Source organism: Clostridium sp. 19966 (genome assembly GCF_032335695.1).
Lineage (GTDB): Bacteria > Bacillota > Clostridia > Clostridiales > Clostridiaceae > JACTOJ01.
This window is the reverse complement of record NZ_JACTOJ010000003.1, coordinates 1-57,671: the sequence shown is the minus strand read 5'-3', so window position 1 is coordinate 57,671 and position 57,671 is coordinate 1. Positions and strand designations below refer to the sequence as shown.

The following is a 57,671-nucleotide window of genomic DNA, read 5'->3' as shown; positions in this document are numbered from 1 at the left end:
GTCAAGGGCTGTCCTAAGATAATCCTGACGTTTAACATCACCACTTATATAAGCACTCCATTTTTGAATGTTAGCATTTTGGGAATTACTAAATTCCTCCTTTGCCTTTGTAACAAAAGGACCAGAATGAATTGCGTTTGATAACTCTTGTTCATTCAGCGGAACACCTGCAATATTAATCGTTCTAAACCATTCTTTTATTTCGGATTCTGAACCCTGACATTCATAGATAGTAAGTTTCGCGTCCATGATTTTCTTTTTCAAATCTTCTGCAAGACCGCTAAAATAATGTGGAACACCATCTGAACCAACTATTGCAAATTTTCCAGTCACAAAACGCCCAAAACTTGTTATACGTTGCTGTCCGTCAAGAACCTCAAATTTATCATCAGCCACTTTAACAAAATAAATCAGTCCGAGAGGATAACCTTTCAGAAGAGAATCAATAACAGCAACATCTTTCTTTCCGTCAGCATAAATATAATTTCTTTGATACTCAGGCTGAATTATAAGTTTTCCAGATAAACCAAATAAGCCCTTCCCTTCATATTCGTTATATACAAATCCCTGACAAATATCTGATACTGTAATTTCTGTTTTAAGCTCTGTGTTCATCACTGTACCTTCTTTCGGATAAAAATTCTCTTATAAACATTTTCTCCATTAATACAAACATTGTAACTATCATTTGGTTTATGCCATGGTTCACCAGGGTCACCATAAGAGTATGAACATCCCAGTATCTCAAATTGTTCAGGATTATACTTATCCAAAAATGTAATTGGTACTCCCATCATTCCTTCATAGTCTGAAGGAATTGCATCTGTATAAGGGACATCTATTGCATCGTAATAATCATATTTCTGATAACCATTTTCTTTCACTTGCTTATGACGACTAAATTTAAGATTATCTGCCATTGTCATAAGCGATGAAGGTTGATGTCTCCTTCCATGTTCAATATTTGTAAGCCACAAGCAATTATTTGTTGCGACAATGCGCTTTCCATTTTCCATTCGAGCTTCTGTACCGTATAACTCATATTTTTCTGGGACAATAAAGCCAGAAATCCATCTTCCCATCCCATTACCAAGCCATGCTTTATTATCCTTGATTAATGGAAAAACCTCTTTATAAGTTATACAATTTATATTACCTATCATCATAAAGTTTTTTTCAGCTTCAACCACCCAAGCTAAAAATTCTCTAAATAAACTAAAAGGCGGATTTGTAATAATAATATCAGCTTCATCTCTTAATGCCTTTACTTCATCCGAGCGAAAATCTCCATCTCCCTCAAGATATGACCACTCCAAATCATCTAAATCAACTTTGCCAGAGCTATTTTTATCTCTTTCTAACACAAATATCTTTCCCTTTGACGCTGTGATGTTTTCATCATATTGAGGACTACTTTTCTCGTAAACCGTCAGAAAATCTTCTATGGAAAATTGATAATTCTCTGGCATTGACTTGTTTTTGCTATCAGTCGCAAATGATGTGCTTATCAGTTTCTTTATTCCAAACTTTTCAAAGTTTTGAGCAAAAAACCTTGTAAAGTTCGACCATTCTGGGTCATCACAAGGAAGCAAAACTACTTTATCCCTAAAGGTATCTGCATTATATTCAAGATATGCATTCATTTCCTTTTGTATATCCTCAAACTGAGTATAAAACTCATCGTTCTTACCACTTTTAGCCAGAGACAATGTATCATTTTTTTTAGGCATTATCTTTCACTCTCCTGTCTAATTTTCTTCCAAGCTTTTTTTCAATAGGTTTCGGTGCATTATCTGGAATAAGCCAAATACTACCCTTAGCTATTGCTCCATCAACGCGTCCTTCTCTGCACAGCGTTGTTTCACGCTTGCTTGAATACTCCATTTTTATGCAATTTCCTTAGTCGTTAACAGCTTTATAAGTTGTCATCCATTGACCTTTTAATTATATTCTTTCTGGGTACTAAATTCAACAATTTCCCACTTGTGTTAATCATAATGCATAAAAAAACAGAGTAAAGTTTAACCCTTACTCTGACTATTGAACGTGTTCTCTTTTCTTTGGTCGTAAATCGGTCGTAAATTTTACATTTCAACCGATAAAACCATTAATTTTACTAGACTTATTACTGTTGAGGCTTCATTGTTGGGAATAATATTACGTCCCTTATGGAATAAGCATCTGTTAAGAACATTACTATACGATCTATACCTATTCCAAGACCGCCTGTTGGAGGCATTCCTGTCTCTAAAGCGCTCATAAATTCTTCATCTATTTCATAAGCTTCGTCATCACCAAGCTCTCTTTCCTTAGCCTGCTGCATAAATCTTTCTCTCTGAACAATTGGATCATTAAGCTCTGAGTAAGCATTACATATTTCTCTTCCATATATGAAGCCTTCAAACCTCTCAGTGAATTCATCATTTCCCCTCTTTTTCTTAGTAAGAGGTGATATTTCAACTGGATAATCCATTATGAAAGTAGGCTGTATTAGCTTGGCTTCAGCATATTCTTCAAATAAGCTATTCAATACATCTGCCTTTGTACAATCCTTCAATTCTTTTTTGAATTCAAGATGCTTTTCCTTAGCAATAGCACGTGCATCCTCGTCAGTTTTTACTTCATTGAAGTCAATTCCTGCGTATTCCTTTACTGCATCTACCATAGTGATTCTTCTCCATGGAGGAGTTAAATCTATTTCAGTACCCTGGTAGTTAACTTTCATAGTTCCATTTACCTTCTGCGATACAGTGGATATTAAATTTTCTGTAAGCTCCATCATATCGTTATAGTCCGCATAAGCTTCATATAACTCTATAGTTGTGAATTCTGGATTATGCTTTATATCCATACCTTCATTTCTGAAGATTCTTCCCATATCGTAAACTTTTTCAAGGCCACCCACTATACATCTCTTAAGATGAAGTTCTGTAGCTATTCTAAGATACATATCTATGTCAAGAGTATTGTGATGAGTAATAAATGGTCTTGCTGCTGCACCACCAGCTATAGATGATAGTATAGGAGTCTCTATCTCTAAATATCCTCTATTGTCAAGAAATTCTCTTATTCCTTTTATTATTTTAGCTCTCTTGATGAATGTTTCTTTAACTTCAGGATTGGTTATAAGATCAACTTCTCTTTGTCTATATCTTAAGTCGGGATCCTTAAGTCCATGCCATTTTTCTGGCAGTGGCTTCAAAGATTTTGATATAAGCTGAAAATCCTTTATATGGATTGATATTTCCCCAGTCTTAGTCTTAAAGACCATTCCTGTTATGCTTACCCAATCGCCTAAATCAAATGTTTTATATTCCTTTAGCTTTTCTTCCCCAACATCATCTATCTTTATGTAAAGTTGAAGTTTTCCTTCTCTATCATGTATATCAGAGAATCCAGCTTTACCGTGCACTCTTTTAGACATAAGTCTTCCAGCCACTGTAACATCTTTTCCCTCAAGTTCATCGTAATTATCTTTAACTTCCGTTGAGGTGTGAGTCCTCTCTACTTTATATACATCAAACGGATCTTTTCCAGCTGCCTGAAGTTCTGCAAGCTTTTGTCTTCTTTGTCTTATAAGCTCATTAAAAGCCTGTTCCTCTTCAACTATGTTAATATTATTCTCATCCTTTGACATCAAAATATACCTCCAAATATTTAAATTAAACTCTCCTTATACCAAGTATCTCAAATTTGTTTGTTCCGCCTGGTACAATTACTTCCAATACATCTCCAACTTTTTTACCTACAAGCGCATTTCCAACTGGTGATTCATTAGATATTTTATAGCTCATTGGATCTGCTTCTGCAGAACCTACGATTGAATATTCAACCTCTTCATCAAACTCATAATCTTTTACTTTAACTATAGAACCAACACTAACAATATCAGTTGGTATTTCACTCTCATCTACTATAGTAGCATTTTTAAGCATATTTTCAAGCTGAAGTATTCTACCTTCTGTAAAAGCCTGATCATTTTTAGCTTCATCATATTCAGAGTTTTCGCTTAAGTCTCCATATCCAAGTGCAACCTTTATTTTCTCAGTAATTTCTTTTCTTTTTACTGTTTTTAAGTATTCTAATTCATCCTCCAGTTTTTTAACCCCTTCATAAGTCATCACATATTTTTTTGTATCACTCATATTTTTCTCCCCTTCATTAATTCAGTAAATTTTTAGATTATTGTGTTAAAAATGCTGTAACTTTAAAATTTATATACACACAAAGTTATATTTTATAAAAACTTATGCTATTTAAATTTAAATATGCAAGTTACTCATCTTTATTCTATCAACTGTAATCATTTAGGTTATTATAAAACAGGCATTTAGCATTGTCAATATTTATACATTCACATATTGGCTTCTTTTTATTCACTAATAATATTCAATATTTAATTAATAAATAACAAAAATTTCAGTTTTCAAAATAAGAACTTTATATTTTTCTACTTTGTTAACATTTTCTTATAAGCTTCTAATGTGTCAAGCACCTTCTGGCTGTCTGTTTCTAGATTAATATTATTTTTAAGTTCTGTGCAATTAGGAAGTCCTTTTATGTACCAAGCTATTTGCTTTCTCATTTCTCTAACAGCTCTATATTCTCCATGATACTTAATAGCTAATCTATACTGTCTCATGCACATATCAATTACTTCATCCTGTTCAGGCTCTTTAATATCTTCTCCTTTAAGTGCACTATTTATCTGTCTAAATATCCAAGGATTTCCCAAGCTGCCTCTGCCAATCATTAGCCCGTCACAACTGCTATTTTGTAATCTTTCCTTTGCATCTTGCCAGGATTTTATGTCTCCATTGCCGATTACCGGAATATTCACAGCTGCTTTTACTTTAGAAATAGCATCCCAATCTGCATTTCCTTCATAAAATTGTTCCCTTGTTCTTCCATGTACGGTAACAGCATCTACCCCTGCTTCCTCTAACCTTTGAGCAAATTCTATGGCTGTTACTTCTTCACGAGAAAAACCTTTCCTAAACTTTACAGTTATAGGTTTTGAAGAAGCTTTTTTCATTTCTTTAACAATACTTGCAGCTAACTCAGGATTTTTCATAAGAGCACTGCCTTCACCATTTTTTACTATTTTGGGAGCTGGACATCCCATGTTAACATCAATAATACATATATCTTTATTATCATTAAATGTTTCTGTTACTTTTGCCATAATATATGGATCATTTCCGAATATTTGAAGAGCTATAGGTTTTTCTTCTTCTGAAACCTGCAGCATACTCTCTGTGTTTTGACTTCCGTAATATAAGGCTCTAGCGCTCACCATTTCAGAATACACAAGAGAGCACCCCATCTCTTTACATAATCCTCTAAAAGAAATATCTGTAAATCCAGCCATAGGAGCTAAAAACACATTGTTTTCAAAGGAAAGACTGCCTATTTTCATAAATCTATCTACTCCTTATTCTTATTGTATATTATTCTTAGTCCTTCCAAAGTTAAATATGGATTGACAATGTCTATACATTCAGCCTCATCGGCTATCATTTTAGCATATCCGCCTGTAGCAATTACTATAGGCTCATCATCGCAATATTGTTTCATCTCTTTTTTCATTTTAGAAACTATATAATCAACTTGACCTATATATCCATAAACTACTCCTGCCTGCATGCTGCTTACTGTATTCTTACATATTACACCTGCAGGCTTAACCAATTCAATTCTAGGTAACTTGGCAGCTCTTTGGAATAAAGCTTCAGCAGAAATTTTTATTCCTGGACATATAGTTCCTCCTAAATAATCACCCTGCTTAGTGAGAGCACAGTAGGTAGTTGCAGTACCAAAATCTATTATTATTGCAGACTTTTTATATAATTCATTAACAGCCACCGCATTTACTATTCTATCTGCTCCAACTTCTTTAGGATTATCATATTTTATATTTATACCGGTTTTCACACCTGGTCCAACTACTACAGCCTGCTGATTGAAATATTTTACTATCATTCTTTCTAATGAATACATAGTATTAGGAACAACTGATGATATTATTATTCCTTTTACTTCTTTAATATTAAGATTGTTCATCATAAAAAGCTGAGCTACCATTATTCCGTATTCATCAGCACTTCTTTCAGAATTAGTTGATAATCTCCAATCAGCTATTATTTTATCATCCTTATATACACCTAAAACTATATTAGTATTACCCACATCTATTACCAAAACCAATTTTCTCACCGCCTTAAACAATATAAAAGCAGCTCCAAAAGCTGCTTTTATCCTATTATATGGTTTTAAATTACATCGCCTAACATATATATTATTAACAGTATTATTACTGTACATAAGTTAAGCTAACTATATTAAAAAACCTATACTTCAAATATGATAATTTAATTTTATCAACTTATTTATATTTGTCAAGTTATACTCTAGAATCAAAATAAAAGAAGCTCATTTACAAAAGCTTCTTCTATTTTTATTAACTTATTTTTTATAACACAGAATTGAATATTTCTTCAAATTCCTGTCCTTCTAACTTTTCCTTCTGAAGGAGTGCTTGAGCTACAGCATGTAATTTGCTTATATTTTCTGTAAGCAATGCTTGAGCTTTTTCATAAGCATTATCTATTAATTTCTTTACTTCACTATCCACTCTTGCTGCTACTTCTTCACTGAAGTTTCTATTTCTTCCCAAGTCTCTTCCTAAGAACACTTCATCATGATCTGTACCCAATGATAGTGGCCCAATTTCTTCGCTCATACCATATTCCATAACCATTTTTCTAGCTATATTGGTAGCTCTATCGATGTCATTTTTAGCACCTGTACTTATGTCACCAATAATAAGTTTTTCTGCAACTCTTCCACCCAAAAGTTCTACCATTTCATCTTCAAGTCTAGATTTAGAAGTATATGCTCTATCTTCTTGCGGAAGATGCATAGTATATCCTCCAGCCATACCTCTTGGTATTATGCTTATTTGATGAACAGGATCTGTAGTTGGTAACAGCTTCATTACTACTGCATGCCCTGCTTCATGGTAAGCTGTAAGCTTCTTATCATGTTCACTTACAACTCTGCTCTTCTTTTCTGGACCTGCAATTACTCTAGTAACTGCTTCTTCTAATTCTTCCATACCTATTATATTCTTACTATTTCTAACTGCTAAAAGTGCAGATTCATTCATTAAGTTTTCCAAATCAGCTCCAGTAAAACCTGCTGTTGTCTTAGCTAAAACATCTAGTTTAACTTCGCTGGATAAAGGCTTATTTTTGGAATGAACTTTAAGTATTTCTTCTCTCCCTTTAACATCTGGAGCTCCTACTACTATTTGTCTGTCAAATCTACCTGGTCTTAATAATGCTGGATCAAGTATGTCTGGTCTATTAGTAGCTGCTATCATTATGATACCTTCATTTACTCCAAATCCATCCATCTCAACTAACAACTGATTTAGAGTTTGTTCTCTTTCATCATGTCCGCCGCCGAGACCTGCTCCTCTTTGTCTTCCAACTGCATCTATTTCATCTATAAATACTATACAAGGTGAATGCTTCTTAGCTTGTTCAAACAAGTCTCTAACTCTTGATGCACCAACTCCAACAAACATCTCAACAAAATCAGAACCAGATATACTAAAGAAAGGTACTCCTGCCTCTCCTGACACTGCCTTTGCTAACAATGTTTTTCCTGTTCCTGGAGGTCCAACAAGCAATAATCCCTTAGGAATTCTTGCACCCATGTCAGTGTATTTTTTAGGAGATTTCAAGAAATCTACTATTTCCGCCAATTCAGCTTTCTCCTCATCCGCTCCAGCTACATCGTTAAAAGTTACCTTTTTCTTGTCAGGCGGCGCCATCTTAGCTTTGCTCTTTCCAAAGTTCATGACTCCCCTGCTGCCGCCACCTCCTTGTGACTGCTGCATAAATAAAAACCAGAAAGCAATTATCATTAAAATAAATAATATCGTAGGAAGATATTGAACCCATATAGGTATATTTGTAGGTTTCGTATATTGTTCCTCTATATCTAATTTAGTTGGTTGACTCTCTATAAATTTTGCTAGTCTTTCATATGGAACTACAGTTTCATATGATGTATTATCGCTAAGTCTACCTGTGACAGTCATCCTATCATCAGATATTTGCATTGACTTTATATCACCATTAATATATTTTTGTTCAAACTCATTAAATTTAAGTGAATTGCTGTTACTTCCGCCTTGTGAAAATACAAAAGCAGCTGCAATTACAGTTATTAATACTACAACCCAGGCCGTCGCACTTGATAATTTCTTCATATTTGGCCCCCCTCTCTTTTTGTTACTATAAAATTGTATCATAACAGTTTTTTCTTTACAATATTTATTTATTGCAAATATTCATTGAAATAATTATTACCTCTGCAGGCGTTAACTATCTGCAATTATAATCTATGTATTAAATTAAAAATACCAATCTCTAAATTTATTATTGGTAAATTTCTTCCTTTAATACACCTATGCAAGAAAGATTTCTATATTTTTCTGCATAATCCAACCCATATCCAACTAGAAAATAGTCTGGAACCTCAAAGCCTAGATACTTAGCCTCAATTTCCACTTTTCTTCTGTCTGGCTTATTAAGTAAACTTGCTATTTCTATGGATTCAGGCTTTCTGTCCTTTAAATTTTTTAATAGGTACTTTAAGGTTATTCCTGTATCTATTATGTCTTCAACTATCAGAACATGTTTTCCTTCTATCTGCGAATCCAAGTCTTTTAGTATTCTAACTACACCGGAAGACTTAGTGGAGCTTCCATAGCTAGACACAGCCATAAAATCCATGCTGCATGGAATAGTTATTTCTTTCATTAAATCTGCCATAAACATGACTGATCCTTTTAAAATTCCAACCAAAAGCAAATCTTTTCCTTTGTAATCTTCGCTTATTCTTTCTCCTAATTGTTTTATTTTCTCACTTATAACGTCTTCTTCCAAAAGTATTTCCTTTAAATCATTAATCATTTAGTGTTTCCCCTTCCACCTTCAGTTCAAGTACATTCTTAGTTGTCTTAGATATTATAAAATTATTGCTTACTCTATAACCAACAACCCATGCTATATCATTATCAATGCATATAAGAGGGATATTTTCCCTTTCAGTTTTAGGAATCTTTAAATCAATAAATAAATCCTTAAGTTTTTTACTTCCTGTCATTCCATATGGCGTAAATCTATCACCCTCTTTTCGGTATCTCATTACTATGTTGCTTCTAATTTTATCACAATCAAAATATTTAGTTAAGCTATCTTTACTAAAATTTAGTTTTTCAGAAGAATTTATAACTCTCAAGCTTATATTTAAATTAAATTGCTCAGAATAAAAACTTTTTTCGTATCCTTCTACTAATTCCTCCTTAGAGGCTATCTCCATCATGTTATCATAATGCTTACCTTTACCCTCTTTACCTTTTAAATAAATATGTATCTGACCATATACATTTTCCGCCACTAATCCTCTAGGTAAGTCTACTTTTTTTCCTGTACCTAATTCAAAAAGCTTCATAACATCATAAACATTTATCATTTCTATATCATTAGTTGAACCTATAAGCGACGTTATTGCTTTTCTTATAATTCTTGAGGTTATAGCTTCTTTTTCATTCTTGACACTATTTTTTATTATTATACTATTATTCGCCTTTTCGCATAAGTTATTAAATTTTTTATTAACTTGATCATTAATAAATTCATCATCTACGCTAATTAAATATGAAAACCTATTTAATGTAGAAACTATATCTTTATTAAAATTTTCTTGTATATATGGTATTAGTTCAAGTCTTATTTTATTCCTATTATATATGTTTTCATAATTTGTTTTATCAATTCGTGGTTTTAATTGGTTTTCTTCACAATAGCTCTCTATTTCATTTCTATTTAATATTAATATAGGTCTTATGTATATGCTGTCTCTAACCGGCTTTATTCCATTCATTCCCTCGATACCGCTGCCTCGTATGAGTCTCATGAGAAGAGTTTCTGCTTGATCATTGCTATTATGGGCGATGGCTATTTTCTGAGCACCTATTTTATCTTTTAATTCGTTAAAAAATTCATATCTTGCCTGCCGCCCAGCAGTTTCACTGGAAATATTTTTTTCTTTAACTAATTTATTTATATCAACTCGCTTAGAATAAAAAGCTATATTCCTTTCGGAGCAGAATTCTTTTGCATATTGCTCATCTGCATCAGCTTCTTCCCCTCTTAAGCAGTGATTTAAATGGGCTGCGAATAATTCTATATCATATTTGCCTTTCAATTTATTTAAAATATCTATAAGACATATAGAATCTGGACCTCCAGATAAAGCAACTACCACTTTATCTCCTTGTGCAAGCATAGAATTTTTATCTATAAAGTTTATTACCTTATCAATCAAATTAGAGCACCTCTGTACATTTTTTATATTTAGCTTTTACCATTATATTATAGCAATTAAAGTCATATCAAACAATGCTATGAAGCAATCAAAAAAATATCCAAGTCATAAGAAGCTTTCCTTTTTATATATTGGAAAAAACTTTTACTCCTCGGATATTATATATTCTATTTTTAAGCTCTATTTTAATACAAAGCATAAACTTTTGAAACAATCACTGTCATATCATCTTTTAAAGCTGAACCGCTCACTTCCTTAACTTTACTTATTATATTTTCGCTTATGGTTTTAGGAATATCTTCGCTACTCTTAAGCAGATAATCTTTAATCCAAGCTTCCATATTAAAACTTCCTCCGCATTCTAATATTCCATCGCTTATCATCACTATAACATCTCCTTCCTTTACATTAATTTCTACGGTATCAAAATCCAGTTTATCTAAAACTCCTATTGGAAGAGATTTTGAATTTAATTCATAAATTCTGTTATTGCTTTTTACGTAGGAAGATGCAGCTCCAATTTTAATAAGTTTTAATTCACCGCTATATAAATTAGCTTTTAGCATATCCAGTGTAGAAAATTTTTCTTCCTCGAAAAATTTCATGCTCATTATAGAGTTTATAGCTTCCACTGCGGCATTCTCTGAATATCCTGCCTTTGCAAATTTTTCTACTAAATCCACTAAAGCTTGACTTTCTTCTTTAGCTTCCGGTCCGCTCCCCATACCATCACTGATTACTACCATATATTCTCCATCGTTTAAATTGTTATAAGAATAGCTGTCCCCACAATGTATTTCCCCTGTTTTGCATTCGCTGCAGACATATGAGGTAAAGTGATATTTAGGTGTTTCTATAAAATCTATAACTATATCATCTCCTTGCTTAACACATTTACTTTCATTTATGCTCATGCTTGTCCCAAGGACATCATTTACTGTTTGCAATATATTGACAATAAAGTCTTCATTATATTCAATACTTTTTATGGATATTCTTACATTTTTCCTCTTATGCTTATCAACAAAAGACAGCACACTGCTGTAATCTATACCTTTTTGGTCAAAGGTTTTTCTGATTGCTTTTTCTACCTTAGAATCAAAGATTATATTAAAACTAAAATTATCTACCAAATCATTTATTACCTGGGACATACTACTTAGATGCCCTGACATCACTTGCCTTCCCTCGATAAGTCTTTGTCTCCACATTTCCTTTAATATGTGGTCTTTAACTATCTCATCCGCATTGTTTATAAGCTTAGTTCTCTTTATACATTTCTTCTGTAATTCTTCTGGCATGTTACTATTATTTTCTTCATAGTTATGAATTAAGTCTGCAAAAGCTTTATATGTATATTTAAGTTCTCTATTCCAGCATATAAGTTTCATGCTGCAATTTGAACAAGTTCTTTCTGCCAAATTATCAATTAATGCATTATTCTTTCCATTTAATAAAATTTTATTATTGTCCGCTAAGTTTTTAACTGTAGATGACATATTAGATAACAAATCAGAAAACTCCATTAATTTATTAGACATCATATTTTTTATAGTGTAAGAATAGTCTTCATTAACTTTCTCAGATTTTCTCTCATGATTAAATTCTAACTTTAGTGACTTATATGTTTTTTCTGGTATTGATAAAAAAATCCCAGCTGATATAAATATTTCAATTACATTGCAATATGAACCTATATCAGAATATAGCTTTAATATTATAAAAACGACTATATAGGAAGCAATGCTTATCCACTTACCGCTTTCACTAAAAATTCCTATTATTAATGATATTATTCCATAGAGGCTCATACTAAACAACAAACTTCCGGAGGTAATTCCGACTATAAACCCTATGGTAATTCCTATTGCAGAGCCCACTCCACTTCCATTTATATATGAGCAGATCATAACAAAAGTTATACATATGATATTCATTATTGATACTGACCCAAATTTTACTTCTGAAGTTCCACATAATATCAAGGAAATAGCTATTATCATACTTATTATCTCTTCATTGCTAAATATATGTTTAGTCTTTATTTCTTTTGAACATAAAACAGAATAATCAATAATATAATATAAAGGTAACAGGCATCCAACATCAAGTATAGATTGGAATGCATTCTGATGAGTACTTAGGCCCCTTATAATATGATTAAAAGCTCCATTTTCTAATAAAAAGAATATAAAAAACGCTATTTCCTTTTTTCGTTTACTATATTTATCTGCAAAGCATGTACATAGTAATATTATTCCAATCGATACCATATAAATTGGGGCATTTTCTATTTTATTTATCATTGTGATATATCCTATTATTGATCCGAAACCTGATGCTAATAGTATTATTTCTTCCTTATTTAAAGCCACAGCTAGCACAAAAGCAATACCAAAGGTGGACATATAATTTGCCATAACAACTCTGCTTATAAGAAAAGCAGCTAACAAATAACCCATCACTTCTTTAATATTAAAGTATTCTTCTCTTTTCTTCTTTCCACTGTAGGGTTTTTCTCTCTTGTAAGTATTAAGTTCCATACCATATTGCATAAAAAACACTTCCTCATAAAAAATATTGTAGGTAAGCCAGTAGTAATATAAAATTAAAGGCAAATTTATTATAGCAAATGGTGCTGGAATTATATGTCAATAAATAGGTTCTATTTAATTTTTCATAGGACATTTATTTTGTATTAGTTATAAAAAAATACACAAATTCATATAATATCGAAATATGAATTAACAATATATTGTATATATTATTTTTTGGGTGGTATATGTTGTTTGTGTCCTCTTTAAATTTTGTCGTGAATTTAATTTTTAAGTTCTATTATTAATTCATATTTTTTTTCATGCTTTTAACACTTCTTTATTTTGACACAATTATGATGTTAAATTAAATAAAAGGCTATGTTTGGCAAGAATTCTTATATTATAAGTTTTCTCTTAAAACATAGCCTAATTTTTTATAATTATAAAGATCTGTTTTAAATCAGCCAAAGCCTATATCAACACCGGCTTAAAACACAACTAATTATAGAGTAAATAATTTAATTTTAAAAAAGAAAAAACTCGTAAACACGAGTTTTCTGGTAGCGGAAATAGGACTTGAACCTACGACCCTTCGGGTATGAACCGAATGCTCTAGCCAGCTGAGCTATTCCGCCATTTTTGGTTGCGGGGGCAGGACTTGAACCTACGACCTTCGGGTTATGAGCCCGACGAGCTACCAACTGCTCCACCCCGCGATATTAAGTGCTGAAGACCGGAATCGAACCGGTACGGTGTGTTAGCACCGCAGGATTTTAAGTCCTGTGCGTCTGCCAGTTCCGCCACTCCAGCGTATTCAATTATATGTTTTTTTAAGTGGTAGCGGAAATAGGACTTGAACCTACGACCCTTCGGGTATGAACCGAATGCTCTAGCCAGCTGAGCTATTCCGCCATTTTGGTTGCGGGGGCAGGACTTGAACCTACGACCTTCGGGTTATGAGCCCGACGAGCTACCAACTGCTCCACCCCGCGATATGAGTGCTGAAGACCGGAATCGAACCGGTACGGTGTGTTAGCACCGCAGGATTTTAAGTCCTGTGCGTCTGCCAGTTCCGCCACTCCAGCACATGTTTGCTGTCACTCTTTAGCGACATAGACTATTATATCTGAACATCTCTATATTGTCAACATATTATTTTTATTTTATTTTATTTTTGGTTCTGTCTTAAATCAAGTGTTGATTTTTACAGTGATAGCAGGGTAATCCATGTTTTAAAATGTTGCTATGAGTTTAAAATGAAGAAGCTCTAAACATAATTAGCAGCATTTAAAATGTCCCTTGAGTTTTTTCGAATAAAACTAAAAAAGTGCCAATTGACAAGGAATATATAATTATCATAAACATAATTATATATTCCTTGTATCAGCACTTGATTTCATTAGCCTTTTCTGCTATATCCTCTTCCTTTAGCTTCTTGATGCTTTTTAATATCCTGTTGCCTCTCTTCGCTGTCTTTAAGGAACTTAGACATAATGTCTTCAAAGCCATTTGATGCCATCTTACCTTTTTCACTAGACCAATCTATTTCTGCAGGTTTTACTGTCTTTTTATTAACCATAGCTTGCTTAATTGATAAGCTTATTTTGCCATTGTCATCAACAGAAATAACTTTTACCTTTACCTTATCTTGTTCTTTAAGATGATCCCTGATGTCTTTTACAAATGTATCGGCTACCTCTGAGATGTGAACCAAACCAGTTTTACCTTCTACATCAATAAAAGCACCAAAATTAGTGATGTTAATTACTGTACCTTCAATAATGTTTCCTGCCTTTAAGGTCATATTAGAAAGACTCCTCCTTAAAAATATGATTATATTATAAATTATTTACTAGCTATGTTATTTGCTGCCATCATTCGGCACAATAGGAGTCTCATTTTGCTTCATATATCCTAGTCTTTCCCTTACCTGCTTTTCTGCATACTGTTCAGGATTAGTTTTGGATAAATCCAGCTGAGCCTTCAGCTGCTCCTCTTTTGCCTTAATACTTTGAAGCTGTTCCTTCCCAGAATTAATCTGTTTGCTTATTCTTATATAACTAACTTCTTGTTTGACTAATATAATAACAAAATATACCGTGAGAAACAATATACCAAATGTTTTTAAAGTAATCTTCTTTTTTTTCATAAGATTTATCCTCTTCAAATAATATTTATGTTCTCTAAATATATTTTAAATAGATTCCATAGTTTATTCAAGCTATTTATAATAAATTTTTTTATTTTTTTGAATTTGAATTATATAATAACAATTTAAATGGGTATAATATCATATTTTTCGCTATTCTAATTACCCTAAATGAATTTCTAACAGTTTTAGAATGAAACCTTTTAAAGAATTTGCTGGCGGTTTTAAAATAGATCACTACTCCGATTATTATCCATACATAAACATAAACACTTATTACAGCTGCATGAGTATATAAAAGGAAGATAAATATGATTATAGAAGCAAATATCCAAAATAGTATATCTTCAATAGCTACTATTATATTGGGTATCCTCTCCATTCCTCTTAAAACATTATAGAAATCAAATATAATTCCTGTAATGATTCCTGCTAATAAACTGAATACCACTAATTTTATTTGCATCATTAATGAATATATCAATTTACACCTCTATCTAAAAAGCTTAGAAATTATGCTTTCTTTGTCTTGTTTCTTAACTACACCGCTATATATACAGGAATCAATAGTTCCACTTATCATTACCTCTCCATTTTGTACATCCAGCTTATTCATTTTTAATCCAACCCCTTTAATCGCTAACATTCCCAAACTAGTATTTAATAATATTTTTTCTTCATTAAAGCTTATTACTTCAGCTACTCCTGTTAAAAATAATTTTTTTCTGTTTTCGAGGGTAAGATTACTTTTTTTTTCTTCAACTTTAATTTCTTTTTTTAATTCCAAAATTTATCCCCTCCTACCTATTGCTAATATATGCAGCAGGGAAAAAATATATAACATTTTTTACTCTTCTAAATCTTCTTCCCCTAAAATTATTTCATACATATTTCTAGCATCTTCTTTTCTTACGTGCTCTGAAATCGATGTTATTTTAGCGGTTAATGATTTATTAGCAAATCGTATCTCTATTGTATCCCCTTCCTTTACATCTGTACCAGCTTTTGCTGTTCTCCCGTTTATGGATACTCTTCCTCCCTCACAGGCTTCCTTTGCTACTGTTCTTCTTTTTATTATTCTTGAAACCTTAAGATATTTATCTAACCTCATATAGCAGTATACCTCCCTTACAGCATAATTTTTCTATAATAGCAAAAATCGTTGTTTCTAATTATTGCTAGCCATAAAAATTAAAAGCCCGGAAAATCCGGGCTTTTAATTACTTTGTAACTTTATCTTTAAATTCTTTTCCTGCCTTAAATACCGGAACAACTGTTGCAGGTATCTTTATTGGCTCTTTAGTTCTTGGATTTCTTCCTTCTCTTTCTGCTCTTTCTCTTGTTTCAAAAGTTCCAAATCCAACTAACTGAACTTTTTCACCATTAGCAAGAGCTTCTTGAACACTTTCTATAAATGCCTTTAAAGCTGCTTCTGCATCTTTTTTTGTTAATTTACTTTTTTCAGAAATACTTGAAATTAATTCTGCCTTATTCACTTTTATTTCCTCCTTAAAACATTAGAGTATTAATTAACGGACATACTATGTACATCCCTTGGTATCTATGTAATACCTTACTAATCTCATTCCATATTATATATCTATTTATAGTAGTCGTCTATACTTTTAAACAAAATAACACTATATTAGAGCTATATAAATATGTCTGAGACATTAAGCTATTTCTGTATTATATATTATTCTGCACAAAATTCCAAAATCCTTCTATATTTTATATAATATTTATTATTTTGACTAAATTTATTATAATAAAATATTTTCATATTACTTCAATACTTAAGGATCAATGATAAAATAGTTTAACCTCCTATATAGGACTTAAAGCAAATCAGCTATACGCAGTGCATATAAAGTTAGTGTATAAAATTCAGCTAGCTCTAAACTCACCCAAAAAATTTGTAAAAGAATGTTGTTAGCTATATTCTAGCTATCTTTTCTTTCCTGCTCCATGCTCCTTACTTTCTCTATATACCCTTTAATTGTTTTGTTGAGCGCTTCCTCTGGATTTACTTCTTTATCTCTTGAAATTTTCACAATCAAGAATAATATATTACCTATTTCTTCTAGTATTCTTGACTTATCATTGCCATTATATACATGTTTTAATATTCCAATATTATTATTAATTTTTTCAAAATACTCCTCTTCTCTGTCTTGAGAAGTAATTTTCATAGCTTTTTCTTGAATTTTATAAGCTCTTATTAATGATGGCAAAGTTTTAGCTACATGTTCTATTTGTTCAGTTACTGATTTCATGTTTTTTTCTTTATTTTTTATTTCATCCCACTTTACTAATACTTCTTCACTATTAGCTACTCTAGTATCTCCAAATACATGAGGGTGCCTATTAATCATTTTTTCGCATATAGCGGAAATAACATCGTTTATATTGAAATATCCATCCTCACTGCCTATTTGTGAATGAAATACAACTTGGAATAAAACATCTCCAAGTTCCTCAACTATTTTATCGTAATCATTTTCCTCTATGGCTTCTACAACTTCGTAAGCTTCTTCAACCACATAATTCTTTAAAGACTCATGGGTTTGCTCTCTATCCCAAGGGCAACCATCCTGTGCTCTTAATTTACTCATTATATCCAATAGATCACTAAAATCCTTTTTATCGTCTAATTTCTTCGGTATGTATATGGATGTCAAATGATCTATGTCTTCCTGCCTATCCAGCTCATACAATGGTATCTTTCTTATAGATTCTTCTCCCTTTACTCCAGCTGCTCTTATGAACACAATTTCCGTATCATCACTGTAATATTCCTGAAGCTTTATCTTTACTTCGGATGTTATATATTTATCATGAACCTGAGTTATAATCGTACCTATCCTCTTATCTAAAACCTTCGATTCCATATCAAAAGCATCTATAACCATCAAGCCTTCAATAGGATCAATTTTTAATCTTTCCATAACAACATCTATGAAACTTACAGCTGATTTTATTTCTAGCTCAATATTATTTTTTTTACAAACTTCCATCAATATAAGAACAGATTTTTCTGCTACTAGCGGATGTCCAGGAACACCATATACAATATCCTCGTGTAAAGCATGCTTTTCTATCAAATCATTAGCAATAAAATTATACACTTCATCAAAAGTATCAAATTTATCATACGCATAATCATAGGTTTCAAAATTTATTCCTAACTCTTTTATGTAATCCATTGTAGGATGTCTTTCCGTCCTCATATAAATGTTTCTGCATTCCTTTAAAATTTTCAGAGTACCAACTGTAAGCGAATCAGCTTCCCCTGGACCAAGTCCAATAACTCTTATCATACGCTTCTCCTCTCTTTACCTTTTTAGTAATTTGTTTTTTACATAACCGTATTCAAATACTTTTAAAAATATTATCATGCCTATATAAAATATCCCACCTAAGCCTATACTTATTAATGATGCTATACTGTTACTCATTGTATTATTATAAACATACTTATATATGAAAACAACACCTATTATCATAATTACAGAGGCATAAGCCGGTTTTATGATAGTTTCGTAATAATTTATACGAATTCCTAATTTTTTATGTAATTCTATTATATTTAAGATTGTTGTTATAAAATATGCTGCAAGGCTGGCTATAACTGCACCATATATATTAAATTGAGGCATAGGAACAAGTATTAAGGTGATTATTATCTTAATAATGCAGCCTATTGCCAAATTAATTATTGGTTTAATGTAATTTCCGGTTCCTTGCAAAATAGATGTGGTGGTCTGAGTAAGTATTATAAACGGAATACTCAAGGATGCATATTTCAATATTTGATACCCTTCAGAATGTCCTAAAAATATCAAGCTAAGTACCTGATAAGAAAGAAAAAACAAACCACATAAAGATGGTAAGGCTATGACAATAGAAGTTTTTATCGCCATTTCCACTTTATTCATTAATTCCAGTTTTCTATTTAGTAATTTTGCTTCTGCTATTATCGGTACTAGGGAAGCTGACAAAGCTATAGATAAAGTCAAAGGTACATTTATAATTACCATAGCCTTGCCAGTGAGCTGCCCATATATAATCGCAGCTTCTTTGTAGCTGTAGCCAGCTACAAGTAGTTTCTGAGGTACTAATATAGAATCTATCACATTCATAATTGTACTTACTGCAGCTCCTAAAGATATAGGAATCGCTATACTTAAAAGTTCGCTCAAGACTTTCTCAGTATTTCCAACTTTTTTTGCCTTAAAGTTTTTTCTAAATTTTCTATATTGAGAAGATAGATATATAGCTCCTAGCATTCCCCCTCCAGCAGCTCCAAAAGCCGCTCCGCCAGCTGAATATTCGATGCCCTTTGGCAGCAATATGTATGCAAGTCCAACTCCAAAAATCACTCTTCCGACTTGTTCTGTTATTTGTGATAGAGCAGTTGGAGTCATATTCTGCATACCTTGAAAGAAGCCCCTGTATACACTCATAATAGATATAAATATAGGAGCAGCTCCTATGGCCATGAGAGAATATAAAGATTTGCTATCCCACTTTAACAAATTTATTATCTGAAAAGGAAAAACAAGAAATATTAAGGAAAATCCACCTCCAAGAATAAGCATGGTCATCATAGCCGTTCTCATTACCTGAAGCATTCCCGCCTCATCCTTATAGGCATTTCTCTCTGATATCATCTTAGATATAGCTACAGGTATTCCTGTGGCCAAGCCTATAAAAAACATATATAAAGGATATGACATCTGATAATATCCGACACCTTCATCCCCTATAAGCATTATTATTGGCCATCTAAAAAATAATCCTAAAAACCTTGTAAAAACTCCCGCTACTCCTAAAACTATAGTTCCTTTTATAAGAGATTGCTTTTTCATAAAATTCCTCCATATTAATAAAGAGTTATAATTATTATTTATTTAATAATAATTAATTTAGAACCATAGTTTAAATTGATTTTCCAATAAATTAGTCTTTGCAGGGAAGTTAAGAATTAAAAACAGAGATGTAACCTGTAAGACGCAAAAAAAGATAAGAAGTAAGAGTTAAAAGTTATGGTTAAAGTCCGCCTGCAGCGAATTTATACCTAAACTCTTCACTATTCACTCTTACTTCTTACCTTAAACATATTTCTTAACTTTTACTTTTTACTTAATAATCAAATTAGAATTTAAATTCATATATTATTTTTCATAATGTTCAAACAACTGTATATTTGAATTAATTTTTGTCAATAATTCAAATAAAGTAAGTGAGGAAGTAAACTCGTTTTTACTGCTCCATTTGCTTTCCTAAAAAGGCGGATGCAGTTTCGGCAAGTTTCATTTCTAATTCTCCAAACTTTTCCCCATTTTGTTTGGATAGTATTATAACTGAGCCTATTGCATCCCCTTCAGCTATTATTGGAGCTATGACTTGAGCCGAATATTTTTGCTCTGTATTTTCATCGTCATAAAGTTGGATAAGCTTGCCAGCCTTATCATCTAACAACACAGCTTTTCTATCTTCCATAGCTTTTTCTAGTGCGCTGCTTACTCTTTTTCCAATGTAATCTTTTTTAGGTGCTCCACTGGCTGATATTATAGAATCCTTATCAGATACTAAAATGATATGGCCTATTGCTTGCTGAAGGGATTCTGCGTACTCCGTAGAAAAATCGGTTAATTCTCCTATTGGAGAATACTTCTTTAATATTACTCCACCTTCTCTATCAGTAAATATTTCTAATGGGTCTCCTTCCCTTATTCTAAGAGTCCTTCTTATTTCCTTAGGAATTACAACTCTTCCAAGATCATCTATTCTTCTTACTATACCCGTAGCTTTCATAATATTACCTCCTAAATTATACTACATAAATTTATTTGTACTAATATTATCTTTCCTAATATGAAATTTTATGCACAAAATCGGAGTTTATTTGAAACATGAAAACCTTAATCCTTAAATAACAAAGACTGCCAAATAAATTTGGCAGTCTTTAAAGTCATTAGTAAATATTGCTATCTAATTTGCTTTCATAAGTAGTTACTTTGTACTTAGTTTTAAGCTTAGTTATTTCATCTGTAACGGCCTGATTTTTTTTAGTTGAGAGTACGCCTGCTTTTACTGTATCTTTAACTTCAGACAAAGGTTTCACCTTACTTTGAGTTACAACTCCTGTAACTTTTATTAGATGCCATCCAAATTGGCTCTTAACAGGTTGAGACAGCTCACCTTCTTTAAGTTTTTTAGCCGCATCTATAAATTCTGTTACCATACCGCTATTTTCATAAGTTACATATCCAAGGTCTCCGCCGTTATCTTTTGTTGAATCGGTATTATATTTTTTAGCCATATCAGCAAAAGTAGCCTTACCACTCAATATATCTGCTCTAACCTGCTTAGCCTCAGCCTCTGTAGGTATAACTATATTATACATCTCAGCTCCAGGCTGTGTTGTATATTTAGATATATCAGTATAATACTGTGATGAAATTTCGCTATCTGAAACCGTTACTTTACTTGTGTAATAATCTTTTACTCTATTAGCTGCAAAACTTTCTGGATTATCCTTTAAGCTTTCTCTTATGGCAAACTTATATGTATCTAAAGTATAACCTGCATCACTTAAGGCTTTTTCAAATTTTGTTTCGTCATTATCAAAAGAATCCTTTTTAGTTAAATCTATTTCTTTTTGAACTTCATCGTCAATATGATTTAAGTCTGGAACAAGTTTTAGAGTTTTGGCTTCAAAATAGAAAAGTTTAGTGTTAACCAAATTATCTAATGTAGTTTTAGCTGTACTCTTTAGAGAAGTCATAGCTTCGGAATTATTTAAATATCCGTTTCCATATTGCTGCTTTATACTATCGATATCTTGGCTCATAGTTTTTCTTACATCTGCTACGGTTATGGTTGCATCTCCAACCTTTGCTACTACTGTTTTGTCTTTGGCAGAATCTAACTTTTTTATGCATCCGGTAAATGATACTGCCATAACACCGGCAATAACCATACTTATAATTTTACTTGCCTTCATAACTTTTTACTCCCCCAGTCGTTATTGTCTTTTTTCATTATAAACATTTTTAGTACACTTTTCAATTGAGTATTTTACATAATTTTTTATATTCATTAATTGTTAGATACTTTTATCATATAGTCAAGCATTTCTTTAAAGACTAAAAGTGCGTCTTCTTTCTTTATTTCAGAAAGTTTAAATGCTATTGTAGGAGCGTCACCTAATTTAAATACTATTTTTTTACTATATTTAATCATGATAGCCTTTATTAGCTTATCTGTCAAATATTCTCTATTTTGAAATTGAAAATTAACCTGATTTCCTCTTTCCTTTATCTCTACGATTCCAAGTTTCTTACCCAGACTTCTTATATAAGCTATATTCATAAGATTATATACGGATTCAGGAATATCTGAAAATCTATCTACCAGTTCTTCTTCCACATCTTGAAAATCTTCTAAGGAGTCAATAGCAGCTATTTTCTTGTATACTTCTATTTTCTGCATTTCATCTTCAATATAATCATTAGGTATAAACGCATTAGTTTTTATTTCCACAATTGTTTCAACAGGTTCTTTAGTTATTTCTCCTCTTATTAGTTTTACTGTGTCTTCCAGCATCCTGCAATAAAGATCATAGCCTATGGAGGCCATATGCCCATGCTGAGCAGATCCCATCATGTTTCCAGCTCCTCTTATTTCTAAATCCCTCATTGCTATTTTAAACCCTGACCCAAGCTCCGTAAATTCCTTTATGGCCTTAAGCCTCTTCTCAGCAACTTCTGTTAGTATTTTATCTTTTTTATAAGTAAAATACGCATAAGCTATTCTATTGGATCTTCCTACTCGTCCTCTAAGCTGGTACAATTGAGATAATCCCATTCTATCTGCTTCATATATAATCATTGTATTTACATTAGGTATGTCTATTCCTGTTTCAATTATTACTGTGCATACAAGTATATCATATTCAAGGTTCATAAAGCCTAGCATTACTTTTTCCAATTCTCTTTCCGTCATTTGACCATGAGCAATAGCAACTCTAGCATCAGGAATAAGTTTTTTAATATAATCTGCCATAGCATTTATGTTCTCAACTCTATTGTTAACAAAATAAACTTGCCCGCCTCGGCCTATTTCTCTCAGAATAGCATCCTTTATAAGCTGGTCATTATATTCAACAACATAGGTTTGGATTGGGTATCTTTCTTCAGGTGGAGTTTCAATTACGCTTATATCCCTAACCCCTGTAAGTGACATGTGAAGAGTTCTAGGTATAGGTGTAGCTGATAAAGTTAAAACATCTATGTTCTTTTTGAAGTTCTTTATTTTTTCTTTATGTGTAACTCCAAATCTTTGTTCCTCATCCACTACAAGAAGACCTATATCTTTAAATTCTACATCTTTTTGTAAAATCCTGTGTGTTCCTATTAAAATATCTACTTCTCCTGATTTAACATTTTTTAATGTTTCTTTTACTTGAGTTGTTGTCCTAAACCTACTTATCATATCTATCCTAACAGGAAAATCAGAGAATCTTTTAACCATATTATTATAATGCTGCTCTGCAAGTATAGTGGTTGGAACCAGTATTGCAACTTGCTTTCCATCCATAACTGATTTAAAGGCAGCTCTAACAGCTACTTCCGTCTTGCCATATCCTACATCTCCGCATAATAGTCTGTCCATAGGCTTATCAGATTCCATATCTTTTTTTATGTCCTCCAAGGAAGTTAACTGATCCGGAGTTTCTTCATATGGAAATTCCTCCTCAAACTGTTTCTGCCAAACAGTATCACTGCTGAAGCTATATCCTCTCACAGTTGATCTTTCAGCATACAATTTTACTAGACTTTCAGCTATTTCATTAATAGATTTTTTTACTTTTGATTTTGCTTTAATCCACTCGCTGCCGCCAAGCTTATTTACTTTTGGTGACTTACCTTCGCTGCCTATATATTTCTGTACAAAATCCATTTGCTCTACGGGAACATATAGCTTATCATCATCATCATAACTTATTTCAAGGTAATCTCTTTTTAATCCATCTACCTCTAACTGCTTTATACCTTTATATACTCCTATTCCATGATTGCTATGTACAACATAGTCCCCCAGCTTTAATTCTGTAAAGCTTTTTATTTTTCCAACACCTTTTTGAGGGATTTTTCTGCTAGTTTTCCTTTTTGACTCTCCAAAAACCTCTTTATCAGATATTACGCATAATTTCAATTCAGGATATTCGTAACCTTTTAATTGATTTCCAAAGGTTATAACTACTTCTCCTGGTTTTATACTATCCACCTTATCCTTGTAAGCGCTTTCTATACCCTGTTCTCTCAAGGTGTTAGTAAGCCTTTCTCCCCTAGGTCTAGTTCCAGATAAAATCAAGATTTTATATCCTTCTTTTTTCTTTTCTTTTATATCATTTATTAGAATTTCTAGTTGTCCATGATAATTATGCAGCGTTATTTCTGAAAATTCTACTATCTCTCTTGGCGAAAAATCAGATTGTCCTCTGCCTATAGAACTCATTACTAAAAGTTTATTATGCAAAAGTCTGTTTAGCATATCTTCTTTATTTACAAGCAGCCTGCTCTGCAGAGGAAGTATATCTCCTCGTTCTAAGAAAGAAGTGTAGTTTTGTTCAAATTCAAAATATAAACTATCTAATTTTCCCTTACATTTTTGCATATCATCAATTACTATCAATGAATCTTTAATATAATCATAAAAGTCAGAACTTTTATCATAAAAATAAGGCAGAAAACTATCTATGGTTTCAAAGCCAGAATTATGTTCTAATAATTCTAAGTTCTCACTTATATAATTATTTAGTTTTTCATAAGCTTCTTTTTCTTCTCTTTCTTTAAATCCCTTTAGTGCTTTCTGAAAATCTTTGTTTATATTATCCATACCATTTTTTATATTTTCAGTTTCTAATATTATCTCTTTAGCAGGAAATATCTCTATATTATCAACCTTTTCAATACTTCTTTGGGATTCGGTATTAAAACTTCTTATAGAATCCACTTCATCATCAAAAAGCTCTATTCTAAAAGGCACAGAATAGGTAGGAGGAAATACATCTATAATTCCTCCCCTTATTGAAAATTGACCTTTACCATCTACCATATCCATTCTTTCATATCCGCATTGCACAAGCTTATGTGCAAATTCCTGTATTTGCAGCACATCTCCCACAGATATATTAAATGTGTATTTTTTATACAATTCTACCGGAATATAAGAGGATGCTAAAGCATCCATAGAGGTAACTATTATTTTCTTATTGCTATTTAGCATTTCTTTTATAACTTTAAGTCTTTCCCATCTTAGGTCCCCAGAAATAGCATATACGTTATAAAACACTACTTCTTTGCTAGGAAAATAAAAAACGTTTGGAGTAAAAAAACTTATATCCTCATATAAATTTCGGCACTCCACATCACTGCTAGTTATAACAAATATACTTTTATCAGCCTCTTCAAAAATTCCATTTATTAAATAAGTCCTGGAAGATTCCGAAAGACCATTTAAGGCTACTGGGAATCTATTTTTATCCAAGGCTCCCTTTAGTGCTTTAAACATTGAATTTTCCTTCAATGGGGTCATAAGTCCATTAAGTCTCATAAATAATACACCATCCTACAAACCTTTATTCTATGGTGATTCCATTGAATTTATTCATAGCTTCACTAACGCTAGAGTTTACTATAGTTTCAATAGACTCTACAACCATATCAAATGTTTTTTCTAATTTTATTCTCTCATTTTTATCAAAGCCGCTGAGCACATGCGACACCCAAGAACCCTTAGGTTTCCCAACTCCAACCTTTATCCTAGGGAATGCATCTGTGGACAGCATGGCTATTATATTTTTTATACCATTATGCCCACCAGCACTGCCCTTTTCTCTTATTCTTATTCTGCCTATATCCAAGCTCATATCATCATATACTATTATAATATTATCTATATCTATTTTGTAAAACTTTACAGCTTCCCCCACACTTTCACCGCTTAAATTCATGTATGTATGCGGTTTTAAAAGTATCACTTTTTTTCCACATATATTTCCCTCGCCAAATACCCCTTTAAATTTTTTCCTATTAATATCAATATTATACTTATCTGCTAATAAATCTACTACATCAAATCCTACATTATGCTTTGTTTTTGCATATTCGCTGCCTGGATTGCCTAGTCCAACTACAAGATACATAAATATTATTCCTCCAATTATATGATTCATGACATTCTTATTTAATAATACCCCACTTTTAAAGCTTTTAAAAGTAATTTTTGAATAAAAGCAAAGGTTAAACTATCTAAAAGGGGGCTTAACAACCTGGTTAAGCCCCGTTTAATTTATTGGGTTTTATATATAAATTTTAAGGTAAATCCGCTATTTATACTGTATGGTAATATCCATCATCTTACCATTTCTATCAATCTTAAGCTTTATAGCATCTCCCTTTTTAATGCTTCCAATAGCCTCTACCATTTGATCATAGGATTTAATTTTTTTGCTATTAACCTGTATTACGATGTCAGAGTATTGTATTCCTGCCTTATCAGCCGGAGAATCTTTAGCAATAGTTCTCAAATAAGCACCACTATTATGCCCTGCAGTTCCTCCGTCTATAATACCAATTTCAGATACCTGCAATTTAGCTTTGTCTGTAGTAGCCTCTTTTATGAACTTTGATACATCATTTATGCATATGGCAAAACCAGCACCTTGGGCATTCATTCTCAAACTAGTAATTCCAATAACTTCTCCTACCTCATTGCACAACGCTCCTCCGCTGCTTCCAGAATCTATAGCCGCATCGGTCTGCAGAGTATTATAGTTAAAAGTATTACCAGCTCCATCTGTATATTGTAATTTTTTATTTGTAGAGCTTATTATTCCAGCTGAAACAGTTCCAGCTAACTCTTCTCCTAAAGGATTTCCTATGGCTACAGCTATATCTCCAACTCTAACCTTAGAGGAATCTCCAAAATTAGCAGCTACAAGCCCTGGAGCGTCTATCTTTATAATAGCTAAATCTAAACTTTTATCCACACTTATAATTTTTGCTTCATAGGTTTTTGTAGTTTCATTAGGAAGCTTAACCATTATCTTATCACTATCTGATATCACATGATAATTAGTTATGATATATCCATCTGAGTTAAATATGATACCTGAACCTGAGAAACTATTGGTTTCCTTACCCAAAAAGCTTTCTGCACTATTGCTTATTCCTACTACAGTTGGCCCAACTTTTTCAGCAACATAATTAATGGAATTTTTAGGAACAACACTGCTGGAGGTTACATTTCCAGCTTGACTTGAATTTACAATAATGTTTGTACTTCCTTCATTATATTTCTGAGCTATTTTGGACATCTGATTATTCACTAGTACATAAGCAGTTGTTCCTCCTGACAAAGCTGCTACAAATAAGAAAACCATACCTCTGCAGATATATCTGATTTTTCTCTTTGTTTTATTGCTTCTAAAGTTAATAGTACCATAATTAATTATTGGGTCGCACTGATTACTGTCTTCTTTGATTATGTCTTCACCTTTATTATTCTCAAAATAGTTTAAACTGCTATTGTCGGAGATCTTTTGTCCTATCATATTTACCCTCCTAATAATCTTAACTTAAATCGTATCTCCATAATAAAAAATGTTAAGAAAAACCAATAACTAAGCTTTTATTTATAAAAAACTATCAATATGCTTTTTTTAGAGTAAAGTAAAAAGTTACCCCTTGCTTTTCGCCATTTTCAACCCAAATGTCCTGTCCTAGCTGAGTAAGAATATTTCTTACTATTGGTAATCCTAATCCTGTACTTTGCTTGTATGTTCTTGATTTATCCGATTTGTAGAATCTATCCCATATATGCCTTAAATCCTCTTGTGATATAGATGGTCCATCATTAAAAATGCTTACTAGCACATTGTCTCCTTTTGTTTTTGTAGTCACTCTTATTTTTCCGCCATCCCCTACATATTTTACGGCATTATCCAGAAGGTTAGTGACCACCTGTATAAGTCTATCTCGGTCACCTACTGCGTAAATATGTTCGTCCTGGAGTACCACATCCACCTTAAGCTTTTTAACATTAATTCTAGTTTCAAATCTTATCACGCTTAGCCTTATAATTTCATTAATATCAATTTCTGATATTACTAAAGAAAACTTTCCTGCTTCCATTGCTGAAAGATCCAAGAGTTCATTTACTAATCTAGTTAACCTCTGTATTTCTTCATAGGTAATCTGAAGATAATAATTCTCTTTGTCTTTTGGGATAACTCCATCCATTATTCCTCCTATAAAACCTTTTATAGAAGTTATAGGTGACCTTAACTCATGGGATACATTAGATATAAATTCTCTTCTGTTTTTTTCAACTTTTTCCAAGGAATCTGCCATAGAATTAAAGGACTCTGCTAATTCTGTGATTTCCTGCTTAGCATTAACCTTTACCCTTCTTTGAACTTCTCCCTTAGATATTTTTTTAGCTGAATCATTTATCTCCTTTAATGGATTAAAAATAGTTTTCTTAGTAAGGTAATATATTATATAAGCCGATATAGCCGTAAAAATTAGAGAAGTAAACCATATTATTGAGTATCCTTCACTAAGCCTAGAGCTAATTTTGCTTACGGGAATAACAAAAGCTACTGCTTTTATAAGGATTCCATTATCTAAAACAGGTTTAATATACATGTATGCATCATCATTAAACACTTGCCTATATTTATTTTCTCTTTGTATGGATTTATCATTTCTTAATTCATCCATATCTTCTTTATCAAAAAAATTATTGAATTCAAGATTAGTATAATTTGAACCCACCTGAGAAAATACATATCCCGAACCGTCCACTATAAGTATATCTGAATTTGAATATTGGTTTACAAAGGTCATATAATCTTTTAGATAATCTGCAAGATCAGACTCATCCTTATGCTGTTTAACTATATCTCCCATTACAGAAGCCTGAGAATCAAAAGTATCTCTAAGCTTATCGAAAGTATTATAATGATACCATATGGAAACAACAGCTGCTATTCCAGTGTTAGCGATAACCACAACTATAACAAACATTGTCAATGTATTTTTTACGATACCCTTATTCAGCATCTATTTCACCTCAAACTTATATCCTACACCCCAAACAGTTTCTATCTGCCAATTAGGACCTCCTTGAAGCTTTTCTCTCAGCCTTTTTACATGTACATCAACCGTTCTTGAGTCTCCTGGATAATCATATCCCCAAACTTCACACAAAAGCTGCTCTCTTGTAAATACTCTATTTTTATTGCTTGCCAAAAAGTGTAAAAGTTCAAATTCCTTAGGCGGCATTTTTATTTCTTCACCTTTATACTGCACATTGTATGAATTTACATCTACGCTAAGCTCTTGAAAAGTAAGGATTTCCTTATTTGAATTTTCACTATTGTATCTTCTTAAAACAGCCTTTACTCTCGCTACCAGTTCTTTAGGTTCAAAAGGTTTAACTATATAATCATCAGCTCCTAATTCAAGCCCCAATACCTTATCAAAGGTTTCTCCCCTAGCTGTAAGCATTATTACAGGTGTTGCGTGCTCCTTTCTTATCCATTTAAGTACGTCAACTCCATCTATATTAGGAATCATTATATCTAATAGAACTAAATCAGGCTTATACTCTATAAATGCATCTTGAGCTGCCTTGCCATCATGAACCACCTTGGTGGAATATCCTGAATTCTCCACATACATTTTTATTACTTCGCTTATGTTTACATCATCATCAACTATTAAAATTCTTGCTAATGAACCTTCCATTCATATACCTCCTAATTGTAGATAGGTTTTTTTTATCGCTCTCTATGGTAATTTTGGTATGCTGTTTATACTAAATAATTAATTGACCTAATTTCATTATTATCTCTTACATTAAATTTAACACATTTTAATTTAAATATTATATACTATTTTTAAAATGTTACAAATAATTTACTATTTTATTAGATTACATGATGAATTAATTTAAAACAGAACAAAATATAGATATTATAAAAGCTTGCATCATAGATAGAATTTATTGTTTCTAACCTATACATGCAAGCTTTTTATTGTTTAATCTAAAATTTATTCCTCAAACAACTTACTTATTGATACATCATCATATATTCTTTTTATAGCTTCAGCAAACAAGCTTGAAACTGAAAGTGATTTTATTTTAGGTATTTTTTTATCTTCTGATATTTTTATAGTATCTAACATGATAAGTTCCTTAATAGGACTCTTTTCTATTCTCTCTACTGCCGGTCCAGACAATATACCGTGTGAACAGCAAGCATATACTTCCTTGGCTCCTAGATTCATTAAAGCATTTGCAGCATTTGCAATTGTTCCTGCAGTATCTATCATATCATCAACCAATATGCATACTTTTCCTTTAACGTCACCAATTATATTCATAATTTCGCATACGTTAGCGCGGGGTCTTCTTTTATCTATTATGGCTATTGGTGCTCCTAGCTTATCGGCAAATTTTCTAGCTCTTGTTACACTTCCAAGATCTGGAGATACTACTACAACATCATCATTTTCCTTAAATCCTTTTCCAATAAAGTACCTTGCCAAAATAGGTGCTCCCATAAGATTATCTAATGGTATATTAAAATATCCCTGAATTTGAGCTGCATGAAGGTCCATGCTAAGCACTCTATCAGCTCCGGCCGTGGTTATGAGATCTGCTACAAGTTTGGCGGTAATAGGATCTCTAGCCTTCACCTTTCTGTCTTGTCTAGCATATCCATAATAAGGTATTACAGCTGTTATTCTTCCTGCTGACGCCCTCTTAAATGCATCCATAAGAATTAATAATTCCATAAGATTGTCATTCACTGGTGCATTGGTAGGCTGAACAACAAACACATCGGCTCCTCTTACAGTATCAAAGATATCTACGGATATTTCTCCATCGCTGAATTTACCAACCTTAGCATTACCAAGTTCTATACCTAAATCAGCCGCTATGCCTCTTGCTAATTCAGGGTGAGAATTTCCTGTAAAAATCTTTATATTTTTTCCGTGGGTTATCATTTGAATTTAGCCTCCTCTGTTTACTAATTTTAATTAGTAAATTGCTATTACAACAATTTTTTCATTTCAAAAATCATAATAGCAGTTTTTCTTTAAAAATATGTTTACTTACTTGTTAAGTTTTTTTCTTTTTACCCATCCTTCTACATTTACCTGACGCGCTCTAGCAATAGCTAGGCTATTTTCTGGCACTTCCTTAGTAATTGTAGACCCTGCTGCAATGTATGTATTGTCTTTAACTTCTACTGGTGATACAAGGTTTGTATTACATCCTATGAAAGCATTATCTCCTATGATAGTTTTATGCTTTGCTTTTCCATCATAATTAACAACCACTGTACCACATCCAAAATTGCAGCTTTCTCCAACTTGTGCATCACCTATATATGTAAGGTGAGACACTTTAGTGTTGTTTCCTATGGTTGATTTCTTTATTTCCACAAAGTCTCCTATACGAACATCATTTCCAATGCTGCTTTCAGGTCTTATATAAGCAAACGGTCCTACTGTAGTATTTTCTCCTATGGAGCTATCTAATACTACCGAGCTTTGTATTGTTACATTTTTTCCTATTTTACTATTATCTATTCTACTATTTGGATATAAAATAGTGCCTGTCTTTATTAGACTTCTTCCCTGTATAACATTGCCAGGATATATTACTACGTCCTGTTCTATAATTACATCTTTCTCTATATAAGTATTCTTAGGATCTATTAAAGTTACACCATTAGCCATATGATAGCTGGCGATTCTATCTCTCATTATAGCCTCTGCTCTTGCAAGTTCTATTCTAGAATTTACTCCTAAGGTTTCTTCAAAATCGGTGCTCACAGCTCCAACTTTTTTATTTTTTCCTTTAAGGATTCCTATCACATCTGTAAGATAATATTCTCCCTGAGCATTATTATTTTTTAATTCCTTTAAGCTTTCTTCAAGCATTTTAATATCAAATATATATACTCCTGAATTTATTTCGTTTATCTTTAATTCTTCTTCGCTGCAATCCTTATGTTCAATGATCTTATCTACTTCTTCTCCGCTCCTAACAACCCTTCCGTAGCCTGTAGGATTATCCACAATAGAAGTAAGCATAATTGCTGAATAACTGTTATTTTCAAAATAATTTATCATTCCTGTTATAGTATCTTCTCTTATCAGCGGAGCATCTCCTGTAAGTATGGCAACCATACCATCTTTGCCAGCTAAAAAATCTCCTGCAGATTTAATTGCATCTCCTGTGCCTAATTGTGCAAGCTGCAAGCTATATGAAACTTTATGCTCTTTTGTAGCTTCTTTAACCTTATCCGCACCTTTTCCTATAATAATATCAATGTCCTCTATTCCCGATTTATTTACAGTATCGATTACATGATTAACCATTTCTCTGCCGCAAACCTTATGAAGTACCTTAGGAATATCAGATTTGATTCTTTTTCCCTGACCAGCCGCTAGAATCAAAGCACATTTATACATCAAAACACCTCTTCATATAAAAAAACTTTTATTATTAGTTCTAAGAGCTATATTTTAAAACACAGCCTTTTTATTTAACCAACTATATTATATTTTATAGCTTCCATATTTTCAACCATGACTCATTTTTTAGAAAATTACAAAAAGAAAAAGGAGTTTAAACTCCTTTTTACTCTTCGCTATTTTCAGAAGCTTCCGCTTCTTCATTTTTAACCTTTGCATATTCCTCTAGAATAGCATTCTGTATTTTCTCTCTTGTATCGGTATTTATTGGATGGGCTATATCCTTGAATTCTCCATCAGGAGTTTTTCTGCTAGGCATAGCTATAAAAAGACCGTTCTGACCTTCGATAACTTTTATATCATGTACCACAAATTCATTATCAAAAGTTACAGATACTATAGCCTTCATCTTTCCATCAGCCGCAATTTTTCTAATTCTAACATCGGTAATCTGCATTTAAAATCCACCTCCAAGATGCTTTATACTATACTATTTCTCTATTCATTGTAAATTTCCTCTTTTTTTATACAAAATTTCAATAAATTTTTTGAAAATTTATTATTTGAAGAATTTTGACGGTGATACTATCACTTTTCCGTCATCATCTATACCAAAAAATTCCACCAAGGATGTATAATCTGCAATCAGTTTTTTTCTAATATTCACATTATCTACTAATACACCTATACCTATGAGTTCACTTTCAAATTCCTTTAGCAAATCCATAATCCCTAAGGCAGTTCCGCCTGCCTTCATAAAATCATCTATAAAAACACATTTGCTTCCTTTCTTAATGGACCTTCTTGCTAAAGACATATTTTGTATTCTTCCACTTGTACCGGATACATAATTTATAGTAACAGTAGGTCCTTCCGTCAATATGTTGTTATCCCTTCTTACTATAACCAGCTGAACTCCTAAGTTTTTTGCTACTTCATATGCAAGGGGTATTCCTTTTGTTTCTACCGTGACTACATAGTCTATGTCTGTTTTATTAAAACAGGCCGCGAGTATAGTTCCCGCTTTACTTATTATAGCTGGATTATACATTATATCCGTCATATATATATAATTTCCTGGAATTATTCTACTGCTGTCAGCTATAGAGTCACATATAGATTTCGCAAATTTTGCAGCCTCTTCACTTCCTGAACCCACAACATATTTAACTCCACCGGATGCCCCTGAAATGGTTTCTACCATTCCTTCTTCTAACAAATTAAAAGTATTTTTTATGACTACAATGTCTTCACTCACTGTAGATTTTGCAGCATTTAATTTATCTGTAAATGTATTTAAGCTTAGAACCTTATTAGGTTTATCTAAAAGCATTTTAGTAATTGCACATATTCTACTATTTCTATTGAACTTATCCACATTATCACCCACATTAAATTTCCGAATTAATTTAACTTTTTTAACTTTATTATTCATATTTTATTCTAAAAAAACTGCATTGGCAATAGAAAGCTAATAATTTTTGCTTTAATTTCCAAATCAATAGTATTATTTAACGAACATTATTATATCAATTTAAAACTTGCTTAAAAATTTACAGTTTATACTTTAAGCATGTATGTCATATTAGCTAAAAGTGCGTATATTAATGTTATCCTAAATATTATATACTTTTTCTCCTTCATTGTATTCTCTTAACCAAAAATATATGCAGTACTTTTTTATTGAATATTTTTTATAATAACGGACACACTAATTAGATGTGCATTTATATTATTTTTATCCATTGCAAGCTTTGCAACTTTGGTTACAGTGGAATATAATATTTTTAAACTATTAATAGCTTACTGGAGAATCACAAATTTCATCACTATTAATTATATGCAGCAACTATACCATGAGGAGGTTTTTTTATTGAATTTCAACTTAAATAAAGATGTTAATAAAACAGTTCATTTTATAGGTATCGGTGGAATAAGTATGAGCGGTCTAGCTGAAATACTTTTAGAGTATGGTTATAAAGTATCTGGATCAGATATGAAGGAATCCTCTCTCACTAAAAAATTAGAAGCTAAAGGCGCTTCAATATTTCCATATCATAGTGGCGAAAATGTTAAGGATGCAGATATAGTAGTTTACACCGCTGCAATTTCTAACGATAATCCGGAACTTTTAGAAGCTAAAAATTTGAATAAACAAATTATGGATAGAGCAGAATTTCTTGGTGATATAATGAAAGGTCATAAATATAACATAGCCATTTCAGGAACTCACGGAAAAACTACCACCACTTCCATGACATCTCATATTTTCATGGAAGCCAATACCGATCCAACAATATTGATAGGCGGCGAATTAGATCTTATAAATGGTAATGTAAGAGCTGGTAAAAGCCAATATTTTATTTCTGAAGCCTGTGAGTATAAAGAATCTTTTCTTAAATTTTTCCCATATATAGCAGTTGTGCTTAATATAGATGCGGATCATCTTGATTATTATAAGGACATAAATCACATAAAATCAAGCTTCAGCAAATTTGTTTCCTTAGTGCCGAAAGATGGATATGTAGTGGGAAATGCTGAAGATTTTAGGGTTCAAGAAATTATGGACAATGCTCCATGCAATATAGTTAGTTATGGATTTCATAAGGGTAACTTTACCGCACAAAATATATCCTTTGATGAAAAAGGATGTGCAAGCTTTAGTGTAATAAAAAACGGCACGCTTGTAACTAATATAAAGTTGAATGTGCCTGGAAGACATAATATATTAAACGCATTATCTAGCATTGCCTGTGCTGATATTCTTAATGTAAATTATTCTAACATTAAAAAAGGTATTGAAGCATTTAAAGGAACTCATAAAAGATTTGAATTAAAAGGAGTAAAGAATGGAGTTACAGTAATAGATGATTATGCACATCATCCTACTGAAATAAGAGCTACTTTATCTACCGCTAAAAACTATCCTCATAGAAGAATAGTCTGCGTATTTCAGCCTCATACCTATTCTAGGACTCTATCTCTTTTAAATGATTTTTCAGAGGCATTCTTTGATGCTGATGAGCTTATACTTGCCGATATTTATGCAGCAAGAGAAAAGGATACAAAGGTCGTTAGTTCTAATATGTTAGGTGATATCATAAGAGACAAGGGTATCAACTGTAAGAACTTTCACAGTTTTGATGGTATAACTAATTATTTAGAAGAAAACCTTTCTTCCGGAGATCTTCTTTTAACAGTCGGCGCTGGAGATATTGTTAAGGTTGGTGAAAATTTTTTAAAGTAACATAAGCTATAAATATAATTTTTCAATATCAAAAAATGTATTGACATATAAATACAAAAGATGTATGCTTGTAGAAGTGATGATTAAATTTGTAAGGAGGTAGGAATATGTTTAATAAAAGGTTTATATTGGCGCTTGGGACAAATCTAGCAACCGATTTATCAAAACTTAATTTAATATTACACAGCCTATCTCGCAAAAAAGTTTTTAATCTGTAATCATTTTTCTTTTGATTAATTGCGGTCATGGGCTATGTCCATGGCTTTTTATTTTCATAAATAGATTGCGCGCTAATTTTTATGCTATTAAATGCCATGGACAAAACCATGGCATTTTTGTTTTAATTAAGAATGTTACTAATAATTTTATCATTACAAAACATTTTATTAAAGGGGGAATAAATTTTGAAAAAGGTATTTAAATACGTACTAAAATACAAGTTACTATTATTTATACCATCCTTTGCTATGCTTCTTAGTATCGTTGCAGATCTTATTAATCCATATCTACAAAAGATTGTTGTGGATGATATAATAACAGCTGGTAAAGTAAATCTATTATTAGGTGTTGCTTTGGCCCTAATAGGTATCACTGCTTTCAGAGCAATAATGGGGTATACAAAAGAATATCTATTTGATGTACTTTCAGCAAAAATAAATATTGATATAAAACAAGATTTATTCGATCATATTCAAAAGCTGTCTTTCAGCTACTTTGACAGCATGAATACTGGAGAGTTGATGTCTAGAATAAATGAAGATGTAGAAATAATATGGAGAACCATATCCTTCGGACTTAGGTTATTCGTAGAAAATATTATCTATTTTGTTATATCCTCATTTATAATGTTCTATTTAGATTGGAGACTAGCTTTAGCTTGTATTGTGATAATGATTCCAATAGCTTATATAGCCATAAAATTTGAAAAGAGAATAGATGATTCCTATGGTAAAATAAGTGATCAAGCCGTTGTTATAAACACTACTGCTCAAGAAAATGTAGCTGGTGTAAGACTTGTAAAAGCCTTTGCTAGAGAAAAGTACGAAATAAAGAAATTTTTAGGGATGAATAATAAAAATTATGAGCTTAACATGGAGCAATCTGAAATAATGGGCTCTCACCTTCCTAAAATAGAATTTCTTACAAATGTTTCGCTAGTAATAATGATTGTACTTGGCGGTATTGAAATAATCAATGGAAGAATGACAGTTGGTACTTTATTAGCTTTTAGCAGTTACCTAAATAATCTTATTTGGCCTATGAGAAATTTGGGATGGCTGACTAACCTTCTAGCTCAAAATAGTGCTTCTTCAAAGAGAATTTTCGCTATTATGGATAAAGAACCAGAAATACATTCTAAGCTAACAGCTAAAAAACCTCAAAGCTTTAAAGGCCACATTGTATTTAACAATGTAACTTTTAAATACAATGAAGAGGTTGTTTTAGAAAATATTGATTTAGATATAAAACCTGGAAGCACTACTGCTATTATGGGAACAACAGGTTCTGGCAAATCTTCTATAATTAATCTTATAGGAAGATATTATGACGTACTTGCTGGCAATATATCTATTGACGGTATAGATGTAAAAGATTTTGACTTAAATGCCTTGAGAAGCAACATGGCAATAGTTCCACAAGATACTTTCTTATTCTCTGATTCCATAAAAGAAAATATACAAATGGGAAATAGAGCCGCTTCTATGGAGCAAATAACAAAAGCTTGTGAGTCAGCCTGTGCTATGGAGTTTATAAACGATCTTGAGGATGGTTTTGAAACTCTTATAGGTGAAAGAGGTATAGGTCTGTCTGGTGGCCAGAAACAAAGACTCTCCATTGCTAGAGCTTTAGTTAGAGATGCAGGAATCCTTATCTTAGATGATGCTACTTCCGCTCTAGATATGGAAACAGAATATGAACTTTTAAATAATCTTAAAAATATAGAAAAAGCCAGGACTACATTTATAATAGCTCACAGAATTTCAGCTGTTAAAAATGCAGACTTGATAGTGTATGTTGAAAATGGACGCATAGTTGAAAAAGGAACTCATGATGAGCTTCTAGCTTTAAAAGGAAAATATTACGAAATATATTGCGATCAATTTAAAGACTTTGAAGATTTAGAAAGCGAGGTGGTATAATGGCTCGTAATACTATAAAACAGGATGAAGATTTAAAAACTCATTCTAACCTGGATATACTGTATAGATTATCAAAATATCTAAAGCCATTTAAATTCAAAGTAACTATAGTAGTGCTTTTAATGGTATTTGTAATGATATGCAATATACTAAATCCCTATTTGCTTCAGAAGGCTATAGACGTTAACATCAAAAATAAAGACATAAAAGGTCTTGTGCTTATAGGTTTAGTTATGTTACTGCTAAATTACTTGGCACTCTGGGCTTCAAAAGCCAGAATAGTTGTTATGGCTTCTGTCACAAATAAAATATTGGTTAATATAAGACATGAATTATATTCTCATATACAGAAGCTTTCCTTCTCCTTCTTTGATAACAGACCTGTTGGAAAAATACTTGCAAGAATTGTGGGTGATGTAAGCGCCCTTCAGGATTTGTTTAACAACAGTGTTACAAGTTTTATACCTGAGCTTTTAAGCTTGATATCTGTTGCTTTTATGATGTTTGTAATGAATTATAAATTAGCCCTGATTACAATAATTCTTCTTCCATTTTTGGTAGCTTCCATGTTTTTAGTGGAAACCTTCAGCAGGAAAAGATGGCAGAAATACAGACAAAAAAGATCAAACTTAAATGCTTTTACTCATGAAAATTTCTCAGGTATGAAAATAGTTCAAGGTTTTGCAGAAGAAAAACATTCTTCAGTTACCTTCAACACCTTCGTTTCGGATATGATGGAATCCTTTGTTCATGCGGTAAGACTCAATGACTTATTCTGGCCCATGGTTGAAATTTCACAAGGCATAGGTTCAGTTATAGTATATTGGTTCAGTGTAAAACTTATAGGAGTCGGAGGAATATCTGTAGGTACAGTTATAGCCTTCACCATGTATATAAGCATGTTCTGGAGACCTATAATGAATATAAGCAATTTCTATAACACCTTGATAACTAATTTTGCCGCAGCTGAAAGAATATTTGATATAATGGATATAAATCCTGATATTGTCGATTCTTCATCTGCCAAAAAGATGCCTAAAATTAAAGGTGATTTAGAATTTAAGGATGTTACCTTTCAATACGACGAGAATGCTAATGTACTTTCAGATGTAAATATGAAAATTGCTGCTGGTGAGACCATAGCTTTGGTAGGCCCTACAGGTGCAGGTAAAACTACTATAGTAAATCTAATAAGCAGATTCTATGATACTACATCAGGAGCTGTACTTATTGATGGCATCAATGTTAAAGACGTAGAACTAGAATCTCTTCGTTCACAGATGGGAATAATGCTTCAAGATACCTTCTTGTTCTCTGACACTATAAAGGAAAATATAAGATACGGAAGACTTGATGCAACTGATGAAGAAGTTATAACTGCTGCCAAAGCCGTTAATGCTCATGAATTCATTATGAAGTTAGAAAAAGGTTATGATACCGAAGTTAACGAACGTGGTTCTAGATTATCAGTTGGTCAAAGACAGCTTATATCCTTTGCAAGAGCTCTTCTGGCTAACCCTAGAATCTTGATATTGGACGAAGCCACTTCTAATATAGATACTGCCACTGAAAGACTTGTTCAAAACGGTATCCAGAAGCTTTTATACGGAAGAACATCTTTTGTTATAGCTCATAGACTTTCTACCATAAGGGATGCTGACAGAATAATGGTTATAGATGATGGCAAAATCGCTGAGTGCGGAACTCATGATGAGCTCATAGAACTTAAAGGACTTTACTATAATCTATATATATCCCAATATAGATTCCTTAATGAAGGAGCTTAAAAGCATAGCCTAACCACTTAAGGAAGTCTTAAATCAGCGTAAAAATCAACACTGATTTGAAACAGAACTTTCAGACTATAAACAAATAGGGTTTCAGAACCTAGGGACAAGTTCTGAAACCCTATTATTATATGTTCTTAAAATCATCTTTAGTGAATACTTATCTAAGTAAAGTAGGTAGTCTACATATTTACATGCGTACCCTTATACAAAACTGATATTGACGCCGCTATAAGAATCATACCCATGAAAGCAGGTGCGGCATGACCAAGTGATACATAGATTTGCCCTCCAATGATAGGTCCAATCATTCTTGCTAAAGCCTGAATAGATTGGCTGCCTCCTTGAATCCTTCCTTGTTCACTAGAATCGACAGACTTTGAGAGCATCCCATTGAACGAAGGACCGAATATCGAATCACCAAAACCAAATATAAACATTCCTGCGATAAAAATAGGATAAAATGAGAATAAAGCTGATGCTGCGATAAAACTGTAGCCTATAATCTCAGAAAGCATTCCAAGCATTGCTATCTGTTTATCATTAAGTTTTATCAAAAGCTTTGGCATTATTAAGCCTTGTGAAATGATATCTTGGAAGCCCATAATTGAAAACATAAGTCCGATTAATGCAGGCTTCCAACTAAAAGCATCTATTGTAAATTGTGAAAAAACTGCCTGTAAAGATCCGTTAGGTATCCAAAGTAAGAACGCTGAAATAAGCAGCCTTTTTAAATTTTTCATGGAGAGTACGTTGGCAAGCTGTATAAATGGATTCAGCCTCACAAAAGTGATCTCCTTCAATCTTTTCTTCTTGTCAAGGCTCTCAGGCATAAAAAAGAACCCATAAACAACATTCAATAAAGCTATTATTGCTCCAAAATACATGGGTACAGAATAACCAAATTTGGCAAGTAAGCCGCCTAGAGTTGGACCAATGACGGTGCCTACACCTACAACCGCACTCACCCATCCAAAGTATTTGGTTCTCTGTTTTGGTGGAATGATATCTGCAAAATATGCGAAGATAGTACCTATGGTACCTCCTGTTATCCCTTCTATTATGCGCCCAGCAAATAGTACCCATAAAGCTCCTCCTATACCAAAAACCAAGTACCCGATTGCTGAACCTAAAAGGCATACTAATAGCAATGGACGACGACCATATTTATCGCTCAAAGCTCCAAGTACTGGAGCTGTAAAAAACACGCATACTGCATAAACAGAGGTCAGTAATGTAACGACTATAGCTTGTTCTCCTGGATTGCTTATATAAGGATGTACTAAGAATGGAACAACAGGTGATATGATACTGAAACCTATCCCGCAAAGGAACACAGACATAAGACCGAATATTAAAGCCTTTTTATCTATGGTTTGCTCTATAGCCTGTTCATTGTGTGATCTAAATTTTAACATTTCAATTCTCCTCTCAAAGCTTGCAATTTGTTTCCTCGGAAACATATCTATCGTACCATGATTTTGTTTCCTTGTCAACAAAATAGCCATAATAAAAAAGCAGCCTGTTCTCAATAGAGTTAGCTGCTTGTGATTTTATTTTCATTATTCAAATTTATTCCGACTTAATATCTAAACCAAGCTTCTTTATTTCTGCATCCAAATGCCTGCTATACTTTTCTAGGAAGCTAAGCATGCTGTCAAATTGTTCCTCAGTTACCTGTTGAAATACGACTTTATCACGCTGTTGAAACTCTTTGTGTAGTTCATCATGAATCTTGTAAAGTACTTTTCCTTGCTCAGTAAGCCTAAAATAGATTTCTTTCTTGTTATCCGATTTCTGATAGCTTTCGATAACACTCTTTTCCATGAGCTTCTTAGTCACTTTACTTATGGCGCCCCTAGTCATATAAAGGGATTCCGCAAGCTTTGTCACGTTAGAATCTGCATTTCTTCCAATGTATTCGATGCAATGTATTTCAGAAGATTTATATCCTTTAAGCTTCTCTTCCATCTTAAGCTTATTAAGCCAAGCCAGCTTGTTGAATAAGTCCCTGAAATTCATTTTCACCTGATCTTCTTTGTTCATGCTCTGTCCTCCCACCTGTTGGTGTATTAACAACATTATAGTAAACTTTTGTTTCTATTTCAACAATAATAAAACTTTTATTTGCCTCTGTTTAACTAAAGTTTTACGACACAAATCTTAATTTTATTATATAATAAAACTATAGAATAATTTATAGGAGAGATTTTATGAAATACGTAGTAGATATACATACTCACACTTTAGTAAGCGGTCACGCCTATTCTACATTAATGGAAAATGCAAAATATGCCAGTGAGATTGGATTAAAGGTATTAGGTACCACCGACCATGGTCCAGCTATGCCAGGTTCTCCTCATATATGGTACTTTGGAAATTTAAAAGTATTACCTAGAGAGCTTTTTGGAGTAAAAATGCTTTATGGCTGCGAAGCTAATGTAATAGATTATGAAGGTAACTTGGATATTCCTGAAGAAATTCAGGAGAGATTAAATATAATGATAGTTAGCCTGCACGAGCCTATACTTGAGGGAGGAAAAGACCCCGAAATAAATACAAAAGCTCTTTTGAAGGTTATGGATAATTCCAACGTCCACATAATTGGCCACTGTGGAAATCCTCGTTTTCCAATATATAAAGAAGAGATAGTAAAAAAAGCAAAAGAAAAAAATATACTTATTGAAATAAACAATAGCTCCTTTAAAAGCTCCAGAGTTGGCAGTGAAGATAATTGTACAGAAATAGCAGCTTTATGCAAAAATTACGGAGCTAAAATAATATTGAATACAGATTCTCACTTTTGCAATGCCATAGGAAATTTCTCTGAGGCTGAAAAAATTATAAAAAAAGTTGATATGCCTGAGAACTTAATCATTAACACAAATGAATATGACATATTTGAATATTTAAAGCGAAAAGGTAAGAAGTTTTAGATTAGAGTTATATGAAATCGGCTCGCAAAGAGACGATTTCTTCAATAACTGTTATTTCTTACCTCTTACTTTTTAATTGAATAGAATAAATAATCATGCTTAATAATTTTATATTCTTAAATCAGTATTATTTCCATTAACAGTATATGACATATTTATGTCATTCTGCTTGCTCTCTTTAACTTGTTCCAAAATTACAGAATAAGTGTTTATAAGCTTTTCTCCAAAGCTCTCAATAGAATATTCATCAGCAGTATTGAAACAATTTAGTTTCATGCTTTCTTTTATTTTTTCATCATAAATTATTGATGCCGCAGCTTCAATAAATTCTCTTTCGCTTTTAAAAGCAAAACCATTTTTATTATTTATGATTAAATTCTCTATGCAGGCATCATATTTGCAAACCACCGGAACACCACTAGCAAGAGCCTCAATGTAAGTTAGTCCTTGAGTTTCACTGGTGGATGCTGTTACAAATATATCTGCTAATTGATAGTATTTATATACCTCCTTGCTATCTACCATGCCAGTAAATCTTACTCTATCTTCAATTCGTTTTTCATTAACCAGCTTAATAAGTTTAGCTAGATAAGGCCCGCCGCCCACTACCATAAGCACTATATCTTTATGTTCTTTTGACATTATTGAAAAATGCTCAATTATTTCTTCAATATTTTTTTCTTCTCCTATCCTTCCAACATATGCGAAAACCTTCTTATCTAAAAGATTATATTTTTGCAGAAGTTCCTTTTTCTCCTGAAGAGAAATTTTATTTTTAAATTTACTTATATCTATGCCTGTAGGAATTACATAAAACTCTTTATTTACTCCATAATCAATCAGCGCTCTTTTAACTTTATCCGTAGGCACTACTATTGCATTCAAAGAGTTCAAAATTATTCTCATTATCCTTCTAGACATATTCTTTGAGATTAATTTACCTTTGAATATATACTTTAGGTAGTCTTCGTACATAGTATGATAAGTATGTACTTGAGGAATATTAAGCTTTTTTGAAATTTTTCTTGATATAAACATTGTAGAAAATTCTGTTTGAGAATGAATTATCTCCGGCTGCCATTCGATTATCTCTCTTATTAATTTATTATTAAAAGGACTTTTGCATCTCAATCCAGGGTATATATTTAATTTAAAGGATTTAAGATAATATATATCCCCTTCGATTCTTTCTTCCCCAGTAGAGGACAAGGTGATTATTTTTACTTCATGCCCCTTTTGCTTCAAATATTTATATAAATTATTAGTGGAAATTACTACTCCGTTAATCATAGGATAAAAAGTATCAGTTGAAATAAGTATTCTCATATGTACCGTCTCCCTAAACTCTTATTATTTTAGATATATGCACTATTATTGAAGAACATAAAATACCTAAGAACATTCCGCTTAAAACGTCTAAAGGATAATGTACCTTCAAATACAATCTTGAAAATCCAATTAAAATCGCTAAAATTATTACAATCACGCTGCTCCAGCCGTTCATGGCCACAAATATGCCCGCTGCTGCAAAAGAAGCTGCAGAATGACCCGATGGAAAAGAATATGTTATTAGCGGCATAATAATATCCAATAGCTGACTTTTTAAGTACTTGTCCATATATTCGAGGATTTTCAAATCCACCTTCTCTAAAGATTTTAACATATTCCTTCACCTCCTTATATTATTTATTAATAAATGTTTATTAATCTTTTTTAACACTTATATATTCTCCCGCCGCACTTAAAAGATAATGCTATCCCATTTTATTTAGTTAAATTTTTTTAAATTCATAACTGCTTTCTAAGTCACTTCCGCATTTTGAACAAAATTTATCTTCTTTATCTATAATGGAACCGCATTTATCGCATATTCTATTAATCTTATTGCCGCAAACAGTGCAATATATACTTTCTTTACTTTGAATTGATCCGCACTTGTCGCATATATTATTGGTTTGTTTATACATGGTATAAATAATTAATCCAACCAGATTAGTTATTAACACAAGCAACCCCCAAAGTGCAGAGTTAATATTTTTTTTGTTTGAATCCTTATATACCCACAAACAAAGTCCAATCCAATAAAGCATGAACATGATTGAAAAGACTGCAGCCAATATCTTTACACCTTCTCTTGCATAAGGTATAGAACTTGCTTCTCTTAAAATAAATATCTTTTCTCCTGTGAATTTATTTCCCAAGAAATTTACCAATTCTACTTTAGTAGACCCTAAAATTTGTTCATAATAGAAATCATCATCTATATCTGACACTATTTTTTCATGATTAGTTATATAGTCTCTATTTAATATAATATTATCTTCTGGTACCACTCTATAGATTATATCTTCATTAATATTGTCTTTTAAGTATATATTGCTAAATTCATAAGGTGTAAATATGAAAGTTTTAGTATCACCTACAATATTAGAATTAGACTTGTATATTATATTATTACTTTTATCTTCCACAATAACATTTACAATATCCTTGGATGATTTAGACAGCTTATCTAATTCAGCTTGAATTTCAACACCATATCCTTCATTCTTAAAGCTTCTAGAAATTCTTACGTAGTCCGCAGCCATATATATCTTGTCTCGCATAATATAGCTTATGAAGCCTCCACATAATAGAGTAGCCAGCAATAAAATTATTAGATATATCTTCACCGCTTTGTTGAAATTTATTTTATTAACAAAATTATCAAGAATTTTCATCTAAGTATCCCTCCTTTATGTGTAGTAAATAATGTTGTCAGTATTAATAAGGATACTCCTATCAAATACATCCATATTGAAATTAAATGGCTTACATCAAATAAACTAAAAATCACTTGAAGAATAAACGCTATGATAAATACTACACAGCTTATAAAGAATATTTTCTTTTGATTAGCTGCCCTTTTCTTTTCAGATAATTCAATGCATTTTATGCTTATTTCCTTATCCAAATTAGCCAGCAATATGGATGTTTCCTTCTTATCTATCTGCTTCAATTTAATCATCTCCTTCAAATACTTTTCTAAGTTTTATGATTCCATGATGAATTCGACTTTTTATTGTCTTAGATTCAAGCTCCAACTCTTTACCTATTTCTTTTAAAGTCATACCTTCAATATACTTCATCCTTATAGCTATTTTTTGTTCCTCTGGAAGTTTTTCCAGTTCTTTTTCTATATTCTCTGCTGTTACTTTAGTAATAATAAGTTCCTCTAGATTGCTACATTGTATTTTTAAATTTTCATCTATTGGTATGTTCCTTAATAACTTTTTATTTTTTCTATAATAGTCTATATAACAATTCCTGCAAACTGTAATAATGTAAGTGGAAAACTTTGACTTTCCGTGCACATCAAATTTTTCTATACTTCGTATTATTTTCATAAAGGTTTCCTGCACTAAATCCTCTGCTATATTTTCATCTTGACATATTTTCATCAAAAATTTGTATACATATGGATGATACCTAGTTATAAGTTTCTGGAAGGCATCCTTGTCTCCAGACTGGCATCTTTTTATTAACTTTTTCTCCTCCATATGCCACCACCTTTGTGCTTAAACTATAATCATAGGTTTCTATACATTATTACACGTAATAAAATTTATTAGGTTGCTATTATTTATTATTAAATTTCTTTTTATTATTTGGTTAATTAAAAAGCTATGCTAAATAAATTAAATCTAATAACTTATTTAACATAGCCTGATAAATTATAACCTTTTTCTATAATACTTTACTAGTAAAATTAAAACTTCTCTTTAGTTTTTTTAATTATTATAAATCCATATAACAGTGTTAGAATCCCTGCCATTAGAGGTATCATAGTCTCTGCAATTCCATTTACATAAGCATCTAGTAGCCTGTCCTCTAAAATCATACCAAAAGCAGTGTGAGCCAAAATAGCAGCCCCTATATATATAACAATCTTATATTTTCTCATTAAATTTGCTACTAATCTGCTTCCGAAGAAAAGTATTGGTATATTTAGCATTATACCAAATATAATAAGAAGCACATTGCCGTGAGCTGATGCTCCAATAGCAAGTACATTGTCAATGCTCATGCTTAAATCAGCGATTATAATGCTTAACACAGCCTTCATAAATTTATCCTGCGACTTTACTTCTCCGTGTTCTACCTCTTCTTCAGGCTTTATTAAATCCCAAGTTATCTTTATAAGCAGCAATCCACCTAAAAGTTTTATTGGAAGCCACTGAATCATCATCACATATGTAATAATGCAAGCAAATAATATTCTTAAAGCCACAGCACCAAAAATCCCCACAACCGATGCTTTTTTTGCGTATTCAGGTGATAAATTTTTAGTAGCCAAAGCTATTACACCCACATTATCTCCACTTAGCACTAAATCCAACAAAGTAATCTGCAATATACCAATAAGTATACCTAAAAACCATTCCATTATTTTTTCATCCTCTCGTTTATAGTAAATCATTTATAAAAATATCACAAAACTTATATTTTTAATAATTCTCTAAGCACATAACTTCTATCCAAGGAGCATCTTTAAAAAAATCATATTCAGTATTATATTTCTTAGCATAAACAACCCTAGATATTCCTGATGCTATAATAAGCTTTGAGCATTCCATACAAGGCTGAGCAGTTATGTAAATTGTAGCGTCTCTTCTTTCTTCAGGAGAGCATTCCATTACTGCGTTTACTTCTGCATGTATTGTTCTTCTGCAATGATTATCTATCATTAAACATCCCACATCTTCGCAATGCTCTAAAGATGATGGACTTCCATTATAGCCTGTCCCTTTTATTCTCTTATCCTTAACTATGACTGCTCCTACATGAAGTCTAGGACAAGTGCTTCTCTCTTTTACCATAAAGGCTATATCCATAAAATAGTTATCCCAGTTTTTTCTCATAAATTTTCCTCCACTTGTTTTACAGCTTAATATATATTATATATCAATAAAGTAACTAAATACAGATAACAAAGTATAAAACTTAAAATAAGTAGTGGAATAAATGGTGAATATTCATAATTTACTTTGAGTTTGGAAATAATAATTTTCAGTATAAAATATACTAATTTTAAATTTAGAAGGAGGTCTAATCATGTCAATATTCATTGTATCTATGCTTGCTAATCTAATATTAATTTTCGTTTCACTATTTATATTTAAGGCTATAATAAGAGGACCCATGCGGCATAAAATATATGAAAAGCTTATGAGTTCCTTTGCCAAATTTGTTATATTCACTTTTTTAGCCTCAGCCATAATAACATCTGCAGCTGCTTACATAATGTATAGAACAAGATATATAGCTTATGTAAATATTGTAGCTCCTGCTCTCGTATCCATTTTGGTTGGATTCATAGCCTCCACAGTACCCGTGAAAGGTGTTGGGGAAGAGGATAATAAGAATCCCAATAATAATTTCATTTAATATCTTTGCTAAGGCAGTAAAACAATTTTTGTTATACTGCCTTTTTAATTGAATTGATTAAATATTTTTTATATAATATACTTGTGGAAATTGTTTCGGGGTGTAGCGCAGAGGTAGCGCGCTGCGTTCGGGACGCAGATGTCGCAGGTTCAAATCCTGTCACCCCGACCATGCGGAGTGTCCTTATAGGATCTGAGTATCCTTTAAGGACACTCCCTTTTTTATCCGGCTTTTGCTTGGGAGTAGCTAAGTGCTACTCCTTTTCTCGTTTTTAAGCGTACATCCGTTTCTGGGATGCTCTCGCGCTCCGGCACGGTAAAGACTCCGATGCTACCATCCACTTTTTAAAAAGAGGATCAGCGGCTTTAATTGCAATTCGAATATTGAATTTATTCATTGGGTCAAAAGGACCCGAATAAGCTATAATAGCATAAAGGGATCAGAACACACGGGTTCTGGTCCCTTTATTGCAACTCGGCGGTCATCGTTTTAAAAACATTAGACCCGTGGCTTTGCGTCGCCGTCTTTTGACGGGTTTGCTATATAACGTTAGATTTTTACGCATACTCTTGCCTTATAAAGGCTAAAGCGATGAACAGAAAAAAACTCTAATTCGATAATCCGTTATTGGGTGTCCGGTGCCGCAAGAATAACAGTTCCCGAATACTTTGATTCAGATACAGCAAACTTTTTCAATTATATTGCAGAACCGCAATTTCCGGGAGAGCTTTGATATTTGATAAGTTTACTTCAAGCTCTTTATAATATTTCACATCTTTTTTTGAAACGGTTATAAATGTATCGACTTTTCCAAAGATGTGTCCGGGAATCCCCATTGCTTTTGTCCTGTAGTGCATCGGTATCACGACCGTCGGATTGAGCTGCTTCATGACTTCCGCTGCGCCGCTGGCATCCAGTGTGGCTCTCCCTCCTACGGGAAGGAGCAGTATGTCCACTTTCCCGACTTCCGTGATCTGTTCAGAACTTAACAGATGTCCCAGATCGCCGCAATGGCAGACATTTAATCCGTCTACCCTGAAATTATAGACGACATTTTTGCCTCTTTTTGCCCCGGAAACGTTGTCGTGAAAAGTCTGAACGCCTTTAATGTCGATTCCTTCCGGCGAAAACACTCCCGGTTCCCTGATAAGCACAAAGTCCCCCTTAACCGCGCCGACATTGTTATGGTCGCTGTGATTGTGGCTGATTGTGACAATATTCGCGTCAATCTCCGGCAATTTATAGCCGGACAAAGAGCCGAACATTTTGGAATACGGGTCCATGATGATTTTTGTGCCGTTTTCAGCGGTAAGCATGAAACACGATTGACCAAACCATTTTATATTCATGTAAATCTCCTCCTTATATAAAGCATCGCTCGTATTAATTAATTTGTAAATTTTTGCAAATTAATTATAGCTATTTACTTGAATAACTGTCCCATAAAGAAAATCCGCTGCTCAAGTAACGCAATACCATCAAAACCATTTTCATATTCTAGCTCATTCCTTTTCTAAGGATTCACTCAAAACGGCTTTGTCCCATTTTTTATACACTCTGAAATAGACCCATACAGCATTGAGGAACATCAATGCGCTGGTGATATAAAAAACATACTGGAAACTGAATCGTCCTGCAATCTGTCCACCTAAAACGGAACCTGCGGCAACTCCCAGATATCCAACCGACATGTTCAATCCGAAAATCCGGCCTGTGAGAAAATCCGGCGTAATCTTTTTAATCATGATACTGACGGACGGTGTTAGTCCTCCCATTGCAAATCCTAATAAGAAGCGAAGCACCAGTAGCTGCCAAGGATTTTTAACAAAAGCCTGAGGGATGTAAAGAACCCCGGCTGCTATTAGTGAAATCATAATTACCTTATGCGTGCCGATTTTGTCAGAAAGTTTTCCCAGCCTTGGAGCGGCGATAATATTTGAAAGTCCCGTAGCCGAGAAAACCAACCCAGAAATCAGTGCAATATGACTGGCGTTGGGGCTTAATTGAGATACATACTGAGTCATAATCGGCTCAATCGAATATAGCCCTATGCCCATGACAAAAAAGGTTATCAATATTACGACTGTCAGTTCTTTTTGCGGAACGGAATTCCATATTTCCCTCAACCCTTGTGATTTTTTATTATCCCGGACAAAGGATTCCTGTACAAATCGCAGAGTGATAAAAAAAGCGATCAAAAGGAGTCCGCTTATGATGAAAAATACGGCCTGTAAACCCAGAGTAGCTTCTATCAATCCACTGAGCGTAGGCCCCAATAAAGAACCGGCAACACCTGCGGTTGAAAGAGTCCCTAAGGCATAACCGACATGTTCCCTGTCCGTTTGCGTTGCAATCAACGTGTTGCAGGCTGTGCTGTATCCTGTAAAAGCTCCCTGTAACACGCTGAGCGCGATCAGAAAATATACGTTAGGAACGAAACCCATCAGTAAATAGATGATGCTCAGTCCAATAGCCGCCCGAAGGATCATCGGCTTTCGACCAACTATATCGGCGGCATGACCCCAGATCGGTGAGAATATCGCCGTAATTAGGTAAGTGATTCCGAAAGTAATTCCGGACAACTGCGACACCAACGATGTATTTTGAATACCAAGATGGCGGATATAAAGCGGTAGAATCGGTGCTACTTCGCTCATTCCGATTGCTGCGATGAAAACGCCGATCCAGCACACGTACAGATTTCTTTTCCAAATAGGCATAACTTTCCTCCTTCTAAAATAAAATCGCCCTCCATTTACCTTTTTATTTTAGAAGGAATAACGGTTGAAAGCCATACACAATTCTAAAATTCATACACATTCTTGCTATAAAATTCTTTTGGACTTAATCCTTCTATTCTTTTAAATATTCTACTGAAATAGAACTCGTTGGTGTATCCCAGCTCATATGCCACTTCTTTCACCTTTTTATTGTCCTCAATAAGCAACTCTTTGGCCTTTTCAATTTTCATTTTATTGAAATACGTAATGATCGGATAGCCCGTTGCTTCTTTGAATTCTCTGGATAGATAGAATGTGGATAATTTTGCTATCCCGGATAATTCCTCTAAGGTAATCTTCCTGTTGACATTCTGACACATATATTCTATGATCCGGTCGATCTTCAAAGATATAGCATGATTTTTGCTCTGCTTTATATTGTTTTGAGTAACCCAAATAAGCAATTGCCGAAGTAATGTTGCTGCAACAAACTCGTAACTTGGCCCCTTGTCATCCCAAGTATCCAGGAGTTTTCCAAACAGTTCTTCCAAAGGTGTATAGTCCGTTATCTTCTGGGCCAACGGCTGTCGTAAGATTTTGATATTCTCCTGATACTTCCATGTTCCGTCAGCATCGAGCTCCATACGCGAGCCACTAAAATGCACCGTCATATAACGCTCGGGTTTTTCAGCACGTGGTTCGATTGTTTGTTGAACACCCGGAGGAATATAGAACAGCATGCCCTTTTTCATCGGATATCTGTTTTGTCCAATCACGATATGACCGCTCCCCTCGCAAACAAAGATCATTTCGTGATGTTGCAATGTCCTTGTAACTCCGTACGGAACTATTACAGGGTCCTTTAATTTTTGCCTATTACAGTAATGTATTTGACATAATATATCTGTTACCATACGTTCCTCCAAGATCACACGAATACTCAGATTCGTAGTTTATTATAGAAGCATCTAGCTTTATTGTATCATATCTGATTATGCTATTAAGCCACGAGGTTTGATTCAAATTCACAATGATATAAAAGCACCTAAATTTTTCAGGAAAACACGTTGTTTCGTGTCGTTTTTGGATTTCGCTAAGTGGCAAGCAGGGCAACTGTGGCCACAGTTGCATATTTTATGGATTTTCCCTTGCGGTCATACCACAAAACTGCTTGTTGGGGCAAGCCGCCCCAAACCCTGCGACTTCGGGCCAACTTGGCCCGAAGTGACTTGTATACAAAAACACCGCCTATAGTCTCACTAAGGCGGTGTAAGTGTCAATTTTCTGTTTTTGGTGTAAATACTACTTGCAGATTGCCTGCAAACCGTTGATATTACTGGGTTTCTCCAAGCCCTATAATTTAACTCCGACCAAGATTGTAATCCACATTATTTTCTATCTTCCTACTATACATAAGGTATCCCATGAATATCATAAGAGATACAAAAGCGATTACTATTCCCTTTACAGTTCCTGAATACACATCATAAAACCCATGAAGAACTGCAGCAAAGAATATTCCAATAATCACTGTATTCCTCCGATTCATATCAATCCTTGTAGTTGCCACAGCAAACCATGCTGTAATTCCGCCCCATACAGCGTGAAATAGCGGTAAAGTCATAAATCTTACTATTTGAACTACTATAAGACTTCCATAATAAGACTCTATTGCATTTAAAGAATTTTTGTTATTTACAATTTGTCCATATGCATCTGAAAGAGAAACTATAGCTCCTCCCTGCCAATACATTATGGTATATTGAACAGCCTCAGCCAAAGCGAAACCAAGTCCCGACATTGCTCCTAAATACATAGCTTCTACCAAAGATTTTATATTATTTCTTCTTATTCCAAGTATAAGTACAGGCAATAGCTTACAGGTTTCCTCTAAAAGCCCTACACCAAAGACAAATCCTATAACTCTGAAAATATAAATATTGCTTTCTGTATTCTTGTATATAAATTGTACTATACCTATCTGTTGCATTATGATGAGTATAGGTACCCCTATCACAACTGTGAATACTGTATAAAGTATTCCTTTGCTCCACAGCTTCCATCCTGGTGATATCAATATAAATAGATTTATTGACCATAAAAGGCAGAAATAAGCTCCTAAAATCCACGCAATACTTTCCAACCTAAAATTGTAGAAAGAATTTAAATAGGAGATTAACATAGGAGTTAATCCAAAAATTAAAATCCATATAAATATTTTTCTCTTAAAATATGCTAGATTTAAAATTTCTTTTATTGGAAGTATAGAAATTCTATTATTCACTGCCATCACCACCTAATATTTTATCTTTTGATTTTTTTCATATACTTTATTTTTTCTTCAAGTTTCGCTCCTCTTCCTGCAGCGCTGCATATAGATATGATAACTAATCCAATTATCATACCTAAAATAAAGATAATAATATTCATAACATCCTCCATAAGAAGTAATCATAAAGTCTAATTCTTCTTTATGTTCAGCATTTAAAATGACATATCATTATTTTTGTACAATTACCCTAAAAATATTCAAGTAAATACTATTTATATGATACCTGCATAAATATAATTTTTAATTATGCATACAATATAAAAAAATGGCTATATTCTAAATAACTGTTTATTAATCACTTATTTAGAGCAAAAGCTAAAAATGAACTTTTGTTTTAGTATAAATTTCTAAGTATTAGGAGGAAATATGAAACAAGAATATGAAAAAATTTTTAAGCGTTTAGTTAAGGCTTATTTTGATGACAAATTTGAAACTACTGTGGAGGATATTATTAATGAAGGAGTTGATAAAACTAAGCTTGCAGCTGTAGTAGCTTCTCTCTGCGGAGTTGATGCAGATTATAATTCAAATTACGTAGAAAACTTAAAAAATGCTATATCTAAATACAGCTCAAGTCACCAGATAGTAAGTAAATTTGAAGATTGTTCAGATTGCAAAGGAAGCAGCGATTCAGAACTTACTGATTGTCAAAAAAGTTGTCCATTTTACGCTATAATAATAAATCCAGATACTGGTATGCCCTACATAGATATTGAAAGATGCAGTCAATGCGGAATGTGCGTAGATGCCTGCAAAAATGGCCATATAACTGATAAGGTCGAGTTTATTCCATTTGCAAATTTGTTAAAAGAAAAAGTTCCAGTAATAGCTGCCGTTGCTCCAGCCATATATGGTCAATTTGGCGATTCAGTAACTTTAAATCAACTTAGAACAGCTTTTAAACGCATTGGTTTCACAGATATGGTGGAAGTAGCTTTTTTCGCTGATATGCTAACCTTAAAAGAAGCAGTTGAATTTGATCATTTAGTAAAGGATAAAAATGATTTAATGATAACCTCTTGCTGCTGTCCCATGTGGGTTGCAATGTTAAAAAGAGTATATGGAGATTTAGTAAAGCATGTTTCTCCTTCTGTTTCTCCAATGATAGCTGCCGGAAGAGTTATAAAACAGCTAAATCCTCAATGCAAAGTAGTATTTGTAGGGCCTTGCATAGCCAAAAAAGCTGAAGCTAAAGAAAAAGATCTCATAGGTGACATAGATTATGTACTTACCTTTGAAGAATTGCGCCTTATATTTGAAGCCTTAGATATAAAACCAGAAGAACTTCCTGAAACAGACACTTCAGAATATGCTTCAAGAGGCGGAAGATTATATGGAAGAGTTGGAGGTGTATCAACTTCTATAAGCGAAGCTATACAAGAATTATTTCCAGATAAATATGAAACGCTGAAAACAATGCACGTAAGCGGAGTTAAAAATTGTAAGGAAGTACTTGAAAAAGCTCAAAAGGAAGGAATAAATGCTAATTTTCTAGAAGGTATGGGCTGCGTAGGAGGATGCGTTGGTGGTCCAAAAGCTATAATACCAATGGAAAAAGGAACAGATTTATTGAATGATTTATGTGATAAATCTAAAATAAAGGTTTCTTCTCATAGTGAAAGAATGAAAGATATACTTCAAAGATTAGGAATTGATTCTGTTGATGATATAAAAAACAAAAGAAATCTTGAAATATTAGAAAGAGATTTCTAATATTATACGTAAATATGTGACAATACTATATTAATAACGCCTAATTATTTAAGCTCTGTTTTATCAGTATTTATTTTTATTCTGATTTAAAATAGAGCTATTATTTAAAATAAAGCTAAAAATTACACTTTCTTAATTTGCTTTTAATATATTGATGGTAGTATGAATTTACAAATATATTAAAGGTGGTTATTGTATGTTAAAACTCATTAAAAATAGTGACCTACAATTACTGTTGTTTATAAATCAAGGTATAAAATGCAAGCTTCTTGATAAGCTATTTCCATCCATAACCTACCTTGGTTCAGTTCCATTTTCTATATTATTTTGTCTGGTATCTTTTTTACATCCATCTCATAATTTCAAAATTGCTGGTTTAAAAATAGCAGTTAGTTTAATAATATCTACTTTAATATGCCAAATTCTAAAAAGGAAATTCGTACGAACTCGTCCCTTTGACTTAGTTGATGGTATATATATTAATAAAATTCAAATTGATAAATATTCTTTTCCATCTGGACATACCACTGCAGCTTTTTCTATAGCTGTTTCTTTGGCAGTTACTTATACTTATTTCGCACCTATTGTAATGGCTTTATCTACATTAGTAGGACTATCAAGGATATATCTAGGCGTTCACTATCCTAGTGATGTATTAGCGGGAAGCTTTATAGGAACTATTATTTCTACAATCGTAACAAGCTCTTTCTAAGGCAAGCATTAAAACCATTTATTATTTTCAATTATAATGTTATACTTAATAAGAGGTGATTTGATGCTAAAAGATATTAAAGCTGCTATATTTGACTTAGATGGTACGCTAGTTGATTCTATGTGGGTATGGGAAAAAATTGATATTGAATATTTAAAAAATAAAAATATCGAATTGCCTAGTGATCTTAGAGACTGTATTTCTCATTTAAGCTTCGATGAATCTGCTAGGTATTTTAAAGATAGATTTAATATATCAGAATCAGTAGATGTTATAAAATCCGAATGGAATGACATGGCTGTTAATGAATATGCTCACAGAGTTAAATTAAAACCTGGTGTGAAAAATTTTTTATCTAAACTAAAAAATAATAATATTAAAATAGGACTAGCCACAAGTAATTCACCGCAATTATTGGAACTAGCACTAAAAAATAATGGTATATATGAATATTTTGATTCTATTACTACCACTAATGAAGTTACTGTTGGAAAAGACAAGCCTGATGTATATCTTTTATCAGCTAAAAAAATGGGAGTATCTCCATCTAATTGTCTAGTTTTTGAAGATATACTACCTGCCGTTAAAGGAGCTACTCTTGCAGGAATGAGGGTCATAGGTATTAAAGATGATGCTTCTTCACATCAATGGGCGGAAATTTCTAAAATAACTTATAATCTTATAAATGATTTTACCGAAATAGCGTAAAAAAGAGCTCTTTTGCCAATTTGTATATGGTAAATGAGCTCTTTTATTATTACTTATATTCTACATCATATTTTTTCTTTAAATCATTTACTAAATTTAAGTACATTGCGTTCTGTCTCTGATTTACAAGATTATTGCCTATCATATTTTTAACAGCTTCATAATCTTTTTCAGCTGCAGGCTTTTTCTCTTCTAATTTTATTATGTGATATCCGAATTGAGTTTTAACTGGTTCACTTACTTCTCCCACATTTAAAGCGAAAGCTGCTGCTTCAAATTCAGGAACCATTTGACCTCTTGTAAAGAAGCCTAAATCTCCACCTCTCTGATTAGATGGGCATGTTGAATATTCTACTGCTGCTTCTGCAAAATCCAATCCATTTTTTATCTTTTCATGTATTGAATTTGCTTCATTTAAATCAGCTACTAATATATGTCTAGCTCTTACGCTTTCTTTTTCCTGGAACATTTCTTTGTTTGCTTCATAGAAATTTTTCATTTCTTCTTCCTTAACGGCTGCCTTAGAAAGAACTTTTGTTATTGTATGCTGTGTTAACAATTCTTTTTTCATCATCTCTACATTTTCTTTATATAAGTCATCTTCATAAAACTTTTCTTCCATAGCAAAATTATATATTAATTCAAAGCTTACTAATTGCTCCAAAAGCTGTTTCATTCCTTCTTCTGTTCTATATTCAGCTTGTCGCTCTGCTGGAATTCTTGAAAGAGTATTATATAAATCCTGTTCAGTTATTTTTCTTCCCAATACCTCTGCCAAAACTTTATTATCCATTTCAATTCTCCTTGTATTATAATATTTCAAGTTTTTTAACATATACTTCTACATTTTAGCATTACTAATTTTTAAAGTCAATGAAGCCATTTTAAAACATAATATCTGTCTATAAATAAAAAAATAAAACCTAAGCTTATGCTTAGGTTTTGGTGGCCAGACCAGGAATCGAACCAGGGACACGAGGATTTTCAGTCCTCTGCTCTACCGACTGAGCTATCTGGCCTTATGTAATTTGGCTTTAAGCCAACCTGGCAACATCCTACCCTTCCACCCAGTCACCCGGGCAGTACTCTCGGCGATACAGCGTTTAACCATCGTGTTCGGAATGGGAACGGGTGTAGCAGCTGTTCCATAATCACCAGATAAAGAAAGAAATGTTATTCTTTCAAAATTGCACATAAGAATTATTAGGTCAAGCCCTCGACCAATTAGTACTAGTCAGCTGAATACATTACTGTACTTACACCTCTAGCCTATCAACCATGTGTT

53 protein-coding genes, 8 tRNA genes, 2 rRNA genes and 1 riboswitch (1 of these 64 running past the window's edge) are annotated in these 57,671 nt (G+C 32.7%); of the genes, 9 read left to right on the top strand and 54 right to left on the bottom strand.

Annotation, left to right across the window (positions count from 1 at the left end):
• From IAI10_RS03735 to purR, 36 genes are all read right to left on the bottom strand, one after another.
• Positions 1–615 carry the 5' portion of a DUF262 domain-containing protein gene (locus IAI10_RS03735; RefSeq protein ID WP_315671950.1) on the bottom strand. 549 nt of this gene lie to the left of the window's left edge, so the window shows 615 of its 1,164 coding nt (coding positions 1–615); its start codon is at positions 613–615; its stop codon lies beyond the left edge, outside the window.
• Positions 615–1,730, bottom strand: coding sequence for an adenine-specific methyltransferase EcoRI family protein (locus IAI10_RS03730; RefSeq protein ID WP_315671949.1), 1,116 nt, complete (start codon positions 1,728–1,730; stop codon positions 615–617). The genes IAI10_RS03735 and IAI10_RS03730 overlap by 1 nt, the downstream gene beginning before the upstream one ends.
• Positions 1,723–1,884, bottom strand: a complete 162-nt coding sequence (locus IAI10_RS03725; RefSeq protein WP_315671948.1) for a DNA-binding protein — start codon at positions 1,882–1,884, stop codon at positions 1,723–1,725. The genes IAI10_RS03730 and IAI10_RS03725 overlap by 8 nt, the downstream gene beginning before the upstream one ends.
• A 241-nt stretch (positions 1,885–2,125) precedes the next feature.
• Positions 2,126–3,637: a lysine--tRNA ligase gene (lysS, locus tag IAI10_RS03720; protein ID WP_315671947.1), complete on the bottom strand. Its 1,512-nt coding sequence runs from the start codon at positions 3,635–3,637 to the stop codon at positions 2,126–2,128.
• A 25-nt stretch (positions 3,638–3,662) separates the two neighbouring features.
• Entirely contained in the window at positions 3,663–4,145 is a 483-nt protein-coding gene (greA, locus tag IAI10_RS03715) for a transcription elongation factor GreA (protein ID WP_315671946.1), read from the bottom strand.
• Between the two features lie 305 nt (positions 4,146–4,450).
• Positions 4,451–5,419, bottom strand: a complete 969-nt coding sequence (gene dusB, locus IAI10_RS03710) for a tRNA dihydrouridine synthase DusB (protein ID WP_315671945.1) — start codon at positions 5,417–5,419, stop codon at positions 4,451–4,453.
• An 8-nt stretch (positions 5,420–5,427) separates the two neighbouring features.
• Positions 5,428–6,207, bottom strand: a complete 780-nt coding sequence (locus tag IAI10_RS03705) for a type III pantothenate kinase (RefSeq protein WP_315672197.1) — start codon at positions 6,205–6,207, stop codon at positions 5,428–5,430.
• 265 nt (positions 6,208–6,472) lie between these two features.
• Complete coding sequence (gene ftsH, locus IAI10_RS03700) at positions 6,473–8,281, bottom strand: ATP-dependent zinc metalloprotease FtsH (RefSeq protein ID WP_315671944.1); 1,809 nt, start codon at positions 8,279–8,281, stop codon at positions 6,473–6,475.
• Positions 8,282–8,450: 169 nt separating this feature from the next.
• Positions 8,451–8,987 carry a hypoxanthine phosphoribosyltransferase gene (gene hpt / locus IAI10_RS03695; protein ID WP_315671943.1) on the bottom strand — a complete coding sequence of 179 codons (537 nt, stop codon included), beginning with the start codon at positions 8,985–8,987 and terminating at the stop codon, positions 8,451–8,453.
• Entirely contained in the window at positions 8,980–10,404 is a 1,425-nt protein-coding gene (gene tilS, locus IAI10_RS03690) for a tRNA lysidine(34) synthetase TilS (RefSeq protein ID WP_315671942.1), read from the bottom strand. Before tilS ends, hpt begins: the two co-directional genes overlap by 8 nt.
• A gap of 185 nt (positions 10,405–10,589) precedes the next feature.
• Positions 10,590–12,959, bottom strand: a complete 2,370-nt coding sequence (gene spoIIE / locus IAI10_RS03685) for a stage II sporulation protein E (RefSeq protein ID WP_315671941.1) — start codon at positions 12,957–12,959, stop codon at positions 10,590–10,592.
• A gap of 540 nt (positions 12,960–13,499) precedes the next feature.
• Positions 13,500–13,576 (bottom strand) — tRNA-Met (locus IAI10_RS03680).
• A gap of 5 nt (positions 13,577–13,581) precedes the next feature.
• Positions 13,582–13,657 (bottom strand) — tRNA-Met (locus IAI10_RS03675).
• An 8-nt stretch (positions 13,658–13,665) separates the two neighbouring features.
• Positions 13,666–13,751 (bottom strand) — tRNA-Leu (locus tag IAI10_RS03670).
• Positions 13,752–13,776: 25 nt separating this feature from the next.
• Positions 13,777–13,853, bottom strand: a tRNA-Met gene (locus IAI10_RS03665).
• Positions 13,854–13,857: 4 nt separating this feature from the next.
• Positions 13,858–13,933 (bottom strand) — tRNA-Met (locus IAI10_RS03660).
• A gap of 7 nt (positions 13,934–13,940) precedes the next feature.
• A tRNA-Leu gene (locus tag IAI10_RS03655) sits at positions 13,941–14,026 on the bottom strand.
• A 314-nt stretch (positions 14,027–14,340) separates the two neighbouring features.
• On the bottom strand, positions 14,341–14,745 hold the full coding sequence (locus IAI10_RS03650) for a S1 domain-containing RNA-binding protein (protein WP_315671940.1): 405 nt from the start codon (positions 14,743–14,745) through the stop codon (positions 14,341–14,343).
• A 57-nt stretch (positions 14,746–14,802) separates the two neighbouring features.
• Positions 14,803–15,090 carry a septum formation initiator family protein gene (locus IAI10_RS03645; protein ID WP_315671939.1) on the bottom strand — a complete coding sequence of 96 codons (288 nt, stop codon included), beginning with the start codon at positions 15,088–15,090 and terminating at the stop codon, positions 14,803–14,805.
• A gap of 91 nt (positions 15,091–15,181) precedes the next feature.
• Positions 15,182–15,574, bottom strand: coding sequence for a spore cortex biosynthesis protein YabQ (gene yabQ / locus IAI10_RS03640; RefSeq protein ID WP_315671938.1), 393 nt, complete (start codon positions 15,572–15,574; stop codon positions 15,182–15,184).
• 9 nt (positions 15,575–15,583) lie between these two features.
• Entirely contained in the window at positions 15,584–15,877 is a 294-nt protein-coding gene (yabP, locus tag IAI10_RS03635; protein ID WP_315671937.1) for a sporulation protein YabP, read from the bottom strand.
• Between the two features lie 60 nt (positions 15,878–15,937).
• Positions 15,938–16,201 (bottom strand): RNA-binding S4 domain-containing protein, encoded by a 264-nt coding sequence (locus tag IAI10_RS03630; protein ID WP_315671936.1) that lies wholly within the window; start codon positions 16,199–16,201, stop codon positions 15,938–15,940.
• A gap of 109 nt (positions 16,202–16,310) precedes the next feature.
• Positions 16,311–16,586, bottom strand: coding sequence for an HU family DNA-binding protein (locus tag IAI10_RS03625; protein ID WP_315671935.1), 276 nt, complete (start codon positions 16,584–16,586; stop codon positions 16,311–16,313).
• A gap of 447 nt (positions 16,587–17,033) precedes the next feature.
• Positions 17,034–18,410: a nucleoside triphosphate pyrophosphohydrolase gene (gene mazG / locus IAI10_RS03620; RefSeq protein ID WP_315671934.1), complete on the bottom strand. Its 1,377-nt coding sequence runs from the start codon at positions 18,408–18,410 to the stop codon at positions 17,034–17,036.
• 15 nt (positions 18,411–18,425) lie between these two features.
• Positions 18,426–19,961, bottom strand: a complete 1,536-nt coding sequence (locus tag IAI10_RS03615; protein ID WP_315671933.1) for a polysaccharide biosynthesis protein — start codon at positions 19,959–19,961, stop codon at positions 18,426–18,428.
• Positions 19,962–20,355: 394 nt separating this feature from the next.
• Complete coding sequence (gene spoVT / locus IAI10_RS03610) at positions 20,356–20,910, bottom strand: stage V sporulation protein T (protein WP_315671932.1); 555 nt, start codon at positions 20,908–20,910, stop codon at positions 20,356–20,358.
• A 160-nt stretch (positions 20,911–21,070) separates the two neighbouring features.
• Positions 21,071–22,102: a peptidylprolyl isomerase gene (locus tag IAI10_RS03605; RefSeq protein ID WP_315671931.1), complete on the bottom strand. Its 1,032-nt coding sequence runs from the start codon at positions 22,100–22,102 to the stop codon at positions 21,071–21,073.
• A gap of 95 nt (positions 22,103–22,197) precedes the next feature.
• Positions 22,198–25,716: a transcription-repair coupling factor gene (mfd, locus tag IAI10_RS03600; protein ID WP_315671930.1), complete on the bottom strand. Its 3,519-nt coding sequence runs from the start codon at positions 25,714–25,716 to the stop codon at positions 22,198–22,200.
• A gap of 25 nt (positions 25,717–25,741) precedes the next feature.
• Entirely contained in the window at positions 25,742–26,308 is a 567-nt protein-coding gene (gene pth, locus IAI10_RS03595; protein WP_315671929.1) for an aminoacyl-tRNA hydrolase, read from the bottom strand.
• A gap of 183 nt (positions 26,309–26,491) precedes the next feature.
• Positions 26,492–27,718 (bottom strand): trypsin-like peptidase domain-containing protein, encoded by a 1,227-nt coding sequence (locus IAI10_RS03590; RefSeq protein ID WP_315671928.1) that lies wholly within the window; start codon positions 27,716–27,718, stop codon positions 26,492–26,494.
• A 94-nt stretch (positions 27,719–27,812) separates the two neighbouring features.
• Positions 27,813–29,231 carry an ATP-binding protein gene (locus IAI10_RS03585; protein WP_315671927.1) on the bottom strand — a complete coding sequence of 473 codons (1,419 nt, stop codon included), beginning with the start codon at positions 29,229–29,231 and terminating at the stop codon, positions 27,813–27,815.
• Positions 29,232–29,918: a response regulator transcription factor gene (locus tag IAI10_RS03580; protein WP_315671926.1), complete on the bottom strand. Its 687-nt coding sequence runs from the start codon at positions 29,916–29,918 to the stop codon at positions 29,232–29,234.
• A 306-nt stretch (positions 29,919–30,224) separates the two neighbouring features.
• Positions 30,225–31,184 (bottom strand): ribose-phosphate pyrophosphokinase, encoded by a 960-nt coding sequence (locus IAI10_RS03575; RefSeq protein ID WP_315671925.1) that lies wholly within the window; start codon positions 31,182–31,184, stop codon positions 30,225–30,227.
• A gap of 108 nt (positions 31,185–31,292) precedes the next feature.
• Positions 31,293–32,660 carry a bifunctional UDP-N-acetylglucosamine diphosphorylase/glucosamine-1-phosphate N-acetyltransferase GlmU gene (gene glmU, locus IAI10_RS03570; RefSeq protein WP_315671924.1) on the bottom strand — a complete coding sequence of 456 codons (1,368 nt, stop codon included), beginning with the start codon at positions 32,658–32,660 and terminating at the stop codon, positions 31,293–31,295.
• Positions 32,661–32,829: 169 nt separating this feature from the next.
• Entirely contained in the window at positions 32,830–33,120 is a 291-nt protein-coding gene (gene spoVG / locus IAI10_RS03565) for a septation regulator SpoVG (protein ID WP_315671923.1), read from the bottom strand.
• 102 nt (positions 33,121–33,222) lie between these two features.
• Positions 33,223–34,041, bottom strand: a complete 819-nt coding sequence (gene purR, locus IAI10_RS03560; RefSeq protein WP_315671922.1) for a pur operon repressor — start codon at positions 34,039–34,041, stop codon at positions 33,223–33,225.
• Between the two features lie 495 nt (positions 34,042–34,536).
• Between purR and murC the strand changes: the two genes are divergently transcribed.
• From murC to IAI10_RS03545, 3 genes are all read left to right on the top strand, one after another.
• Positions 34,537–35,910 (top strand): UDP-N-acetylmuramate--L-alanine ligase, encoded by a 1,374-nt coding sequence (murC, locus tag IAI10_RS03555; RefSeq protein WP_315671921.1) that lies wholly within the window; start codon positions 34,537–34,539, stop codon positions 35,908–35,910.
• A gap of 404 nt (positions 35,911–36,314) precedes the next feature.
• Entirely contained in the window at positions 36,315–38,051 is a 1,737-nt protein-coding gene (locus IAI10_RS03550) for an ABC transporter ATP-binding protein (protein WP_315671920.1), read from the top strand.
• On the top strand, positions 38,051–39,838 hold the full coding sequence (locus tag IAI10_RS03545; protein WP_315671919.1) for an ABC transporter ATP-binding protein: 1,788 nt from the start codon (positions 38,051–38,053) through the stop codon (positions 39,836–39,838). The genes IAI10_RS03550 and IAI10_RS03545 overlap by 1 nt, the downstream gene beginning before the upstream one ends.
• A 182-nt stretch (positions 39,839–40,020) precedes the next feature.
• Here IAI10_RS03545 and IAI10_RS03540 read toward each other — a convergent pair whose 3' ends face one another.
• Entirely contained in the window at positions 40,021–41,256 is a 1,236-nt protein-coding gene (locus IAI10_RS03540) for an MFS transporter (protein WP_315671918.1), read from the bottom strand.
• Between the two features lie 154 nt (positions 41,257–41,410).
• The gene (locus tag IAI10_RS03535) at positions 41,411–41,884 is read right to left on the bottom strand and encodes a MarR family transcriptional regulator (RefSeq protein WP_315671917.1); all 474 of its coding nucleotides are present in this window, start codon (positions 41,882–41,884) and stop codon (positions 41,411–41,413) included.
• A 167-nt stretch (positions 41,885–42,051) separates the two neighbouring features.
• Here IAI10_RS03535 and IAI10_RS03530 point away from each other — a divergent pair, with 167 nt between their 5' ends.
• On the top strand, positions 42,052–42,774 hold the full coding sequence (locus IAI10_RS03530) for a phosphatase (RefSeq protein WP_315671916.1): 723 nt from the start codon (positions 42,052–42,054) through the stop codon (positions 42,772–42,774).
• A gap of 108 nt (positions 42,775–42,882) precedes the next feature.
• On the opposite strand, the gene IAI10_RS03525 is transcribed toward IAI10_RS03530, so the two are convergent.
• The 7 genes from IAI10_RS03525 to IAI10_RS03495 form a co-directional block, all read right to left on the bottom strand.
• Positions 42,883–44,100 (bottom strand): glycosyltransferase, encoded by a 1,218-nt coding sequence (locus IAI10_RS03525; RefSeq protein WP_315671915.1) that lies wholly within the window; start codon positions 44,098–44,100, stop codon positions 42,883–42,885.
• Positions 44,101–44,113: 13 nt separating this feature from the next.
• Positions 44,114–44,437 carry a phosphatase PAP2 family protein gene (locus IAI10_RS03520; protein ID WP_315671914.1) on the bottom strand — a complete coding sequence of 108 codons (324 nt, stop codon included), beginning with the start codon at positions 44,435–44,437 and terminating at the stop codon, positions 44,114–44,116.
• A gap of 109 nt (positions 44,438–44,546) precedes the next feature.
• On the bottom strand, positions 44,547–45,494 hold the full coding sequence (locus IAI10_RS03515; RefSeq protein WP_315671913.1) for a zinc ribbon domain-containing protein: 948 nt from the start codon (positions 45,492–45,494) through the stop codon (positions 44,547–44,549).
• Positions 45,491–45,772, bottom strand: a complete 282-nt coding sequence (locus tag IAI10_RS03510; RefSeq protein WP_315671912.1) for a hypothetical protein — start codon at positions 45,770–45,772, stop codon at positions 45,491–45,493. The genes IAI10_RS03515 and IAI10_RS03510 overlap by 4 nt, the downstream gene beginning before the upstream one ends.
• Before the next feature lies 1 nt (position 45,773).
• Positions 45,774–46,313, bottom strand: a complete 540-nt coding sequence (locus IAI10_RS03505; RefSeq protein ID WP_315671911.1) for an RNA polymerase sigma factor — start codon at positions 46,311–46,313, stop codon at positions 45,774–45,776.
• Between the two features lie 209 nt (positions 46,314–46,522).
• Positions 46,523–47,200 carry a TerC family protein gene (locus IAI10_RS03500; protein ID WP_315671910.1) on the bottom strand — a complete coding sequence of 226 codons (678 nt, stop codon included), beginning with the start codon at positions 47,198–47,200 and terminating at the stop codon, positions 46,523–46,525.
• A gap of 61 nt (positions 47,201–47,261) precedes the next feature.
• On the bottom strand, positions 47,262–47,675 hold the full coding sequence (locus IAI10_RS03495) for a cytidine/deoxycytidylate deaminase family protein (RefSeq protein ID WP_315671909.1): 414 nt from the start codon (positions 47,673–47,675) through the stop codon (positions 47,262–47,264).
• Between the two features lie 193 nt (positions 47,676–47,868).
• On the opposite strand from IAI10_RS03495, the gene IAI10_RS03490 reads away from it, so the two are divergent.
• Together IAI10_RS03490 and IAI10_RS03485 are read left to right on the top strand one after the other, a co-directional pair.
• Positions 47,869–48,201 (top strand): hypothetical protein, encoded by a 333-nt coding sequence (locus tag IAI10_RS03490; RefSeq protein ID WP_315671908.1) that lies wholly within the window; start codon positions 47,869–47,871, stop codon positions 48,199–48,201.
• Positions 48,202–48,297: 96 nt separating this feature from the next.
• Positions 48,298–48,372 (top strand) — tRNA-Pro (locus IAI10_RS03485).
• A 294-nt stretch (positions 48,373–48,666) separates the two neighbouring features.
• Positions 48,667–48,752, bottom strand: a riboswitch (cyclic di-GMP riboswitch).
• Positions 48,753–48,893: 141 nt separating this feature from the next.
• Here the strand turns inward: IAI10_RS03485 and IAI10_RS03480 are convergent.
• The 5 genes from IAI10_RS03480 to IAI10_RS03460 form a co-directional block, all read right to left on the bottom strand.
• Positions 48,894–49,550 (bottom strand): MBL fold metallo-hydrolase, encoded by a 657-nt coding sequence (locus tag IAI10_RS03480; RefSeq protein WP_315671907.1) that lies wholly within the window; start codon positions 49,548–49,550, stop codon positions 48,894–48,896.
• A gap of 153 nt (positions 49,551–49,703) precedes the next feature.
• The gene (locus IAI10_RS03475) at positions 49,704–50,921 is read right to left on the bottom strand and encodes a multidrug efflux MFS transporter (protein WP_315671906.1); all 1,218 of its coding nucleotides are present in this window, start codon (positions 50,919–50,921) and stop codon (positions 49,704–49,706) included.
• Positions 50,922–51,004: 83 nt separating this feature from the next.
• Positions 51,005–51,835, bottom strand: a complete 831-nt coding sequence (locus IAI10_RS03470) for an AraC family transcriptional regulator (protein ID WP_315671905.1) — start codon at positions 51,833–51,835, stop codon at positions 51,005–51,007.
• Between the two features lie 446 nt (positions 51,836–52,281).
• A complete protein-coding gene (locus IAI10_RS03465; protein ID WP_315671904.1) occupies positions 52,282–53,205 on the bottom strand; it encodes a PrsW family glutamic-type intramembrane protease in 924 nt (307 codons plus the stop codon).
• Between the two features lie 20 nt (positions 53,206–53,225).
• The gene (locus tag IAI10_RS03460; RefSeq protein WP_315671903.1) at positions 53,226–53,351 is read right to left on the bottom strand and encodes a hypothetical protein; all 126 of its coding nucleotides are present in this window, start codon (positions 53,349–53,351) and stop codon (positions 53,226–53,228) included.
• A 268-nt stretch (positions 53,352–53,619) separates the two neighbouring features.
• Between IAI10_RS03460 and IAI10_RS03455 the strand changes: the two genes are divergently transcribed.
• The 3 genes from IAI10_RS03455 (at position 53,620) to IAI10_RS03445 (ending at position 56,386) form a co-directional block, all read left to right on the top strand.
• Positions 53,620–54,966 (top strand): [Fe-Fe] hydrogenase large subunit C-terminal domain-containing protein, encoded by a 1,347-nt coding sequence (locus tag IAI10_RS03455; protein ID WP_315671902.1) that lies wholly within the window; start codon positions 53,620–53,622, stop codon positions 54,964–54,966.
• A gap of 196 nt (positions 54,967–55,162) precedes the next feature.
• Positions 55,163–55,678, top strand: coding sequence for a phosphatase PAP2 family protein (locus tag IAI10_RS03450; protein ID WP_315671901.1), 516 nt, complete (start codon positions 55,163–55,165; stop codon positions 55,676–55,678).
• Positions 55,679–55,741: 63 nt separating this feature from the next.
• Positions 55,742–56,386, top strand: a complete 645-nt coding sequence (locus tag IAI10_RS03445) for an HAD family phosphatase (RefSeq protein WP_315671900.1) — start codon at positions 55,742–55,744, stop codon at positions 56,384–56,386.
• Positions 56,387–56,435: 49 nt separating this feature from the next.
• Here the strand turns inward: IAI10_RS03445 and IAI10_RS03440 are convergent, their stop codons facing one another.
• The 4 genes from IAI10_RS03440 to IAI10_RS03425 all read right to left on the bottom strand — a co-directional run.
• Positions 56,436–57,179, bottom strand: a complete 744-nt coding sequence (locus IAI10_RS03440) for a peptidylprolyl isomerase (RefSeq protein ID WP_315671899.1) — start codon at positions 57,177–57,179, stop codon at positions 56,436–56,438.
• 150 nt (positions 57,180–57,329) lie between these two features.
• Positions 57,330–57,405, bottom strand: a tRNA-Phe gene (locus IAI10_RS03435).
• Positions 57,406–57,428: 23 nt separating this feature from the next.
• Positions 57,429–57,545, bottom strand: a 5S ribosomal RNA gene (rrf, locus tag IAI10_RS03430).
• 45 nt (positions 57,546–57,590) lie between these two features.
• Positions 57,591–57,671: ribosomal RNA gene (locus IAI10_RS03425) — 23S ribosomal RNA — on the bottom strand; the annotation flags it as partial.

Bases quoted from the DNA above. Each gene is read 5' to 3' on its own strand.
- IAI10_RS03730 (WP_315671949.1), bottom strand. From the start codon at position 1,730: ATGCCTAAAAAAAATGATACATTGTCTCTGGCTAAAAGTGGTAAGAAC.
- IAI10_RS03725 (WP_315671948.1), bottom strand. From the start codon at position 1,884: ATGGAGTATTCAAGCAAGCGTGAAACAACGCTGTGCAGAGAAGGACGC.
- lysS (WP_315671947.1), bottom strand. From the start codon at position 3,637: ATGTCAAAGGATGAGAATAATATTAACATAGTTGAAGAGGAACAGGCT.
- greA (WP_315671946.1), bottom strand. From the start codon at position 4,145: ATGAGTGATACAAAAAAATATGTGATGACTTATGAAGGGGTTAAAAAA.
- dusB (WP_315671945.1), bottom strand. From the start codon at position 5,419: ATGAAAATAGGCAGTCTTTCCTTTGAAAACAATGTGTTTTTAGCTCCT.
- ftsH (WP_315671944.1), bottom strand. From the start codon at position 8,281: ATGAAGAAATTATCAAGTGCGACGGCCTGGGTTGTAGTATTAATAACT.
- hpt (WP_315671943.1), bottom strand. From the start codon at position 8,987: ATGATTAATGATTTAAAGGAAATACTTTTGGAAGAAGACGTTATAAGT.
- spoIIE (WP_315671941.1), bottom strand. From the start codon at position 12,959: ATGCAATATGGTATGGAACTTAATACTTACAAGAGAGAAAAACCCTAC.
- IAI10_RS03650 (WP_315671940.1), bottom strand. From the start codon at position 14,745: ATGACCTTAAAGGCAGGAAACATTATTGAAGGTACAGTAATTAACATC.
- IAI10_RS03645 (WP_315671939.1), bottom strand. From the start codon at position 15,090: ATGAAAAAAAAGAAGATTACTTTAAAAACATTTGGTATATTGTTTCTC.
- IAI10_RS03630 (WP_315671936.1), bottom strand. From the start codon at position 16,201: ATGAGGTTAGATAAATATCTTAAGGTTTCAAGAATAATAAAAAGAAGA.
- mazG (WP_315671934.1), bottom strand. From the start codon at position 18,410: ATGATAAGAGTTATTGGACTTGGTCCAGGGGAAGCTGATTCGCTTACA.
- IAI10_RS03615 (WP_315671933.1), bottom strand. From the start codon at position 19,961: ATGAAAAAGCAATCTCTTATAAAAGGAACTATAGTTTTAGGAGTAGCG.
- spoVT (WP_315671932.1), bottom strand. From the start codon at position 20,910: ATGAAAGCTACGGGTATAGTAAGAAGAATAGATGATCTTGGAAGAGTT.
- IAI10_RS03605 (WP_315671931.1), bottom strand. From the start codon at position 22,102: ATGAAGGCAAGTAAAATTATAAGTATGGTTATTGCCGGTGTTATGGCA.
- mfd (WP_315671930.1), bottom strand. From the start codon at position 25,716: ATGAGACTTAATGGACTTATGACCCCATTGAAGGAAAATTCAATGTTT.
- pth (WP_315671929.1), bottom strand. From the start codon at position 26,308: ATGTATCTTGTAGTTGGACTAGGCAATCCAGGCAGCGAATATGCAAAA.
- IAI10_RS03590 (WP_315671928.1), bottom strand. From the start codon at position 27,718: ATGATAGGACAAAAGATCTCCGACAATAGCAGTTTAAACTATTTTGAG.
- IAI10_RS03585 (WP_315671927.1), bottom strand. From the start codon at position 29,231: ATGCTGAATAAGGGTATCGTAAAAAATACATTGACAATGTTTGTTATA.
- IAI10_RS03580 (WP_315671926.1), bottom strand. From the start codon at position 29,918: ATGGAAGGTTCATTAGCAAGAATTTTAATAGTTGATGATGATGTAAAC.
- IAI10_RS03575 (WP_315671925.1), bottom strand. From the start codon at position 31,184: ATGATAACCCACGGAAAAAATATAAAGATTTTTACAGGAAATTCTCAC.
- glmU (WP_315671924.1), bottom strand. From the start codon at position 32,660: ATGTATAAATGTGCTTTGATTCTAGCGGCTGGTCAGGGAAAAAGAATC.
- spoVG (WP_315671923.1), bottom strand. From the start codon at position 33,120: ATGCAGATTACCGATGTTAGAATTAGAAAAATTGCGGCTGATGGAAAG.
- IAI10_RS03545 (WP_315671919.1), top strand. From the start codon at position 38,051: ATGGCTCGTAATACTATAAAACAGGATGAAGATTTAAAAACTCATTCT.
- IAI10_RS03540 (WP_315671918.1), bottom strand. From the start codon at position 41,256: ATGTTAAAATTTAGATCACACAATGAACAGGCTATAGAGCAAACCATA.
- IAI10_RS03535 (WP_315671917.1), bottom strand. From the start codon at position 41,884: ATGAACAAAGAAGATCAGGTGAAAATGAATTTCAGGGACTTATTCAAC.
- IAI10_RS03530 (WP_315671916.1), top strand. From the start codon at position 42,052: ATGAAATACGTAGTAGATATACATACTCACACTTTAGTAAGCGGTCAC.
- IAI10_RS03525 (WP_315671915.1), bottom strand. From the start codon at position 44,100: ATGAGAATACTTATTTCAACTGATACTTTTTATCCTATGATTAACGGA.
- IAI10_RS03520 (WP_315671914.1), bottom strand. From the start codon at position 44,437: ATGTTAAAATCTTTAGAGAAGGTGGATTTGAAAATCCTCGAATATATG.
- IAI10_RS03515 (WP_315671913.1), bottom strand. From the start codon at position 45,494: ATGAAAATTCTTGATAATTTTGTTAATAAAATAAATTTCAACAAAGCG.
- IAI10_RS03505 (WP_315671911.1), bottom strand. From the start codon at position 46,313: ATGGAGGAGAAAAAGTTAATAAAAAGATGCCAGTCTGGAGACAAGGAT.
- IAI10_RS03500 (WP_315671910.1), bottom strand. From the start codon at position 47,200: ATGGAATGGTTTTTAGGTATACTTATTGGTATATTGCAGATTACTTTG.
- IAI10_RS03495 (WP_315671909.1), bottom strand. From the start codon at position 47,675: ATGAGAAAAAACTGGGATAACTATTTTATGGATATAGCCTTTATGGTA.
- IAI10_RS03490 (WP_315671908.1), top strand. From the start codon at position 47,869: ATGTCAATATTCATTGTATCTATGCTTGCTAATCTAATATTAATTTTC.
- IAI10_RS03480 (WP_315671907.1), bottom strand. From the start codon at position 49,550: ATGAATATAAAATGGTTTGGTCAATCGTGTTTCATGCTTACCGCTGAA.
- IAI10_RS03475 (WP_315671906.1), bottom strand. From the start codon at position 50,921: ATGCCTATTTGGAAAAGAAATCTGTACGTGTGCTGGATCGGCGTTTTC.
- IAI10_RS03470 (WP_315671905.1), bottom strand. From the start codon at position 51,835: ATGGTAACAGATATATTATGTCAAATACATTACTGTAATAGGCAAAAA.
- IAI10_RS03460 (WP_315671903.1), bottom strand. From the start codon at position 53,351: ATGAATATTATTATCTTTATTTTAGGTATGATAATTGGATTAGTTATC.
- IAI10_RS03455 (WP_315671902.1), top strand. From the start codon at position 53,620: ATGAAACAAGAATATGAAAAAATTTTTAAGCGTTTAGTTAAGGCTTAT.
- IAI10_RS03450 (WP_315671901.1), top strand. From the start codon at position 55,163: ATGTTAAAACTCATTAAAAATAGTGACCTACAATTACTGTTGTTTATA.
- IAI10_RS03445 (WP_315671900.1), top strand. From the start codon at position 55,742: ATGCTAAAAGATATTAAAGCTGCTATATTTGACTTAGATGGTACGCTA.
- IAI10_RS03440 (WP_315671899.1), bottom strand. From the start codon at position 57,179: ATGGATAATAAAGTTTTGGCAGAGGTATTGGGAAGAAAAATAACTGAA.